Consider the following 57671-nt stretch of genomic DNA (forward strand, 5'->3'; position numbering starts at 1 on the left):
GGCCCCAGGATTTCATCCTGCTCTCGGGCATCCTGATCGTTGCGGCCTTCGGGCTGTTCTTTATCACCGTGTACGCCGGGCGTGTGTGGTGTGGCTATACCTGCCCGCAAAGCGTGTGGACCTGGATCTTCATGTGGTGCGAAAAGGTCACCGAAGGCGACCGCAACCAGCGCATCAAGCTGGACAAGGCGCCCATGGGCGCCAACAAGTTCCTGCGCAAGTTCAGCAAGCACACGCTGTGGCTGCTGATCGGCTTTGCCACCGGCATGACCTTCGTCGGCTATTTCTCGCCGATCCGCGAACTGGTGTTCGACTTCTTCACTGGCCAGGCCGACGGCTGGTCGTATTTCTGGGTGGGTTTCTTCACCCTCGCCACCTACGGCAACGCCGGCTGGCTGCGCGAACAGGTGTGCATCTACATGTGCCCGTATGCGCGCTTCCAGAGCGTGATGTTCGACAAAGACACCTTGATCGTTTCCTACGACCCACGCCGCGGCGAAGTACGCGGCCCGCGCAAAAAGGGCGTCGACTACAAGGCCCAGGGCCTGGGTGATTGCATCGACTGCACCATGTGCGTACAGGTGTGCCCGACCGGTATCGATATCCGCGACGGCCTGCAAATCGAGTGCATCGGTTGCGCCGCCTGTATCGATGCCTGCGACACCATCATGGACAAGATGGAATACCCCCGCGGGTTGATCAGCTACACCACCGAGCACAACCTGTCCGGGCAGAAGACGAATAAGCTGCGCCCACGACTGATCGGCTACGCGCTGGTGCTGCTGGCAATGATCAGCCTGCTGGCTGGCGCATTTTTCATGCGTTCGCTGGTCGGCTTCGATGTCAGCAAGGACCGCGTGCTGTACCGCGAAAACGCCGAAGGGCGCATCGAGAACGTCTACAGCCTGAAGATCATGAACAAGGACCAGCGCGACCACACCTACGTACTCGACGCCGCCGGCCTGCCGGACCTCAAGCTGCAAGGCCGACGCGAAATCAAGGTGGCTGCCGGCGATATCGTCAGCATGCCGGTAGAGCTGTCGAGTGCGCCTGAGCAGTTGCCGTCGAGCACCAACGAGGTGACGTTCATCCTCAAGGACGCCGATGACACCAGCATTCATATTGAAGCCAAGAGCCGATTCATCGGCCCACAAGTCCGTTAACAGGGAATAGAACCAATGTCCTCAGCCACTGCCGCAAGCCCTTGGTACAAGCACCTCTGGCCCTGGATCATCATCGCGATCCTGGCTTGTTCGGTGACGCTGACCTTGTCCATGGTGACCATCGCGGTGAACAACCCGGACAACCTGGTCAACGACAACTACTACGAGGCCGGCAAAGGCATCAACCGCTCCCTTGACCGCGAACGCCTGGCCCAGACCCTGCAATTGCGCGCCAGGCTGCACCTGGATGAACTGACCGGCGAAGTCGAACTGCAACTGACCGGCAACAGCGGCCCGGCGACCCTGGAACTGAACCTGATTTCCCCAACCCAGCCGGAGAAGGATCGCAAGATCGTCCTGGCCCGCAGTGACACTGAGCAGGGCCGCTATATCGGTCAGGTCACCGATAAGGTCGAAGGCCGGCGCTTCGTGGAATTGCTCGGCGTGGAAGGTGACCAGACCTGGCGGATGTTCGAAGAAGAAGAGGTCAGCCATGACAAGGACTTGCTGCTGGGTGACGAGCCGTTGCAGGGTGCCGAAGACCTGAAGCAGTAAAAAAAGCCGCGCTAAGCGCATCGCGGGCAAGCCCGGTCCCACAGGAGAACGCAATCGAGTGTGGGAGCCGGGCTTGCCCGCGATGAGGCCCTTCCAGCCATCAAAGACCTTGAACCATGACCACCCCCTGCTACCACTGCGCCCTGCCCGTCCCCGCCGGCAGCCGGTTTACCGCCCAGATCCTCGGCGAGCGCCGCGAACTGTGCTGCCCGGGCTGCCAGGCGGTCGCCGAGGCCATAGTTGCCGGTGGGCTGGAAAGCTATTACCAGCACCGCAGCGAAGCCTCGGCCAACCCCGAGACGTTGCCGGTGCAACTGGTGGATGAGCTGGCGCTGTACGACCGCGCCGATGTGCAAAAACCCTTTGTGCGCCATGAAGGCGACCTTGCCGAAGCCACCCTGTTGATGGAGGGTATCAGCTGCGCCGCCTGCGGCTGGCTGATCGAAAAACACCTGCGCAGCCTGCCCGCAGTGGCCGAGGCCCGGCTGAACCTGTCCAATCACCGCCTGCAGGTACGCTGGGCCGATGGGCAATTGCCGTTGAGCCAATTGCTCAGCGAACTGCGCCATATCGGCTACGCCGCCCACCCATACCACGCCGACCGCGCCGCCGAGCAATTGGCCAGCGAGAACCGCCTGGCCCTGCGTCAACTGGGCGTCGCCGGCTTGCTGTGGTTCCAGGCGATGATGGCAACCATGGCTACCTGGCCGGAATTCAATATCGACCTGAGCCCGGAGCTGCATGTGATCCTGCGCTGGGTCGCGATGTTTCTGACCACGCCCATCGTGTTCTACAGCTGCGCACCCTTCTTCAAGGGCGCCCTGCGCGACTTGCGCACGCGCCACCTGACCATGGACGTGTCGGTGTCCCTGGCGATTGGCGGCGCCTACGTGGCGGGCATCTGGACCGCGATCACCGGTGTGGGCGAATTATATTTCGATGCGGTGGGCATGTTTGCGCTGTTCCTGCTGGCTGGGCGTTACCTCGAGCGTCGCGCCCGGGAGCGCACCGCAGCGGCCACCGCTCAGTTGGTCAATCTGTTGCCTGCCTCCTGCCTGCGCTTGAAAGAGGATGGCCAGAGCGAACGCATCCTGCTCAGTGAGTTGGCGCTGGGTGACCGCGTGCTGGTGCACCCCGGTGCGGTGCTGCCGGCGGATGGCGTGATTCTCGATGGCCAATCCAGCATCGATGAATCCCTGCTGACCGGCGAGTACCTGCCGCAACCCCGGGGGATTGGTGACAGCGTCACCGCCGGCACGCTAAATGTGGAAGGTGCTCTGAGCGTCGAAGTGCGCGCCCTTGGCCATGACACACGGTTGTCCGCCATCGTGCGCCTGCTGGAGCGCGCCCAGGCCGAGAAGCCCCGCCTGGCGCAGATCGCCGACCGCGCCGCGCAGTGGTTCCTGCTGTGCTCGTTGATCGCCGCCGCGCTGATCGGCCTGCTGTGGTGGGAGCTGGACCCATCCCGGGCGTTCTGGATCGTATTGGCGATGCTGGTGGCCACGTGCCCGTGCGCGCTGTCCCTGGCCACGCCGACCGCCCTCACTGCTGCCACCGGCACCTTGCACACCCTTGGGTTGCTATTGACTCGTGGCCATGTGCTCGAGGGCCTGAACCAGATCGATACGGTGATTTTCGACAAGACCGGCACCCTCACCGAAGGGCGCCTGGCATTGCGCGCCATCCGGCCCCTGGGCACGCTGGACAGCGACCAATGCCTGAGCCTCGCCGCCGCTCTGGAGAACCGCTCGGAACACCCGATTGCCCGCGCATTCGGGCGTGCGCCGCTGGCCGCCGACGAAGTGCTCAGTTCCCCCGGCCTAGGCTTGGAAGGTCGCGTGGGTGAGCGGCACTTGCGTATCGGCCAACCGTCGTTTGTCTGCGCACTCAGTGGCTGCGCGATGCCGGCGGCGCCGGATGAAGCCGGGCAATGGCTGCTGCTGGGCGATCGTAACGGCGCCCTCGCCTGGTTCGTGCTGGACGACCGCCTGCGCAGCGATGCTCCCGCCTTATTGGCAGCATGCAAGGCACGCGGCTGGCGTACGCTGTTGCTCTCGGGGGACAGTTCGCCGATGGTCGCCAGTGTCGCCCTTGAGCTGGGCATCGACGAAGCCCACGGTGGCCTGCGCCCTGACGACAAGCTGCGGGTGCTACAGAATCTGCACAAGGAAGGCCGCAAAGTGCTGATGCTCGGCGATGGCGTCAACGATGTGCCGGTGCTGGCCGCCGCCGATATCAGCGTAGCCATGGGCTCGGCTACGGACCTGGCGAAAACCAGTGCCGACGCGGTGCTGCTGTCCAACCGCCTGGATGCCTTGGTACAAGCCTTCAGCCTGGCGCGACGCACTCGCCGGGTGATCATTGAGAACCTGCTGTGGGCCGGGCTGTACAATGGCCTCATGCTGCCATTTGCCGCCCTGGGTTGGATTACTCCAATCTGGGCGGCAATCGGCATGTCCCTCAGCTCATTGACCGTGGTGCTCAACGCCTTGCGCCTGACTCGCCTGCCGAGCGCGCCGGCAACTGGCACCACCTTGATAACCCGCCCACTGCCGGCCTGAGCCGCGTGGGCATGGAGTGCAGATGCCAGCTCTATACGTGATGATTCCGGCGGCGCTGCTGTTAGTGGGAGTGGCGATCTACATCTTCTTCTGGGCCGTGGACAGCGGCCAGTACGAGGATCTCGATGGCCCGGCCCACAGCGTGTTGTTCGACGATCAGGATCCGAATCACCTGGCCGCCATCGACGAAGCCAATGGCCCCGAGCAACCGCCCAAAGACCCGCCCCATGCTTGAGCTGGCGCCCCTGCTGGTCTCGGCGCTGATCCTTGGCCTGCTCGGCGGCGGCCATTGCCTGGGCATGTGCGGCGGGCTGATGGGCGCGCTGACCCTGGCGATCCCCAAGGAGCAGCGCAGCCGCCGCTTTCGCCTACTGCTGGCGTACAACCTGGGGCGCATCCTCAGCTATGCAACGGCGGGGTTACTGATTGGCCTGGCTGGCTGGGCGGTGGCCAACAGCCCGGCGGCGATGTTCATGCGCGTGCTCGCCGGGCTGCTGCTGATCTGCATGGGCCTTTATCTGGCCGGCTGGTGGAGCGGCCTGACCCGTATAGAAAGCCTGGGGCGCGGCCTGTGGCGGCATATACAACCTGTTGCCAACCGCCTGCTGCCGGTGTCCAGCCTGCCTCGCGCCTTGCTGCTGGGCGCGTTGTGGGGCTGGTTGCCGTGCGGGTTGGTCTACAGCACCCTGCTCTGGGCGGCGAGCCAGGGCAATGCGCTGGACAGTGCAGTGCTGATGCTGGCCTTCGGCCTGGGCACCTGGCCGGTGCTGCTCGCCACCGGACTGGCGGCCGAACGCGTGACCGCGTTATTGCGCAAGCGCAGCGTGCGCGTCGCCGGGGGCGTGCTGGTGATGATCTTCGGTATCTGGACCCTGCCGGGCCCGCATCAGCACTGGCTGATGGGGCATTAAAGGCCATGTGGCATAGCGCCGCTCCCCGTTGATGCAAATCAAGATGCCTGCCCAGCCCTGCCCCTAGACTCGGCCCACTAGCCATTCCCGGGGACCGCCCGCATGCTCGACGCTATTCGTTGGGACACAGATCTGATTTGCCGCTACGACTTGGCGGGGCCGCGCTACACGTCCTACCCCACCGCCGTACAATTCGACAGCCAGGTCGGCACCTTCGACCTGCTCCACGCCCTGCGTGACAGCCGCAAGGCCGTGCGGCCATTGTCGCTATATGTGCACGTGCCGTTCTGCGCCAACATTTGCTACTACTGCGCCTGTAACAAAGTCATCACCAAGGACCGCGGCCGCGCCCAGGCCTACCTGCAGCGCCTGGAGCAGGAAATCCAGCTGGTGGCCTGTCACCTCGACCCCAAGCAAACTGTTGAGCAGCTGCATCTGGGCGGCGGCACGCCCACTTTTCTCAGCCACGACGAACTTCGCCAGGTGATGGCCTGCCTGCGTCAGCACTTCAATTTACTGGATGACGACTCAGGCGACTACGGTATCGAAATCGACCCACGCGAAGCCGACTGGGCCACTATGGGCTTGTTGCGTGAGCTGGGCTTCAACCGCGTGAGTATCGGCCTGCAAGACCTCGACCCTGAGGTGCAACGGGCGGTCAATCGCCTGCAAAGCCTGGAAGAAACCCGCGCGGTGATCGATGCGGCACGCACCCTGCAATTTCGCTCGATCAATATCGACCTGATCTACGGCTTGCCCAAGCAGTCGATGCTGAATTTCGCTCGTACCGTGGAGGAAGTCATCCGCCTGCAGCCCGACCGCCTGTCGGTGTTCAACTACGCGCACTTGCCGGAGCGCTTCATGCCGCAACGGCGGATCAACACCGACGACCTGCCCTCGCCGAGCGAGAAACTGCTGATGCTGCAAACCACCATCGAGCAACTGACCCAGGCCGGCTACCGTTATATCGGCATGGACCACTTCGCCCTACCGGACGACGAGCTGGCCATCGCTCAGGAAGAAAGCACGCTGCAGCGCAACTTCCAGGGTTACACCACCCACGGGCATTGCGACCTGATTGGGCTTGGAGTGTCGGCGATCAGCCAGGTCGGCGACCTGTACTGTCAGAACAGCAGTGATCTGAGCCAGTACCAGAATGCCTTGGCGGGCGCGCAGTTGGCTACCAGCCGTGGCCTGGTCTGTACCACGGATGATCGTCTGCGCCGGGAAGTAATCCAACAACTGATCTGCAATTTCAGCTTGGCATTCGGGGAGATCGAACAGAGGTACAACATCGATTTTCGCGGCTATTTCGCCGAGCTATGGCCGCAGCTGGAGACCATGGCTGCCGATGGCTTGATCGAGCTGGATGCCCTGGGCATCCGTGTACTGCCGGCGGGGCGCCTGTTGGTGCGCTCGGTGTGCATGGTGTTCGATGCCTATCTGGAGCACCAGAACAGGCAGCGATTTTCGCGGGTCATCTAAAGGCTATTACTTCATTGCCAGGCTGGCCGCTTTGACCGCGTCACCGGCACTCATGTCTTTCATCGCCTTGGTGAGAGACGCCTGGGCGCTGGTCAAGCTCGCCTGCAGCCCACTCAATGCCGATTGCAGGCCGGAAAGTCGGGCGCGGGCCTGTTCCGGACTGAGGTTCTTGTCGGCCATCACCGCCGCCATCTCAGCCTGCTTCTCGGCAATTTGCTTCTTGATCTCGCGAATCATCTTGAGCAGATTCTTGACGTTGTCCGCCAAGCCGCTGTCGTCGATATCACTGTTTGAGGTTTTTTCAGCGGCCGCAGCTTTCATCGCGGCACCTGAGATGGTCACTGAAACGGCGGGCTTGGCTGCATCAGTCGTCGGGGTCTCGGCAACATCGGATTCAGTAGCCTTCTTGGTTTCGGGCAGCGCCTGGATCTGAGTTCGCGACGCGAGTTGGGTACTGAGAGATAACATGGTTTGAACCACCCGCATTCATATTTGATGGCAGTGCTATCGGCCGCTTCGGGCAAATCTTTATATTCCGACAGGTTTTTTGTACACGCTGGCCTCCATGCCCCCCAGTACGTTACCCTTACGTCTTATGTGTGTTTTCCCACAAGGATTTAAGAAATGTCTGAGCCAGCCAAACTGCGCGCTCACAACCAGGTTCACTGCAAGGATTGCAGCCTGGCCCCCCTCTGCCTGCCACTTTCATTGAATCTGGAAGACATGGATGCGCTGGACGACATCGTGAAACGCGGCCGCCCGTTGAAAAAAGGCGAGTTCCTGTTTCGCCAGGGCGACAAGTTCGATTCGGTCTATGCAGTACGTTCGGGTGCGTTGAAGACATTCAGCCTCAGCGATGGCGGCGAAGAACAAATTACCGGTTTCCACTTGCCCAGCGAGTTGGTCGGGCTGTCGGGAATGGACACTGAGGTTCACCCGGTATCGGCCCAGGCGCTGGAAACGACTTCGGTATGCGAAATTCCTTTCGAGCGCCTGGATGAATTGGCACTGCAGCTGCCACAGTTGCGTCGCCAGTTGATGCGCGTGATGAGCCGTGAGATTCGTGACGACCAGCAAATGATGCTGCTGCTGTCGAAGAAAACCGCCGACGAGCGCATCGCGACATTCCTGGTCAACCTGTCGGCGCGCTTCCGCGCCCGGGGCTTCTCGGCCAACCAATTCCGCCTGAGCATGTCGCGCAACGAAATCGGCAATTACCTGGGCCTCGCGGTAGAGACCGTGTCCCGCGTATTTACCCGCTTCCAGCAGAACCAGCTGATTGCCGCCGAGGGCAAGGAAGTGCATATCCTTGATCCAATCCAGTTGTGCGCACTGGCCGGGGGTTCACTGGAGGTCTGATCCAGACTGCGGCCGCGCCAATCAGCGAGGCCGCAGGTATACTTCGAGTCCATTTTCCGCCCAGGACTCTGCGACGATGACTTTCGATTCGTTCGACATCAAATCCCTGATTCGCCCTGTCATCGACTTCCCCAAGCCTGGGGTTATCTTTCGTGACATAACCCCACTGTTCCAATCGCCCCGCGCCCTGCGCCTGGTCGCCGACAGCTTTGCCCAGCGTTACGTCGAAGCCGACTTCAGCCATATTGGCGCGATGGATGCGCGGGGCTTCCTGATCGGTTCGATCATCGCCTACCAGCTCAACAAGCCGCTGATCCTGTTTCGCAAACAGGGCAAGCTGCCTGCAGACGTGCTGGCCGAGGGTTACCAGACCGAATACGGCGAAGCCTTCCTGGAAGTGCACGCCGACAGCCTGTGCGAAGGAGATTCGGTACTGATGTTCGATGACCTGATCGCCACTGGCGGCACCTTGATTGCGGCGGCGAATCTGGTGCGGCGCATGGGCGCGAAGATCTTTGAAGCGGCGGCGATTATTGATTTGCCGGAGTTGGGTGGGTCGCAGCGGTTGGAAGACATGGGGATTCCGACGTTTTGCCTGACGCAGTTTGGGTTGACTGAAAGATAGTCTTTGTCAGGACTGGCCTCATCGGGAGCAAGCCCCCTCCCACATTTTGACTTGTGAACACAATCAAGAATGTGGGAGGGGGCTTGCTCCTGATGGGCCCAGAAAGAACACCACCGCTCACAATCCCATCTGCTTGCTGATGATTTCGTTCATCACCTCCCGCGTCCCCCCACCAATCGACAGGATGCGATTATCCCGATACAGCCGTTCCACCAGGCTGCCCCGCATATACCCCTGCCCCCCCAATATCTGCACCGCGTCATAAGTCACCCGATCAGCGGTATCGGTGGCCAGGTTCTTGGCCATGGAAATCTCCTTGATGACACTCTTGCCGGCGGCCATCCTGGCAGCCTGGCGGTAGGTAAACTCCCGGGAGACTTCCACGGCGGTGGCCATTTCCGCCAGGCGATGCTTGAGCACCTGGAACTTGCCGATGGGCTTGCCGAATGCTTCGCGCTGGGTGGCCCACTTGAGGCTCTCCTCCAGGGCCAGTTGCGCGGTCATGTTGGCCATCAAGGCCAGGGCCAAGCGCTCGCTCTGGAAATTGCTCATGATGCAGGCAAAGCCCATATTTTCAGCGCCGATAAGGTTGCCGGCGGGCACGCGGCAATCGTCGAAGAACAACTCGGCGGTGTCCGATGCCCACCACCCCATCTTCTTCAGCGGCTGGCCAACGGTGAAACCCGGGGTGTCTTTTTCGATCAGCAACAGGCTGATGCCGCCAAAGCCCGGCCCGCCTGTGCGCACGGCTACGGTGTAGAAGTCAGCGCGAATGCCGCTGGTGATAAAGGTCTTGGAGCCGCTTACACGGTAATGCTCGCCTTCACGTACGGCGCGGGTTTGCAGGTTGGCTACATCTGAGCCGCCGCTGGGCTCGGTCACCGCCAGGGCGATGATCTTTTCGCCGGCCAGCACCCGAGGCGCTATGCGCTCACGCACGTCGGGCCGGGCCCATTTGACGATGGGCGGCAGGCCGATATCCAGGGAGCCGAGCCCTGCCACCACGCCACCAGAACCGCAGCGCATCAGTTCTTCGCTGGCGGCGACCTTGGCAAACAGATCGCCTTCGTGGTTACCTCCAAAAGCTTCGGGATAACCGATGCCGAGGATGCCCGCCGCGCCGGCCTTGCGATAGAGCTCACGGGGAAAGCTGCCGGCTTCCTCCCATTGCTCGACGCCGGGCAACATTTCGCGCTCGACAAAACGGCGCACGCTGTCGCGGATCAACTGGTGGCTGGGATCGAAGTATTCCTGATAGGCAGACATCGGCAAGCTCCATGGCGAGATGGAGCGAACTTACCAAGCGCTTGCTTGGTTATCAAGCCATGCACAGTTATCACTGGCACCATAAAACTACTGTGGGAAGGGGCTTGCTCCCGATAGCGGTGGATCAGCCAATAACCCTGTTGACTGACACACAGCAATCGGGAGCAAGCCCCCTCCCACATTTGATCCTGCTGCGGATGTTAGAGCGCGATCGGCTTGCGACCCGCGAACGAGTGGGCCAAGGTGCCACCATCGACCAGCTCCAACTCGCCACCCAACGGTACACCATGGGCAATACGCGAGGTGATCAAGCCTTTATTGGTCAGCAGCTGGGCGATGTAATGCGCCGTGGCTTCACCTTCCACGGTCGGGTTGGTCGCCAGGATCACTTCGGTAAAGGTGCCCTGCGCTTCAATCCGTGCGACCAGTTGCGGAATGCCAATGGCTTCCGGCCCCAGGCCATCCAAGGGCGACAGATGGCCCTTGAGCACGAAGTAGCGCCCGCGATAGCCGGTCTGCTCCACTGCATAAACATCCATCGGCCCTTCCACCACGCACAGCAAGGTGTCGTCGCGGCGTGGGTCGGCGCATTGAGGGCAGAGCTCTTCTTCGGTGAGGGTGCGACACTGACGGCAGTGGCCCACGCCTTCCATGGCCTGGCTCAGGGCCTGGGCCAGGCGGGTGCCGCCGCTGCGATCACGCTCCAGCAATTGCAGGGCCATGCGCTGGGCGGTTTTCTGGCCGACACCGGGCAGCGTGCGCAAGGCGTCGATCAGTTGGCGAATCAGGGGGCTGAAGCTCATGGGCGAAGGGTCCGACAAAACAACGAGACGCGGTTTATACCCGCGCCCCGGATTAGCGTCAAATACTCAATCCTGTGCGACGCGCACCACCAACTTGCCGAAGTTGCGTCCCTCGAGCAAGCCGATAAAAGCTTCTGGCGCCTGCTCCAGGCCATCGACCACGTCCTCGCGGAACTTGATCTTGCCATCGCGCACCCAAGGCGCCATGGCGCTGAGGAACTCCGGCTGGCGGTCGCCATAGTCGTCGAACACGATAAAACCCTGGATACGCACCCGCTTGGTCAGCAAGGTACGCTGCAGTGCCGGCAGGCGATCAGGGCCGCTCGGCGCTTCATGGGTGTTATAACCGGCAATCAACCCGCACAGCGGCACGCGTGCCTTGGGGTTGAGCAACGGCAGCACCGCATCGAAGACTTTACCGCCGACGTTTTCGAAGTAGATGTCTACACCCTTGAAACACGCCATGGCCAGTTCGTTGGCAAAGTCCGCGCTCTTGTGGTCGATACAGGCATCAAAGCCCAACTCATCCACTACATAGCGGCACTTGTCCGCACCACCGGCGATGCCCACCACACGCAAGCCCTTGAGCTTGGCCACCTGGCCCACCACCGAGCCCACCGCACCGGACGCAGCGGCCACCACCAGGGTTTCCCCGGTCTTGGGCTGGCCGATGTCCATCAGGCCCATGTAGGCGGTCATGCCCGGCATGCCCAGCACACCCAACGCCATCGACGGACTCGCCAAGCCCTTGGGCACTGGCATAAGGTTACTCCCATCGGAAATGCAGTGGCTCTGCCAGCCGGTGGAGCCCACCACCAGGTCGCCCACCTCGAATTTCGGGTGGCGCGATTGCTCGACACGGCTGACAGCACCACCGGTCATTACCTCGTCGATTTCCACGGGCGCCGCGTAGGACGGTGCGTCGCTCATGCGCCCACGCATGTAGGGATCCAGCGACAAGTACAGGGTCTTCAACAGCACTTGGCCATCTGCCAGGTCTGGCAGGCTCACGCGCTCCAGGCGAAAGTTTTCTGGCGTGGGCGCGCCTTGGGGGCGTGAGACCAGAACGATGCGTTGATTGAGCGTCATTTCTTGAGGCATCAGCGGGGCTCCTGTTATCGATGAAAATTCAACGGTATAGGGTGCAGACCCTGGGTAACGGGTTGAGGTTCGATGTTTCGTCGGCCCAAAAAAAATGCCAGGCGCAATGCCCGGCATTTGAGTCCAGCCAAAGTGTGTATCAGAACGGCAACTTCATGCCCGGTGGCAATTGCATGCCGGCGGTCACGCCGGACATTTTGTCCTGGCTGTTGGCCTCGATCTTGCGCACGGCGTCGTTGACGGCAGCGGCGAACAAGTCTTCGAGCACTTCGCGGTCATCGTCGCTGACGCCTTCCAGCAGGCTCGGGTCGATGCTCACGCGCTTGATGTCGTGACGACCGGTCATCACCACGCTGACCATATCGCCACCGGCTTTACCGGTGACTTCGGCGTTGGCCAGTTCTTCCTGCATCTTGGCCATCTTTTCCTGCATCTGCTGCGCCTGCTTCATCAGGCCGGCCATGCCACCTTTCATCATGGGAATCACCTCAAAAGTACGTGGATCAAGTTAGTAGCCCGGAGTCATGACGCCTGGGACACCGGGGCTTCGACAGGTTCAATAGTATCGTGACGGACGACCGCACCGAACTGTTGCATCATTTGTTGGATCAGCGGATCAGCGTGGATCGAATCCTCGGCCTCGCGTTGACGGTTAAGGCGCCGACGGGTCGCCGCCTGGGCCGGGGTTTCCTGCTCGGGCTTGATCAGCTCGATGGCGATGGTCAGCGTGCGCCCATGGTACTGGTTGAGCGCATCGTTGAGCCGACGCTGCTGGGTGGCATTGAACAAGGCGCTATGGGCCGGGTCCAGGTGCAACAGCCAGTGGTCGCCCTCGATGGAAATCAGGGTGCAGTTGGCGGCGATACTGCCGGTCATGCCGGAGATCGGCAATTTCGGAAACAATTCCAGCCATTGCAGGGCCAGGCCGGTGGCCGGGGCCGCAGCCGGTTCTGCCTCGGGCTCGGGCGCTGGCTCGGCGGTGTGCTCACTGGCCAATTCGTCCAGGTAGCTGTAGGCCGAGTCCATGTCCGGCTCGATGTAGTCTTCATCCAGCGGCGGTTCATCGTCCAGGTCAATGCCTGGGGTTGCAGCCTCGACCTGGGCGACCGTCGGCTCGGGGACCGGTGCAGACACCCATTCAGGGGCATCCGGCACGACGCTGTCCGGGGTCGGCGCCGGCATCGGCGTCAGCTCGGGCTGCTCGCCGGCGGTTTCCAGCATGGGCTCCACGGCGGGTTGTTGCTCAGGCTCTGGCTCGGCTTCGGCTTCGACCGGGTCATTCCAGGGCAGGTCGACCACAGGCTCTGGCTCGACAACCGGCGCAGGTTCAACCACAGGCGCTGCTGCAACCGGCACAGGTTCTGGCGTCGGTGCAACCGGTACGGGCGCAGCGACTACTGGCGCAACAACTGCCGCGCCAGCCACTGGTTTGGCGGAATCAACTGTGGCCTGGCTGATCCCCACTGGCTTTAGCGGCTGTCTCGGCGCGTCTGCCGAATCCGCCGGCCGGAACGCCAGCATGCGCAGCAGCACCATTTCAAAGCCACCGCGCGGGTCCGGCGCCAGGGGCAGGTCCCGGCGGCCAATCAGGCCCATCTGATAGTAGAACTGCACATCCTCGGCCGGCAGTGCCTGGGCCAGGGCCAATACGCGATCACGGTCGCCATGGCCGTTATCGACGCCTTCCGGCAGGGCCTGGGCAATGGCGACGCGGTGCAGCACATTGAGGATCTCCGAGAGCACGCCGTTCCAATCCGGGCCTTGCTCCGACAGGTGGCGCACCGCTTCGAGCAGCGCCTTGGCGTCGCCTTCGATCAGCGCATGAAGCACATCGAACACCTGACCGTGGTCCAGGGTGCCGAGCATGGCGCGCACATCGGCAGCCATGACCTTGCCTTCGCCGAACGCGATGGCCTGGTCGGTGAGGCTCATGGCGTCACGCATCGAACCGTCGGCAGCGCGGCCCAGCAACCACAGCGCGTCGTCTTCGAACGGTACGTTCTCGACGCCCAGCACGTGGGTCAAATGCTCGACCACCCGCTCGGGGGTCATGTTTTTCAGGGAGAACTGCAGGCACCGCGACAAAATCGTTGCAGGAAGTTTCTGCGGGTCGGTGGTGGCCAGGATGAACTTAACGTAGGGCGGCGGCTCTTCCAGGGTTTTCAACAGGGCGTTGAAGGAGTGGCTGGATAACATGTGCACTTCGTCGATCAGGTAGACCTTGAAGCGGCCACGGCTCGGCGCGTACTGCACGTTGTCGAGCAGCTCGCGGGTGTCTTCGACCTTGGTGCGGCTCGCGGCGTCGATCTCGATCAGGTCGACAAAACGCCCCTCGTCGATCTCGCGGCATACCGAACAGGTGCCGCAAGGCGTTGAAGTGATACCGGTTTCACAATTCAGGCACTTGGCGATGATGCGCGCAATCGTGGTCTTGCCCACCCCGCGAGTACCGGTGAACAGGTAGGCGTGGTGCAGCCGTTGGCTGTCCAAGGCATTGATCAGAGCCTTGAGCACATGGGTCTGGCCGACCATTTCGCGGAACGAGCGCGGGCGCCATTTACGTGCAAGAACCTGATAACTCATCGAAAACCGTCGCAACTGGGAAGCGGAAGCCGGTAATGCTAGCGGAGCAAGGGGGAAATTGCATCCGGCACGCTCGTCTAATCTGACGAAGCTGGCCCGATTCGCCCCACAGCGGGCTTTTGCGCACGTCCTGCATGAACGATTGAACGCCAGCGGCCCTCCAGGCTGATAGCGGCCACGCTGGCCAGCACGATCACCGCCCCCAGCATCACCTGCAGGGCCACATGCTCGCCGAGCAGCGTCGCGGCCATCACCATGGCCACCGGTGGAATCAGGTACATCGCCACCGAAGCGCGGCTGACTTCAACGTGCTTCAACACATAACCCCAGGCCAGATACGCCAGGGCGCTGGGGAAAATGCCCAGCACCAGTACGGCGGAGTTTTCTGCCAGTGGCGCCTGTCCGACGGCAGCAGGCAGGCCCGGCAGGTTCACGCAGAGCATCAAGGTGCCGGACCACACCATGTAGCACGCCAGGGTCAACGGGCTGTAGCGATGGGCGTAATGCCGCGCGATGGCGAAATACACACTCCACGAGCACGCCGCCAGCAGGATCAGCAAGCCCCGAGGGTCGATCTCGCCCACCCCATGGTCACCCCAGATCACTACCAGCACGCCGGCCAGGCCCAATAGCACACAGGCCCAGCGCCAGGCACTGACCCGTTCCTTCAAGCAGAAAAAAGCGATCAACACACTGAACAACGGCGCCGACTGTGCCAACACGCTGGACGCCGCCGCCGTCACCCATTGCTGACCGCTGTTGATGCTGGTGTGGTGCAGGAACACCCCGAAGAAACCCAAAACCAGCAGCCAGGGAAGATCGCGCACCTGCGGGCGGTCGATACCGACCACCAGCGCCACGCCCCCCATGAATACCGATGCAATCAGGAACCGCAGCAACGCCAATTGACCAGGGCTGTAGCTATGCAGCCCCATGTGCACGCCAATCGGCGAATAGGCCCAACAGAGGATGACGCCGGCAATGACTAGCGTAAGCTTTAGAGGTGACGGGGTATTCATCGACGGCATCCACACATTGAGAAGGCATGCCGTCAGTCTTGGCCCAGGCCGGGCCTGGGACAATTAAGTGTTTCTGACTTCTGAAATCACGGGAACTGAGCAATGGAACTGGCCCAACTGAAAATGGTGCGCGCCGTGGCACAAACCGGCAGCGTGGCCCAGGCTGCCCTGCAGTTGCACTGTGTGCCGTCCAACATCACCACACGCATCAAGCAGCTGGAAAGCGAGCTGGGCACGCCGCTGTTTATTCGCGCCGGCCGCGGCCTGGCGATCAGCGCCGCGGGTGAGATCTTCCTGGATTACTGCGAACGCATCCTGGCGTTGGTGGATGAGTCCAAACGTGCGGTGGATGCCAACGCCATTCCCCGTGGCACCTTGCGCATCGGTGCGGTGGAATCCAGCGCCAGCGGCCGCCTGCCGCCGCTGCTGGCGGAATATCACCGACGCTACCCCGAGGTCAGCCTGGAACTGGTCACCGGCGCCTGGACGCAATTGCTGGACGACCTGCAACACCATCGCCTGGACGTAGCGCTGGTGGCCGCCGGTGGCAAACGTACGAAGCTGGAGCAGAGTGTGGTCTACAGCGAGCGCCTGGTGTTGATCGCCAGCACCTCCAGCGCCCCCATCCACAGCGCCGAGGACCTGGCCGGTCGCACGCTGCTGGTATGGCCGCCAGGCTGCCCCTATCGCGCCGCCCTGGAAAACTGGCTCAAGCCCCATGACTTCAAGCCGGCAATTGCCAGCTATGCCAGTTGGGGCACGATCATCGGCTGCGTCAGCGCGGGGATTGGCGTGGCACTGGCGCCCGAGGGCATTCTGGCGCGCTATGAGCAGGCCAATCAGCTGACGTCCTATCGGTTTGACGAACTGGCAGCGGTAGACAACCTGCTGTTTTGGCACAAGGACACCCAGCGGCATCTGGCGCGGGATGCATTTGCCGGGCTACTGCGCGAAACCTTTGGCTGACACATTCCTAAATGTGGGAGGGGGCTTCATTGCCCTTTGTAGGAGCGAGCTTGCTCGCGAAAAACGTCAACGATAACGCGTGCCTCCTGAATAAACGCGGCGTCTATGGGTTTCTCGCGAGCAAGCTCGCTCCTACAAAAGCCTTAACTGACTGGCATTAGGGCTTGTCCACATGTTCAGCGCTTCGGCGCGGCCAATCGCGCGTACTGGTCCTGGCTGATCCACCCTGTAAAGGAGCGCTCGTCAGCATTGATAAACTCCACCTGCGCCCAGCCATCCTTGAACGCCAGCACCCCCACCACATCATCCTTGACGATGTAGGGACGCTTGGCGGCCTTGGCACCCGGGGCTTTACGCAGGTAAGCCTTGTCGGCGGATACGGTCACCAGGCCGATCCACTTTTTGCTGGCGGTCTGGGTCAGGTCCAGGCCGGTGGCGATTTCCGGCATCAGCACGTTGATACAGCCGGGGTGTTGACGGCCCTGCTCCACCGTCAGGATCACGCCGTCGGACGCCACAGCCACACTGCCAGGGTAGGCAGAGTCCAGCCAGGTGGTAAGCGCCTCAGGCTTGCCTTGCAGGTAGAAGGTGCAACGGCGGCTCACGCCCTCGCCCATCGCTTCGGCGTAGAAGCCCTCGACCTGATGCCCAGGCGTCACCGCCAGCATCAGCCCTTCGTACTTGCCCGAATGCAAGGTTGGCGAGCCAGCCAGTGCCGACGCCGCCGTGCACAATGACAACACGCCCATCGCCAGAAAACGAATCATCTTATTTCTTCCCTTCAAAGGCTTCGTAGGCTTGTTTCATCAGCACGTCATAGTTGCCGTAGTCATCGCCGTTATAGTTACGGGCCATGGCTGTGAAATCCTTGTTTTTCATCGCACTCATCAACGCCGTGCTCTTGCTGCAAAAGCTGATGTAGGCCTTGAGTTGATTACCGGCGTTCACTTTCAACGCGGCGACAAACTCAAACACCGTCTTGAAACCGCAGGATGCGAAGTTGAACCCCATGACCTGAAACATGCCCCAGGACGCCGACATCAATGCCGCTTCCTGGTCCAGGGCGAATGCGGTAGCCATGGTTTCCCAGGCCTTGACCTGGTCCTTGTTATTGGTTTGCCACTGCGGCCCGGCTTTTTTCTTGTAGATGTACGACAGCAGCGGGTGCGACTGATCGTAGATGTGCTTGGTGTACTTGCGAAAGTGGTGGCCTTCGAAGGCGATGATCGGCAACTTGGCCGGCCCGAAGCCCACCTTCCCACCGGACTCCACGGTAGCGAAGGCCTTGACCACATTCACCGAGATGCCGTTGCCCAGTTGCTTGGCGGCATTCTGGAAATCCGTATCGCTGAGCGTGGTACCGCCGTCGCAGGTGGCCTGAAGCATCAACTGACGGTTACGCCGCTCGGCTTCGATCATCGCACGCACACGGTCCAGATAGACGTTCACCGTGGCCTGCACCGCATCGACGTTGTTATTGCCGAACACATTGATAAAAGTCGGAATGCGCATAGTCGGGAAGGCCTTTACCGGTACCTTTACCGCCTCTTCGATCAGACTGTTGAACGTGCGCCCCGTGGGGTCGATTACTCCATCAGGATGGGCGTATTTGAGATGGCGGAACTGATACTGACTGATGCACTGCACCAACTGGCCGTCGCACTTGCCGTTTTCCTGCAAGGCGAAGCCCATTTTTGGAATGATCAGGTTGAATAAATACTGGATGCACTGAACATCGGCGGCCAAGTTGCGGGCTTTACCGGGGGCGCCTACCGAAGCACTGATAAGACGAGGCAACCCTTGCAGGCTTTTCATGACAGACATCCTTGTGAGTGAAAGAAGTGATAGCACTTCAATATCAATTCCGTACCCTTGTCATACTCTGAAACAAGTGGCTGGCGGAAGCTAGCAAGGTGGTCTGCAGATTGTCCAGAAGGCTTTTTGAAAGTTGTGAAACAGCCTGGTAAATCCGTCAGTAACCATGGGATTCACGGGTCTTCTGATACTGGTGGTAGTCAAGCCACTCCACCACATCGTAGGGCAGGTACAGTTGCATCCTGGCCCGGGAAATCGCGATATAGACCGCGCAGAGCCGCTGGTCGAACGCGTAGGCGTCCTTGAACTTCACGTTGGTCAGCAACTCGGGCGTGAGCAGCACCCGGTCGAATTCCATGCCACCGGCGTCTTGGGCCAGCATCAACAGACAGCGCTCATCCGGATGACCGCTCAGCCTGTTCAAACGCGTGACATCAGACAGGTTAAAGCCTTTTTCCAGCTCGGCCTCGACCCACAGGAACGCCTCGTCGAACTGGCAGGCTTCACGCACCTGCTGCCAATCAGCCATATCGCTGAAAAACGGATGAGGGCCGCTGTCATTGAACTCGTTGCTGTAGAAGTCCGGCTTGAACAGCGCTACAACCGTATCCATGAAGTATTTGAGCGACTGCTGCGCCTCTTTGCTCGCCAGGCCGAAGGGGCAACGGGCTTCGCTCAGTTGCATGGCCCACTTCATGGTGTCCCAATGGGACGCGGTCAGCACCACGCAACCCTGCGGGGGTACGAAACCCTGCGGGTAAAACTCGATACCCACGTCGGCATCCCGTGCGCCCTCGAAGAGCACTTTGCTTTTATCCGAGTGCTGGCTGATCAGTGGGTTGACCAGGCGCTCGACATTGCGTCCCGAACGCACGGAGTAGCACACGTCCGTGTGGCGAACTTCACGGGAGCGCTTGACCACACCGCCACTGGCCTGTTGATACTCATCCCCGAGCGTGATCAGCACCTGGCGGCCGCGTTCGATGATCTGCAACAGCGGCGCCGGAATGTCCTGGCTCTCGTCGATCAGTACGTGGGTATAGCGCTCGGGCACCACGCAGCCGGCGAGGCTGGCGCGCTTGATCATCAACAAGGCTTCAAAGCCCGTCTGGCTGCCCCAGGCCGGATTCGCCTCAAGGTAGCTCCACAACCGGCTGGCATATTCGAGCAATGCGCGGGCGTCGACACTGGACAGCGGCTGCTTGAAATGCGGTAGATGCTTCGCCGACAGGCTGTATTCCCAGGAGCGGCAGTAGGCTTCAAGCACTTTGAGGCAGACATCCACCACCGCCTGCCCCTCCAAGCGCCGGAAGCCGAAGATATTCAGCTCCCGAGCCAGTGCCTGCTTGCTCGGCGCCCTTGCTTGAGTATCCAGCGGCTTGGGCCTTGGGCCGTGCAACAAGGCATGCGCAAACGCGTAGAAGGTATGCCCGGCCTTTCGCTCGCGAACGCCCACCATGCGCGCACGCAGGGTTTCCAGTTTTGCCGGGGTACGCGCCAGCAGCAAGGTTTTTTCCGGGCGCAGGTGCTCCATCAAGGCCACCAGCAGGTGACTCTTGCCGATACCCGCGTAGCCTTGGACATGCAGGTCTTCGTTCAGGTTGGCACGGAAGGTCCTGACCAGCTTGTCTTGCTCAGCGCTCAACCAGCGTTCGCGGTGCCGGGGCGTGACCATCTGTTTGCTGAACGGGTCATTTGCCTTGAGGTGGCGCACTTTATATTCAAAGTCCCATTTGCCGCTGGGCAACAGGTAGTCTCGCGCCTGTACTTCCTCCGCCAGCAGAAAACGCAGCCTGAGGCCTTTGACCACATTGAGGCCGAAGTACAGTTTCCTTTGGTCGAACAGCCGCTGTGCTTCGGAAAGCAGGGACACGCTGGTCGAATGGCTGGCCTCTACCGCCCAGTCAATGAGCTTGGCCAAGACTTTTTCCGCACCACTGGCGCTCAGGTCTGGCTCCGGCACCTGCGCCAGATTCTGGATAACCAGCACTGCAGCCAACTCCGGTTCACTCAGGGCTACGAGCGCGCCAGCACCGTCGCAAACCAACAAACCCGAACAGGTTTCATAGGTGATTGGCAAGAACACAGGGCTGGATAAATCAAAATGTTCCGAGTGCATATAGCCTCGTAGCCAGTGGAAAGAGACGCTTGGGAGTATGCCACTGGTCGTGAGATGACCGTCATGCACTGTACGGCAGGCGTCGCACTGGCAGGATAGAATGGAAATCGAAGAAGGGACCGCAGGAGGGAGCGTTATGGAGGCAACCCCACCAGCCACACCCCGGCACACAATGTTCCCGCTGTGGCTGCTGCCTTCCGGCTCTGACCAGGTTCACGGGTAATCGTTGCGGGGGGACCGATGGGGTCACCATAACGACGCTGGCCTCTCGGCAAGCCGCGCCATTGTACCCATCTCATCGGAAGTTACAACCGTAAAAAATGAGAAGCTTCAAGTACTTGCCATGGCGTTCAACAATTGCGCCATCCAATGTGGGGGCTTACCCCTCCCCACAGGGGTTAATCATTGTGCCTGCAGGACCGCATCGGCCCTGCCGCCCTCTTCCTGGATGACCAGGTGAATAAAGTGCAACTTGGCAATCACCGCCGACGGCAGCACGAAGGGGTAGAAATCCGCCTGGCCCATGGCGCGGGACAGTTCGTTGAGCATGCCGGCCAGTTCAATCCAGGCGTTGACGAAGCTGAGGAATGCCGGGCCACCAGGATGCTCGGGATCGTACAGCGTCGCCAGGGCGAACGGCTGGTAATCCAGGTCCATTTCGCGGGCGCTCATGCCAAAGCCCAGGGCAGTGTCCACCGCATCCATCATGTGCAGGTAGTGAGCCCAGGTTTCGGCCCAGTCTTCCCAAGGGTGCATTGTGGCGTAGGCACTGACGCAGTTTTGTTGCCAGTCCGGGCGCGGGCCGTTCTGGTAGTGCTGGTCGAGGGCGTCGGCGTAACTGGCGCGCTCATCGCCGAACAGGGCGCGAAAAGGTTCAAGCCAGTGGCTGTCGGCAATCAGGCGATCCCAGTAATAGTGGCCGACTTCATGGCGAAAATGGCCGAGCAAGGTGCGGTACGGCTCGTGCATCTGTACGCGGACTTTTTCGCGGTGGGCATCGTCGGCTTCCTTGATGTCCAGGGTGATCAGGCCATTGGCATGCCCGGTGGTGGGCGCATTGCCTTGCAGGTCGGTGCCGATGAAGTCAAAGGCCAAGCCAGTGTCTTCGTCGACACTCTTGGGCAGCACTTGCAGGCCCAGGCTGATCAGTTGTGCCACCAGCCGGCGCTTGGCCGTTTCGACCTTGCGCCAACGTTCGGGGTTTTGCGCAATCGACAGATCGGGAATGGTGCGGTTCAGGCTGCAGGCCACGCACAGCGTCGCGGTGCTGTGGGCAGGAATCAGCCAGTTGCAGGCGGCGGGTGAATCGAGGTTTGCACAGCGCCGGAAAGCGCCGGCATCGAGATGATCGTCCGCCAGCCAAGTACCGACCGCAGGCCCAGGTTGCAAGGACGACAGGCGGCTTTGCTGCGGCCGGTAACCCAACGCCGCCTGGCAGGCCAGGCATTGGCTGTTGCGAAAGAACAGCGACTGGCCACACCGGCATTGCCACACCTTGCTGTTGCGCGAAGGTTGGGCCATGAACGGCGCGGCGATGCGCGAACTGAGTTGCTCGAAGTAGCGGAACATGGCGATCTCCCCCTGGAGTGACAGAGACTAGATCATTTCTCGTGAGAGATCGTTCAACACGCCTCTGCTCCCTGTAGGAGCGAGCTTGCTGGCGAAGAGCCTTAACGATAACGCGGGGCGCCTGGTTCACAGCGGCGTCCTCCGGTTCTTCGCGAGCAAGCTCGCTCCTACAGTGTTGAGAGATCGCTCCCACGATCAATCAGACGGTGATGTTGTGCTTGGCCAGGAAGGCCACGAAGGCTTCTTCGTCCAGTACTTTCAGGCCCAGCTCACTGGCCTTGGCCAGTTTCGAGCCGGCGCCCGGTCCCGCCACCACACAGTGGGTTTTCGCCGAAACGGAACCGGCCACCTTGGCTCCCAGACTTTCGAGCTTGTCCTTGGCCACATCGCGGCTCATCAGCTCCAGGGAGCCGGTAAGCACCCAGGTGTGCCCGGCTTCCGGCAAGCCTTCGACCACCTTCTTCTCGCTCTGCCAGTGCATGCCGAAGTCCTTGAGCTGTTGCTCGATGGCCAGGGCGCGATGGGCGTTGTCGGCATTGTCGAAAAAGTCGCGCACGGCCTTGGCCTGCTTCTCGGGCAGCGCCTGGCGCATGTCGAGCCAGTCAGCCTTGATCACGCCTTCAAGGGTGCCGAACTTGTCCGCGAGTTTCTGCGCGGCGCCCGGCCCTACGGAAGGCACGTGCAGCTTGTCGAGCAAGCCGCCCAAGGTGGTGCTGGCAGCGAATTCGGCGCTCAGGTCGCCCTGGTCCTGCAATTGCAGACCGCATTCGTCCGCTGCCAACAACGCACCGATCACTTCCTGGTTGTGGTCGTCTTCAAAGAAACTATGGATCTCATGGGCCACTTCCAACCCCACATCCGGCAAATACGTCAGCACCTCCGGCAAGGCCTTCTGCACACGCTCCAGCGAAGCCAGGGAGCGCGCCAGCACCTTGGCGGTCTCCTCGCCCACATCGGGAATGCCGAGGGCATAGATAAAGCGCGCCAGGGTCGGCGTCTTGCTGTTTTCGATGGCGCTGATCAGCTTCTTGCTGGAGATATCGGCGAAGCCTTCCAAGTCGATGATCTGTTCATACTTGAGCTTGTAGAGATCCGCCGGCGAGCCGATGAGTTTTTCATCCACCAGTTGCTCAATGGTCTTGTCACCCAGGCCGTCGATATCCATGGCACGACGCGAGACGAAATGGATAATCGCCTGCTTGAGCTGCGCGCCACAGGCCAGGCGCCCGACGCAACGGTACACCGCGCCTTCGCTGACGGTTTCCTTGCCCTTGCTGCGCTTGACCAACTGCGTGCGCTCCACATGGGAGCCGCACACCGGGCAGCTCTCGGGGATCTGCACCGCACGGGCGTGTTCGGGGCGACGCTCGGTGACTACCGAGACCACTTGCGGGATCACATCACCGGCGCGGCGGATGATCACCGTGTCACCAATCATCAGTCCCAGGCGTGCCACTTCGTCCATGTTGTGCAAGGTAGCGTTGGCCACGGTCACACCGGCCACCTTGACCGGTTTCAAGCGCGCCACTGGCGTCACGGCGCCGGTACGGCCGACCTGGAATTCCACGTCGAGCAACTCGGTCAACTCTTCCATCGCCGGGAATTTATGCGCGATGGCCCAGCGCGGTTCGCGGGCGCGGAAGCCCAGTTCACGCTGTGAGGCAATACTGTTGACCTTGAACACCACGCCGTCGATCTCATAGCCCAGCGCATTACGCCGCTCGCCAATATCGCGGTAGTAATCCAGGCATTCCTGGATGCCCTTGGCCAGCTTCAGCTCGTGGCTGATCGGCATGCCCCACTTCTGCAACTGCTTGAGGTTACCGACATGGGTGTCACTGATATCTGCGGTCACCTGGCCGATGCCATAGCAGCAGAATTCCAGTGGGCGGCTGGCGGTGATCTTCGAATCCAGCTGGCGCAGGCTGCCGGCCGCAGCATTGCGCGGGTTGGCGAACGTCTTGCCACCCACTTCCAGTTGCGAGGCGTTCAGGCGCTCGAAACCGGCCTTGGACATGAACACTTCGCCACGCACTTCAAGAATGGTCGGCCAACCCGTGCCATGCAGCTTCAAGGGAATATTGCGCACGGTGCGCACATTGACGCTGATGTCTTCGCCCGTGGTGCCATCACCACGGGTAGCGCCGCGCACCAACTCGCCATCCTGGTACAACAGGCTGACCGCCAGGCCGTCCAGCTTCGGCTCGCAGCTGTACTCCACCGCCGCGCCAGCGCCGAACAGATCGCCCACCGGCAGGTCGAGGCCCTCGGTGACCCGGCGATCAAATTCGAGCATGGTGGTTTCATCAAAGGCGTTACCCAGGCTGAGCATCGGGATCTCGTGCTTGACCTGGGTGAACGCCGACAGCGCTGCACTGCCGACCCGCTGCGTCGGAGAATCGCGCGTCACCAGTTCCGGGTGCTCGGCTTCCAGGGCCTTGAGTTCGTGGAAGAGGCGATCGTACTCGGCGTCCGGAATACTCGGCTCGTCGAGCACGTGGTAGCGATAGTTGTGCTGATCCAGTTCAGCGCGCAGTTCGAGGATGCGGGTATGGGCGGCGGTCATGGGTGTTCTCTCATAAAGCAAAAGAGCAGCCGAAGCTGCTCAATATGTTAGTGCATGGATTCTACAGACAACGCTTATGATCGAACCTCAGCGTTTCTGTGTCAGGGCGCGACGCTCGAACTCGACGATGCGCTGACGGTAATGTTCGATGGTCTGGGCGGTCAGGACGCTGCGTTGGTCGTCCTTGAGCTCGCCGTTGAGTTCCTGGGACAGCTTGCGGGCCGCAGCCACCATCACGTCGAACGCTTGTTTCGGGTGACGCGGGCCCGGCAGGCCGAGGAAGAAACTCACCGCCGGAGTGCTGAACAGGTCGATATCGTCCAGGTCGAAGGTGCCCGGCTTGACCGCGTTGGCCATGGAGAACAGCACTTCGCCATTGCCGGCCATGCTTTCGTGGCGGTGGAAGATATCCATCTCGCCAAAACGCAGGCCGCTTTCGAGGATGTTCTGCAACAGTGCCGGGCCTTTGAAACCACCGGCATCGCGGCAGATCACGCTGATCACCAGGACTTCTTCGGCGGCAGGCTGGTCGTTCACCGATTGGCGCGCTGCGCTTTTGGTCGGGGTCTCGTCGGGGAAATCGTTGTCACGGCTGCTGAAGCTCGGGCCGTCATCAACGTCGAGGTTCAGGTCGCCCTGGTGCGGTTCGGCTACCGCTGCACTGCCACGCTTGCCGCGCTTGGACGACGGCTCGCGAGCTTCACGCACCGGCGCGCTCATCGACGGCAAGTCGTGTTCGTCCAGTTGCGGCTCTTTATGGGTATCCAGCACACGGGGCGGCCCCAGCAGCTCGGCGCTGCTGTCGTCGTCGGGCAGGTTGGACAGGTTTCGGTCCAAGCGGAACTTGAGCTTGCCCTTGCCACCGCGCATCCGGCGCCAGCCATCAAAAAGAATACCGGCAATGACAATAATGCCGATGACGATCAGCCACTCGCGCAGACCGATTTCCATGTAATCCCGTGCCTCTATAAAAAATGCTGAAAAATAAGGGGTTTAGCACCGTGCAAACCGCTTTAAAACGTGGCGCCAACTCTATGTTCTGACTGGCGTTTTGCCCACGCACACGAAAAATTGACATTAAACTAGCACGACCAAAGACAACTTTACACCGTCTGTCAAAATGCCTTGAACAAATATGTCCATTTGCCACTTTCGCCAGACCGGTAAACCGCCCTACATCGTGCTGAAAATTCTCTCTCCTGGCGTGGTTCAGGATTCCACCATCGCCATCGCTTCTTCCACATCCACCGCGACCAATCGCGAACAACCCGGCTCGTGCATCGTGACCCCCATCAACTGATCGGCCATTTCCATGGCGATCTTGTTGTGGGTGATATAGATGAACTGCACGGTCTGGGACATCTCTTTGACCAACCGAGCGTAGCGTCCCACGTTAGCGTCATCCAGCGGCGCATCCACTTCGTCGAGCATGCAGAACGGCGCCGGGTTCAACTTGAAGATGGCAAATACCAGGGCCAATGCGGTCAGCGCCTTTTCGCCGCCGGACAACAAATGGATGGTGCTGTTCTTCTTGCCCGGAGGCCGCGCCATGATCGTTACCCCTGTATCGAGTAGATCTTCGCCCGTCAGTTCCAAGTAAGCGCTGCCACCACCGAAAACTTTTGGGAATAACGCCTGTAAACCGCCATTAATCTGATCAAAGGTATCTTTGAAGCGGTTGCGGGTTTCCTTGTCGATCTTGCGGATCACGTTTTCCAGGGTGTCCAGGGCTTCCACCAGATCGGCGTCCTGGGCATCCAGGTAACGTTTGCGCTCGGACTGCTGCTGGTACTCATCGATGGCCGCGAGGTTGATCGCGCCCAGGCGTTGGATGCGTGCGGCAATCCGCTCAAGTTCTTCTTCGGCGTCTTTCTCGTTGGCCTGGGCAGTCAGGGTGTTGAGCACGCCGTGCAGGTCATAGCCGTCTTCAAGCAACTGGTCCTGCAAGGTCTTGCGCCGCACAGTCAGGGCCTGCCATTCCATGCGCTGTTGTTCGAGCTGGCCGCGGATCAACTGGGATTGCTGCTCGGCCATGGTGCGGCGCTTTTCAGCATCGCGCAGTTCGCGGTCGGCATCTTCGAGAGCGATCTGCGCGGTCTTGAGTTCTTCGTCGACGGTCATGCGCTTATCGAGCAACTCTTCGAGCTTGAGGCGCAGCTCTTCCAGTGGCGCCTCGCCCTCCTCCAGGTTCAGGCTCAGTTGCTCGCGCTTTTCGGTCAGGCGTTCGGACTGCATCTCCAGGCGCTCGAGGGCCTGACGCGTGGAGTCGTGCTGGGCGCGCAACGAGCCGAGGCGCACTGCCAACTGGTGGGCGTGATCCTTGTGCTGGCGCGCTTCCTGGCGTACGCGGTCGAGGCGCTCGCGCAGGCTGTCGCGCTGGGCCAGCAGCAACTCGCGCTGCTCGGTGTCCAGGGCCATGCTGTCGAGGGCTTCCTGCAATTGCAGGCGTGCTTCGCCGATCTGCTCGTGTTCCAGGGCGCGCTGCTCGCCCATTTCGGCCACTTCTTCATCGAGGCGGGTGCGGCGCAGGGTCAGTTGTTCGACCTTGGCCTTGCTCGCCGACAGTTGGGCTTTCAATTCGCCCTGCTGGCGCGCTTCGTCCTGCAACAGCCGGCGCAGGTGTTCGCGACCGGTCTCCTGCTGGCGCTGGGTGGCGCGCAGGGTTTGCAGTTCGGTTTCCAGGCTTTCGAGGGTGGCTTCGCGCTCCTCACGCTCGGCGGTCAAATTGACAATTTCCTGGCCTCGGGCCAATACACCGCTTTCGGCTTCACTGGCCCGGCGTACCCGCAGGAAATGGCGTCCGATCCAATAACCGTCGCGGCTGATCAGGCTTTCGCCGGCCGTCAACTGGCCGCGCTGGGCCAGGGCCTGCTCAAGTGACTCAACCGGCTTGACCTGGCCCAGCCACGGCGACAAGTCGATCGCCGCCTCAACCTTGTCCAGCAGGCTGCCCGGCACCCGCGCGCCATCGGTCGCAGGGCTGAGCAGGCGCAAGTCGCCCTGGGCAAAGCCGGCCAGGTCAAAGCCGCCATAATCGTCCACCAGCACGGCTTGCAAATCGGCGCCCAAAACGGTTTCCACCGCCAGCTCCCAACCGGCCTCTACCTTCAAGCCTTCGGCCAGGCGCGGACGCTCGGCCAAGTGCTGGTCGCGCAGCCATTCGGCCGTGCCTGTGCCAGGGTCCAACGCGGCTTGCTGGAGCGCTTCAAGGGATGCCAGGCGACCATTGAGACGCTGCAAATCCCCCTGGGCCTGTTGCTGCGCCTGGGTCGCCGTGTGCAATTGCTGACGCAATTGCTCCAGGCGCTCCACTTGCTGTTCTTCGCTGGCCTCCAGCTCTTCGAGGGTCATTTCGCTTTCGGCCAGTTGCTCGCTTAACTGCATGATCGCCGCGTCTTCCGGGTCGGCGGCGAGCAATACGCGCTCTTCCTGCAGACGGCGCTGGCGCTCGGCCAGGCGTTCCATGCTGGTTTCCAGCTGCTGGATGCGCGACTGCTGCACCTCGGCCTGGCGGCGTGGCTCGGCCGATTTCAGGTTGAAGGCGTCCCACTGCTCCTGCCAGCCGTGCATGGTGGTTTCGGCTTCTTCCAGGGCGGCGGCGGCTTCTTCGGCGGCAGCGTTGGTGATTTCCTGCTCGGGGGTGAGCATGTCCAGCTCTTCGCCGAGGGTCAGCAGCAAGGTGCGGTCATGGCCCAGGTGCGATTCGGTTTCCAGGCGCGCGCGTTCGGCTTCCTTCAGGTCATCCTGCAACTGGCGCAGGCGCTGCTGGCCGTGCTGGATGCTCTGCTCGACCCGGGCGATATCGCCGCCCACTGAATAGAAACGGCCCTGCACCAGATTGAAGCGTTCGGAGAGTTCATGGTGGCCGTCACGCAGGCGCTCGATGCTGGCGTCGGCGTTGCGCTGCTCGGCCACCAGCGCTTCGAAGCTGATTTCCTGGGTGCCAATGATCGCTTCGCGCTGGCCCACCTGGTCATTCAGCGCCTGCCAGCGCAGGGCCGAGAGTTGCGCCTTGAGCTGGCGCTCTTCGCCCTTGTATTCCTGATACTTTTCGGCGGCCTGGGCCTGGCGGTGCAGGCGCTCCAACTGGCGCTCCAGCTCTTCGCGCAGGTCAGTCAGGCGGGCGAGGTTTTCATGGGTGCGGCGGATGCGGTTTTCGGTCTCGCGACGACGCTCCTTGTACTTGGAGATACCCGCCGCTTCTTCGATAAAATTGCGCAGGTCTTCGGGCTTGGCTTCGATCAGCTTGGAGATCATGCCCTGTTCGATGATCGAATAACTGCGCGGGCCCAGGCCTGTGCCGAGGAAGATGTCGGTGATGTCGCGACGACGGCACTTGGTGCCGTTGAGGAAGTAGCTGTTCTGGCTGTCGCGGGTGACTTTGCGGCGGATCGAGATTTCCGCATAGGCCGCGTACTCACCGACCAGAGTGCCGTCGGAGTTATCGAACACCAGCTCGATGCTGGCCTGGCTCACCGGCTTGCGGCTGGTGGAGCCATTGAAGATGACGTCGGTCATCGACTCGCCGCGCAGGTTTTTTGCCGAGCTCTCGCCCATCACCCAGCGTACGGCGTCGATGATATTCGACTTGCCGCAGCCATTGGGCCCCACCACTGCCGCCATGTTGCTGGGGAAGTTCACCGTAGTGGGGTCGACGAAGGATTTGAACCCCGCCAACTTGATGCACTTGAGCCGCACGTCTAGGCGTCCGCCAGCGCAGCGATGACCAGCGAGCTGCTGCGCTCGCAGTAAGCCGACAGCACCAGGCGAATTTGCACCAGATCACGGGCCAGTACGGCAGCCAGCAATTGCTCGAACAGCGCCAGGTATTCGCTCATGGACGCCTTGCGTTGGTCCAGGGCCAGGTAATAAGCGCGGTTCATCGCCGGTTGCAGGTTTTCGACGGTTTCCTGCAGATACGGATTGTTGGCGAAGGGGTAGGCGGCGCGCATCACATTGAAGCTTTCTTCGACGAAGGCGCGGATATCTTCACGCTCGAAACTGGCTTTCAGCCGTTGCTGGATCTGCAGGAACGGCGCCATGTCGGCCTGGGTTTGCCAGCCTTCGGCTACTGCGTTACCGAGCAGGATGTACATCTCGCCCATCAACGTACACAGGCTCTGCACCTTGTGCGCGGTGAGCTCGGTGACATGGGCACCACGGCGCGGCAGTATCGCGATCAGGTGGCGACGTTCGAGGATCAGCAAGGCTTCACGCACGGAACCACGGCTGACGTTGAGCGCCAGCGTGACCTTCTGTTCCTGGATCCGCTCCCCAGGCTTGAGATCGCCGCGAATGATACGTTCGGCGAGGTGGTGAGCAATTTGCTCGGCGAGACTGTCCGGCGCCTTGAACGTCATGTTTTCCCTTCAAAATCTTCTATCGGTACAAGCGCGGCAGTGTAGCGCATTGACCCGCTGATGGCGCTACGCCCACCGTGGCGAATTTGGCATGAAATAAGCAACGTGCAAAGCCTGCACGCCGTCCAAAACACCGGTTCCAGAAGACTGAACCATAATTGAAAGTGTTGCGACCGCATTTTCTTGACCCTTAAGTCAGAAAAACATTGACCGAAAAGTCAGACATGACTAGATTCGGCGCAAAGCGGTTAACAACAATAATGAGTCTGCGAGGCCTTCCGTGATCCAGTTTTTACTCAACCAGGAACTCCGTAGTGAGCACGCCCTGGACCCCAACCTGACCGTGCTCAACTATCTGCGTGAGCATGTGGGCAAGCCCGGTACCAAGGAAGGCTGCGCCAGCGGCGACTGCGGTGCGTGCACCGTGGTGGTCGGCGAATTGCACACCAACGATCAGGGTGCCGAGCAGATTCGTTATCGCAGCCTCAATTCCTGCCTGACCTTTGTGTCGTCGTTGCACGGCAAGCAACTGATCAGCGTCGAAGACCTCAAGCACCAGGGCCAGCTGCACAGCGTGCAACAGGCCATGGTCGAGTGCCACGGCTCGCAGTGCGGCTTTTGCACCCCGGGTTTCGTCATGTCGCTGTTTGCCCTGCAAAAGAACAGCGATGCCCCCGACAGCCAGAAAGCCCATGAAGCCCTGGCCGGCAACCTGTGCCGCTGCACCGGTTATCGCCCGATCCTCGCCGCCGCCGAACAAGCCTGCTGCAACAAGCCCCAGGACCAGTTCGACAGTCGCCAGGCCGACACCATTGCACGTCTCAAAAGCATCGCACCAACCCAGACCGGCGAACTCAACAGCGGCGACAAACGCTGCCTGGTGCCGCTGACCGTCGCCGACCTGGCTGACCTCTACGATGCCTACCCCCAAGCCCGCCTGCTGGCCGGCGGCACCGACCTGGCGCTGGAAGTCACCCAGTTCCATCGCACCCTGCCGGTGATGATCTACGTCGGTAACATTGAAGAAATGAAGCGCATCGAAGATTTCGACGACCGCCTGGAAATCGGCGCGGCCACGGCCCTCTCCGATTGCTACGCCGCGCTGCATCACCACTACCCGGACTTTGGCGAGCTGTTGCACCGCTTCGCCTCCCTGCAGATCCGCAACCAGGGCACCCTGGGCGGCAATATCGGCAACGCCTCGCCGATTGGTGATTCGCCACCGCTGCTGATTGCCCTGGGTGCGCAGATCGTCCTGTGCAAAGGCAACACCCGCCGCACCCTGGCACTGGAAGACTATTTCATCGATTACCGCGTCACCGCCCGCCAGGACAGCGAGTTCATCGAGAAGATCATCGTACCCAAGGGCCATGCGCTGTTTCGTGCCTATAAGGTGTCCAAGCGACTGGACGATGATATTTCCGCAGTCTGCGCCGCGTTCAACTTGAAGATCGACAATGGGGTAATCAGCGAAGCCCGCGTTGCCTTCGGCGGCATGGCCGCCACGCCAAAACGCGCAAAAAGCTGCGAAGCCGCGTTGGTGGGCGCTACCTGGAACAGCGCCACCGTGGAAAAAGCCTGCGCCGCCCTGGCCGAGGATTTCACCCCACTGTCGGACTTCCGCGCCAGCAAGGAATACCGCCTGCTCAGCGCGCAGAACCTGCTGCGCAAATACTTCATCGAGCTGCAAACGCCGCACATCGAGACTCGGGTGACCGCTTATGTCTAACCATCACGCCGTCGTAAAGACCCAGGCCGAACTGGCCGAGCTGTTTGCCCAGGACTTGACCTCCGGGGTCGGCCGCAGCGTCAAGCATGACAGCGCCGCCAAACACGTCAGCGGCGAAGCGCAGTACATCGATGACCGCCTGGAATTTCCCAACCAGTTGCACCTGTATGCGCGCCTGTCCGACCGTGCCCACGCCCGCATCCTCAGCATCGACACTGCGCCCTGCTATGCCTTTGATGGCGTGCGCATTGTCATCACCCATGAAGACGTACCGGGCCTGAAAGACATCGGCCCATTGATGCCCGGCGACCCGTTGCTGGCCATCGACACCGTGCAGTTCGTAGGCCAGGTGGTGCTGGCCGTGGCGGCCCGCGACCTGGAGACTGCCCGCAAGGCGGCGATGGCCGCCGTGATCGAATACGAAGATCTGGAGCCGGTACTGGATGTAGTCGAGGCCTTTCGCAACAAGCATTTCGTGCTCGACAGCCACACCCACCAGCGCGGTGACTCGGCCGCGGCGCTGGCGAGCGCCAAGCACCGTATCCAGGGCACCCTGCACATCGGCGGCCAGGAACACTTCTATCTGGAAACCCAGATCTCCTCGGTCATGCCCACCGAAGACGGCGGCATGATCGTCTACTGCTCCACGCAAAACCCCACCGAAGTGCAGAAGCTGGTAGCCGAAGTACTCGACGTGTCGATGAACAAGATCGTGGTCGACATGCGCCGCATGGGCGGCGGTTTTGGCGGCAAGGAAACCCAGGCCGCCAGCCCCGCATGCCTGTGCGCGGTGGTGGCGCGCCTCACTGGTCAGCCGACCAAGATGCGCCTGCCGCGGGTCGAAGACATGCTGATGACCGGCAAGCGCCACCCCTTCTATATCGAATACGACGTGGGCTTCGACGACAGCGGTCGCCTGCACGGCATCAACCTGGAACTGGCGGGTAACTGCGGCTGCTCGCCGGACCTGTCCAATTCGATTGTCGACCGCGCCATGTTCCACGCCGACAACTCGTATTACCTGGGCGATGCCACGGTCAATGGCCATCGCTGCAAGACCAACACCGCGTCCAACACCGCCTACCGCGGCTTCGGCGGTCCCCAGGGCATGGTCGCCATCGAGGAAGTGATGGACGCCATCGCTCGCCATCTGGCCCTTGATCCGTTGGTGGTGCGCAAGGCCAATTACTACGGCAAGACCGAGCGCAACGTCACCCATTACTACCAGACCGTCGAACACAATATGCTCGAAGAGATGACCGCCGAGCTTGAAGCCAGCAGCCAGTATGCCGAGCGCCGCGACGCGATTCGCCTGTACAACGCCCACAGCCCGATCCTGAAAAAGGGCCTGGCGCTGACCCCGGTGAAATTCGGCATTTCCTTTACCGCCAGCTTCCTCAACCAGGCCGGTGCGTTGATCCATATCTACACCGACGGCAGCATCCACTTGAACCACGGCGGCACCGAGATGGGCCAGGGCTTGAACACCAAGGTCGCCCAGGTGGTGGCTGAAGTGTTCCAGGTGGACATCGATCGCGTACAGATCACTGCCACCAACACCGACAAGGTGCCCAACACCTCGCCCACTGCCGCTTCCAGCGGTGCGGACCTTAACGGCAAGGCGGCGCAGAATGCCGCTGAGACCATCAAGCAGCGCCTGGTGGAATTTGCCGCGCGCAAGTACGACGTCAGCGAAGCGGACGTGGAGTTCCGCAACGGCCATGTGCGCATACGCGAGCAGATCCTGACGTTCGAAGCGTTGATCCAGCAGGCGTATTTCGCCCAGGTCTCGCTGTCGAGCACCGGCTTCTACAAGACCCCGAAAATCTTCTACGACCGCAGTCAGGCGCGGGGCCGGCCGTTCTACTACTACGCCTTCGGCGCCGCCTGTTGTGAAGTGATCGTCGACACCCTGACCGGCGAATACAAGATGCTGCGCACCGACATCCTCCACGACGTGGGCGCCTCGCTTAACCCGGCTATCGACATCGGCCAGGTCGAAGGCGGCTTTATCCAGGGCATGGGCTGGCTGACCATGGAAGAGCTGGTGTGGAACGACAAGGGCAAGCTGATGACCAACGGCCCGGCCAGCTACAAGATCCCCGCCGTAGCGGACATGCCGCTGGACCTGCGGGTCAAGCTGGTGGAAAACCGCAAGAACCCGGAAGACACGGTGTTCCACTCCAAGGCCGTGGGTGAGCCGCCGTTCATGCTCGGGATTGCTTCGTGGTGCGCGATCAAGGATGCGGTGGCGAGTTTGGCTGACTATCGCCAGCAGCCGAAGATCGATGCGCCGGCGACGCCGGAGCGGGTGTTGTGGGGGTGTGAGCAGATGCGGCAGGTTCAGGCGGTGAAGGCCATTGAGGCTGAAACTGAGATGGCTTCGCTCTAGACCGCGGCGCTGCCATCGGGAGCAAGCCCCCTCCCACATTTGAAGGTATTCACAGAGCAAATGTGGGAGGGGGCTTGCTCCCGATGACGACCGAACTGACAACAGTAATGTTGAGGTGAACATGAACAACTGGATCAGCGCCCTCGCCACCTTGCAAGACCAGGGCGAACCTTGCGTCCTGGTGACCATCATCGAAGAGCTCGGCTCCACGCCGCGTAATGCCGGCTCCAAGATGGTCATCAGCGCCGCCCATACCTTCGACACCATCGGCGGTGGGCACCTGGAATACAAGGCGATGCAGCTCGCCCGCGACATGCTCGCCCGCGGCCAGCAGAACACCCATCTGGAGCGCTTCAGCCTCGGTGCCAGCCTCGGCCAGTGCTGTGGTGGCGTGACCGTGCTGCTGTTCGAACCCATGGGCCAGGTGCAGGCGCAGATTGCGGTATTCGGTGCCGGCCACGTCGGTCGTGCGCTGGTGCCGTTACTGGCGAACCTGCCGTGCCGGGTGCGCTGGATCGACTCCCGCGATCAGGAATTCCCAGAGAATATCCCCCAAGGCGTGCGTAAAATCGTCAGCGAAGAGCCGATCGATGAAATTGCCGACCTGCCAGCGGGTAGTTACTGCATCGTCATGACCCACAATCACTCGCTGGACCTGGAACTGACTGCCGCCCTGCTCAAGCGCAATGACTTCGCCTACTTCGGCCTGATCGGCTCGAAGACCAAGCGCGTGAAATTCGAACACCGCCTGCGTGACCGCGGCTTCGACACCGCGCAGCTGCAACGCATGCGCTGCCCTATGGGCCTCACCGAGGTGAAGGGCAAGTTGCCGGTGGAGATCGCCATTTCCATCGCCGGCGAAATCATCGCCACCTATAACGCCAATTTCGGCCAGCACACTGCCGGCGCCGAACCCATTGCCAAATTGCTGCCGGCTTCGCGCCGCAGCCAAGCTATCTAAGTTGAGATAACCATGCCTTTGACTCGCAAAGCCTACCGTGCCGCCATCCTGCACAGCATCGACGACCCTGCCGTGGTTGGCATCGAAGCCTCCTACGAGTATTTCGAAGATGGCCTGCTGGTGATCGACAATGGCCAGATCAGCGCGCTCGGTCACGCCAGCGATCTGCTGCCGAGCTTGCCTGCCGATATCGACATCACCCACTACCAGGACGCGCTGATCACCCCCGGCCTGATCGACACCCATATCCACCTGCCGCAGACCGGCATGGTCGGTGCCTATGGCGAGCAACTGCTGGATTGGCTCAACACCTACACCTTCCCGTGTGAAAGCCAGTTCGCCGACAAGGCCCACGCCGAAGAAGTCGCGGATATCTTCATCAAGGAACTGCTGCGCAACGGCACCACCACTGCGTTGGTATTCGGCAGCGTGCACCCCCAGTCGGTGAACGCATTCTTTGAAGCCGCCGAAAAACTCGACCTGCGCATGATCGCCGGCAAGGTGATGATGGACCGCAACGCGCCGGACTATCTGACTGATACGCCTGAATCCGGCTACCAGGAAAGCAAGGCGCTGATCGAACGCTGGCACGGCAAGGGCCGCTTGCACTATGCGGTGACGCCTCGCTTCGCCCCGACCAGCACGCCGGAACAATTGACGCTGGCCGGGAAACTGCTGGGGGAATACCCGGACCTGTACATGCAGACCCACATCAGCGAGAACAAGCAGGAAGTCGAGTGGGTGAAGGAACTGTTCCCGGAGCGCAGCGGCTACCTGGATGTGTACGACCACTACAAACTGCTGGGCGAGCGCTCGGTATTTGCCCACGGCGTGCACCTGTGTGATGACGAGTGCGCACGCTTGGCAGAGGCCGGCTCGGCGGTCGCATTCTGCCCGACGTCGAACCTCTTTCTCGGCAGTGGTTTGTTCAACCTGCCGATGGCGGAAAAACACAAACTCAACGTAGGCCTGGGCACCGATGTGGGTGGCGGTACCAGCTTTTCGCTCCTGCAAACCCTGAATGAAGCCTACAAGGTCATGCAGTTGCAGGGCGCACGGTTAAGCCCGTTCAAGTCGCTGTACCTGGCGACACTGGGTGGTGCGCGGGCGTTGCGCCTGGAAGACAAGATCGGCACGTTGCAGCCGGGCACGGATGCGGACTTTTTGGTGCTGGACTACAACGCCACGCCGCTGCTCAGCTATCGCTTGAAGCAGGCCAATAATATTGCCGAGACGTTGTTTGTGCTGATGACACTGGGGGATGATCGAGCGGTGTTGCAGACCTATGCGGCTGGGCAGTTGGTGCATCAACGCTGATTCCAGCCACAGCACAAAACCAATGTGGGAGGGGCTTGCTCCCGATAGCGGTGTGTCAGTCAGCCTATCTGCTACTGTCACTCTGCTATCGAGCAAGCCCTCCATTTTCCGAGTGAATCAGGGAGATTAGAGTTTTACCGACGGGCGCCCTGGCTTCTTGGTCTGTAAAAGGTGCGAGAACACCGCATGCAGGTCATCCGACGCGCTTTCCTCATCGAGGTTGAGCTTGCTGTCGATGTGGTCCATGTGATGCATCATCAGGTTCACCGCCAGCACCGCATCGCGGGCTTCGATCGCGTCGATCAACTGGGTGTGTTCATCGTAGGAGCAGTGCGAGCGGTTGCCACTTTCGTACTGGGCGATGATCAATGAGGTCTGGGACACCAGGCTGCGTTGGAAGCTGATCAGCGGCGCGTTCTTTGCTGCCTCGGCCAGTTTCAGGTGGAATTCGCCCGAAAGGCGGATACCCGCACCGCGATCGCCACGGGAAAAGCTGTCGCGCTCGTCGTTGACCATCTGGCGCAACTCGGCCAACTGCTCGGCTGTGGCGTGCTGCACCGCCAATTCAGTGATCGCCCGCTCCACCAGGCGCCGGGCCATGAATACCTGGCGCGCTTCTTCCACGCTTGGGCTGGCAACCACCGCGCCGCGATTGGGCCGCAGCAGCACCACGCCTTCATGGGCCAGGCGCGACAGCGCACGGCGGATGATGGTGCGGCTCACGCCGAAGATCTCGCCCAGTGCCTCTTCACTCAATTTGGTTCCGGGCGCCAGGCGTTGTTCGAGGATCGCCTCGAAAATATGCGCGTAGACGATATCGTCCTGGGTTCCGCTGCGACCGGCCTTGCCGGCTCGCGGTTGTTTCTTGAGAGGTTGCAACTGTTCGTTCATGGGCACTCGGGTAGGGAGAACGGCGGCGAAATAACGGTAATACGGCAACAAAGGTTCGCTGGCAAGTATCACCTAAAAACAGTGCACATTGTACACAACCCGATGCGCCAACACACTGTACGGCTGTTTGCGGCCCCGGCTGTATTGCAATGACTCGTTACGTTTGAGTTTAGGCTTGATTCCACGATTTCCCACGCCCTCTTTGTAGGAGCGAGCTTGCTCGCGAAAAACCTGAGAGCGCCACGGTTATTCAGGTAGCCCGCGTTATCGTTGACGTTTTTCGCGAGCAAGCTCGCTCCTACAGGAAGCCTGACACAAGGATCATCGCTCCATGACCGATGCCACCCAAGCGCCCTTGCGCCCGCTGGCCGATACTTCCGCGTCGGCCGTCGTCGCCGGCTTTATCGCCATGATGACCGGCTACACCAGTTCCCTGGTGCTGATGTTCCAGGCCGGCCAGGCCGCCGGCTTGACCACGGCGCAGATTTCCTCGTGGATCTGGGCGATTTCCATCGGCATGGCGGTGTGCAGCATCGGCCTGTCGTTGCGCTATCGCACGCCTATCACCATCGCCTGGTCCACACCCGGCGCGGCGCTGTTGATCACAAGTTTAGGCGGCGTGAGTTATGGCGAGGCCATTGGCGCCTACATCACCTGCGCGGTGCTGGTAACGATTTGCGGGTTGACCGGCAGCTTTGAAAAGCTGGTCAAGCGGATCCCGGCGTCGCTGGCGGCGGCACTGCTGGCGGGAATCCTGTTCAAGATCGGCAGCGAGATTTTTGTCGCCGCGCAGCATCGTACCGGACTGGTGCTGGGGATGTTTTTCACCTATCTGGTCATCAAGCGTCTGTCCCCGCGTTATGCCGTGCTCGCCGCGTTGCTGATTGGCACCGCGCTGTCTGGGTTGATGGGGTTGTTGGATTTCAGCGGCTTCCACCTGGAAGTGGCGACCCCGGTGTGGACCACGCCGCACTTCTCACTGGCGGCGACCATCAGCATCGGCATTCCATTGTTCGTGGTGGCCATGACCTCGCAGAACATGCCCGGCGTTGCCGTGCTGCGGGCCGACGGCTACAACGTGCCGGCGTCGCCGCTGATCACCACCACCGGCCTGGCCTCGCTGGTGCTGGCACCGTTCGGCTCCCACGGTATCAACCTGGCGGCCATCAGCGCGGCGATCTGCACCGGGCCCCATGCCCATGAAGACCGCAACAAGCGCTACACCGCAGCGGTGTGGTGCGGGGTGTTCTACGGGATTGCCGGGGTATTCGGCGCCACGTTGGCGGCACTGTTCGCAGCGCTGCCAAAGGAATTGGTACTGTCGATTGCAGCCCTGGCGCTGTTTGGCTCAATCATCAACGGCCTGAGTATTGCCATGAATGAGCCGAAAGAACGGGAAGCGGCGCTGATCACCTTTATGGTCACGGCGTCAGGCTTGACGTTGTTTTCCATCGGTTCGGCGTTCTGGGGGATTGTGGCGGGGGTGCTGACGTTGCTGATTCTGAATTGGCGCAAGGCATAAAAAAACGGCGACCCTCAGCAGACTGTGTGAAAACGCAGTCTGCCGCTGTTTAAAAGCCAATGCCCCGACTTGTCGGGGCATTGGCTTTTCTGAAATCTGAAAAATAATGGGCCTCTCAGCCCATCAACGCCATCAGCTTTTGTGCTCCGAGCACCTTGATCGCCCTTTTCAGGTTGTAGGCTTGTACCGCCAGTGCCATTTCGGCTCTGGCGCCTTTCAGCTGTCGTAGCAAGAACCGGCCATTGCCAAATAGCCATTGCTTGAGATTGCCGAAGGGGTGTTCGACGATAGATCGTCGGCTAGCCATCATCTCGGGATGGGCCCGCATTCGCTGCTCCATCCGTTCAAAAGCGGCTTCATGAGCATGGCGCGTGAGGTGGCGGCGGCTCGTTTTGGTACAGCGGCTTTTTAACGGACAAACGCCACAATCGGCGATAGTCGCCTGATAAATCCGATTGCTTTTGTTCATCTGCTTAAGTGTTAGCCATTTACCGCCAGGGCATTGATAAGCGTCGCGTTGTTCCTCGTACTTGAAGTCCGTGCGATCAAAAAACTCAGTACCGTCACCTTGATTGTTGACCGAGCGATTAGGCGGTACGAAGGCCATGATGCCGACATCTTCACAGGCTTGAAACTGTTCGCCATTGGAGTAGCCGGCATCGGCCGTGACGCTTAATTGCGATTGATTCAGCTCGGTTTTAGCAGCTTTTGCCATTGGCTCAAGCTGCTGCCGATCAGAGCCATCCTGAGTTACCTCGTGGTGCAGAATCAGACAATGTTCAGCGTCCACGGCGCTTTGGATGTTGTACGCCACGAACTTGCCAGAAGGCGTGCGCATTTTTTGCGCATCGGACTCGCCCACAATGTGTTGAACCAGACCTTGAGCTTCCATGAGCAGTTGGCAGGTCTGGTTATTGGCCTTTTTTACCTGCAACTCCCGAAGCGTCGCCTGCACCGCCGAGCGGTCAATGGATTCCCCTTCCTCGCCACGATCCGCCTCATCGAGCTGCGCCAAATAGCGTTCAATGCGCTTCTCGAGCGCCGCTTCCTGGTGTTTGAGCTTTTTCGGCGTCATGTGCTTTCGATTCGAAGCCACCGCCTGAAACTTGCTGCCATCGATGGCCACCAGCTCGCCAGCAATCAGGCCAGCGTGTCGGCAAAACTGAACAAAGGCGCGGCAGGTGGCGCTGAACGCCGCACTGTTGTCGCGGCGAAAATCAGCGATGGTTTTGAAGTCAGGGGCCAGTCGGCCCAACAGCCACATGACTTCAACGTTGCGCTGACACTCGGCCTCGAGTCGTCGCGACGAGCGAATACGCTGGAAATAGCCGTACAGATAGAGTTTGAGCAGATCGGCAGGATCGTACGAAGGGCGTCCCGTGGCCTTGGGTCTGGCTTTGTCGAAACCCAACTGCTCAAGGTCCAGCAGGGAAATGTAGGCCTCGATCACCCGAACCAGATGGTCATCGGGGATAAGTTCGTCCAACGAAAGTGGAAACAGAGCGCTCTGGGAGCGGTCTTCACCTTGGATATAGCGCATAAGCAAAATGCCCGTATCTTGCGATACGGGCATTTTCTTTAACCGGCCGGCAGATTGCTAGGTTTTCACACAGTCTGCTCAGGTCGCCGTTTTTTTTAGTATCACTTGGCCGCGTTGATCGGCTTTTCCGGATACCACACGTCCAGCAGCGGGCTGACTTCAGCCTTGGTCAGCTCGGAACGGGTTTTCAGCCAGGCTTCAACAGCAGCGCGCTGCTCTTCGGAAACCGAGCCACGCTTCTGCAGGCAAACCAGACCGTAGTCGTCGCCGCCGACATAGCCCAGGCCGTTGGCTTCCATGGCTTCTTTGATGAATGCTTCGAGGAAAGCGTCGATAGCTTCTTCACTCAGGCCTTCGTTGAAGTCCAGGTTCAGTTCGAAACCCAGCTCTTGAAATTCATCAACGCACAGTTTTTTGCGCAGACGCTGGGAACGGTTAGTCGCCATTGGAACAATCCTCATAAGTAATAACGGGCGGCACTTTAGCAGTTTAAGGCGGCAATTGCCCGACTCTCTGGGACGGGCGGGCAATTGCCGACAAAAAAACCGCGATTAGCAGCTATCGTTGAGCTACAAGTGGTTCCAGCTTGGGGCATAATGCCGACACTTTCGTGACCATTGAGGGATTTTCTTTCATACCCCTCACCTTTTCACCCTCCTCAGCAGTAGGGTTTTACCTCTTATGATCAAATCTTTACGTTCAGTGTTAGTCGCCGGTTTCCTCTTGCCACTGGCCTTCTGTGCCACTGCTGCCCCTATTAATACCACCCTGCCGCCCAGCGTTGCCCAGGCCCTGCAGAAAGCCAAGCTGCAAAACACCGCGCTGTCCCTGGTGATGCTGCCACTGAACGGCCCCGGCACACCCACCGTCTTCAACGCCGATGTCTCAGTGAACCCGGCCTCTACCATGAAGCTGGTCACCACCTACGCGGCCCTGGAAATGCTCGGCCCCAACCACCAGTGGAAGACCGAGTTCTACACCGACGGCACCCTCAGCGGCGGCGTGTTGCGCGGCAACCTGTACCTCAAGGGCGGTGGCGACCCCAAGCTGAACATGGAAAAACTCTGGCTGCTGATGCGCGACCTGCGCGCCAACGGCGTGCAGCAAGTCACTGGCGACCTGGTACTGGACCGCAACTTCTTCAACCAGCCGCAATTGCCTGAGTTCAACGACGACGGCAATGACGAAAACAAGCCGTTCCTGGTCAAGCCCGATGCCCTGCTGGTCAACCTCAAGGCCCTGCGCTTCGTGACCCGCAACGATTCGGGGCGGGTGATCGTGTCGGTTGAGCCGCCGATTGCCAGCATTCGTATAGATAACCAAGTGAAGGTCACCAACGCCAAGCAGTGCACCGGTGATGTGCGCTACAGCCCCGTGACTGCCGCCGACGGCAGTGTGACCGTGACTGTCAGCGGCCAACTGGCCGATGGCTGCAGCTCGCAGACTTACCTGTCGCTGCTTGACCACGCCACTTACACCGCCGGTGCCGTGCGTGCAATCTGGAAGGAATTGGGCGGCACCATCCAGGGCCGTGATATCCAGGCGCCGGTGCCCAAGGACGCCAAGGTGCTGGCCCGTGCGTTCTCACCGGACCTGGCGGAAATCATCCGCGACATCAACAAGTACAGCAACAACACCATGGCCCAGCAGTTGTTCCTGAGCCTGGGCGCGCAGTTTCGCAACGATGCCGATGGAGACGATGCCAAGGCCGCGCAACGCGTCGTGCGCCAGTGGCTGGCGAAGAAAGGCATCACCGCGCCGCACCTGGTGATGGAAAACGGCTCTGGCCTGTCCCGCGCCGAACGGGTCAGCGCCCGCGAAATGGCGGCCATGCTGCAAGCGGCCTGGAGAAGCCCCTATGCGGCGGAGTACATCAGCTCGATGCCAATCGCCGGCACCGACGGCACGATGCGCAGACGCCTGAAGACCACCGCCATGCGCGGCGAAGCCCATGTGAAGACCGGCACATTGAATACCGTGCGTGCCATTGCCGGGTACAGCCGCGACAACAACGGCAATACCTGGGCGGTGGTGGCGATCCTCAATGACAACAAACCGTGGGGCGCCTCGTCGGTGCTGGACCAGGTGCTGCTGGACCTGTATCGCCAGCCGAAGGCCGTTGCCGCCGCGCCGGTTCTCTAAAGCATCACACTACCCTGTAGGAGCGAGCTTGCTCGCGAAAAACCTCAGCGATAACGCGTGTCTCCTGAATAAACGCGGCGCCGATGTTTTTTCGCGAGCAATCTCGCTCCTACAAACCGTCTGGCATTAGGGCTTGCCCACTTCCACACGCCTCGACCCTGTCCCTGCCCGCCTGCTTGGCCACGTACACCGCCGAATCAGCGCGCAGCAGCAATCCGTCGATATCTTCATCAATCCGCCAGCTGGCCACGCCAAAGCTGGCGGTGACGATGCCCACCTGTTCCATCGACGTGTCGCGCAACGACTGCCACAACTGAGTCGCCAGGCTATAGGCCTGGGTGCCATCAGTATTGGGGCACAGCACCGCGAACTCTTCCCCACCCAGCCGGCAAAACACGTCGGTGCGGCGTACGCGTTGGCCTATGCGCTTGCACAACTCCTGCAGCACTGCGTCGCCCACCCCGTGCCCGTGCTGATCATTGATGCGCTTGAAGTGATCGATATCAAGCATGATCAGCGACAACGCACCGCAGTTGCGATTAAGCCGAAGCACCTCGCCCTTGAGACGATCCTGGAAGTAGCGACGGTTATAGATCCCCGTCAGGGAATCGGTGATCGACAGCGCACGCAGTTCTTCCTCGACCCGTTTAAGGTCGGAGATATCCGATACATAACCGTGCCAAAGCGTTCCACCTCCCGGTAACTCCTCAGGCGTAGCCTCGCCGCGAATCCAGCGCAAGCCGCGCTGGGGTAATTGCACACGGTACTCTTCGCGCCAATGGCTCAGCTGCAGCGCCGACAAGCGTATCGAGGCGCGCACGCGCTCGGCGTCCAGAGGATGAATGCGCTCGAATACCTTGCCCGCATCCTGCTGCAACACACTCAGTTCAATTTCATAGATATCGCGCATGCCTTCGCTGGCATAGATAAAGCGCCAATTATCCTGGGGCTCATGGGTGAACTGGAAGATCCCGCCCGGCACATGCGCACTGAGTTTCTTCAGCAGGCGGTCACGGGCGGCCAAGGCCTCATAGGCGCGCTTTTGTTGGGTGACGTCCAGGTAAATCGCCAGGTACCCGACCCACAAGCCATAGTCATCCAAGAGCACGGTCGCGAGCATGTTGACTGTCAACTGGCTGCCGTCCTTGCGTACCAGCGTCCACTCGCGGGCTTCATGCTGGCTGTCCGGGCTTTCCACCAGCATCGCCTGGCTCGGCGGAATACGCTTGCCTAGCGCCAGGCTTAAAAGCCCCGCGCGCGCTTCGAGCTCCACGCCCACATGCAAGCTCTCCAGCGTCAGGTGGCCCAGCACCTCCTCAGCTTTCAAGCCCAGCATCTGTTCGGCGCCGGCATTGAAGGTATTGATCACACCGCGCAAGTCCGTGGCGATGATGGCCACTTGAGTCGCTGCATTGAGCACACTGCGCAATTGCCCATGGGCACCGCGCAACTCCTGCTCTCGGGCGCGTAACTGCACGGTGCGTTGCTCCACCAGCTTCAGGGCTCGCTGACGCTGGCTGACCAGCACGTAGAGCAACGCACTGAGCAAGGCGCTGAGCAACACGCCCATGGCCAGGATGGCGCGCATCGAGGAATGGTTGGACTTGTCGAATATTTCGCTCGCACGCAGGCTCAGGGCATAGACATGATCCCCCAGGGCGAGACGGCGCGCTGCCCTTAAGTCGCTGTCGCCCACGGCATTGCTGGACTCATACAACACCCGTTGCTGAGTGTCGGAAGTGTCGACGATCTGCATCACCAGATTGTCGCGGTTCGACCGGGGCAAGCCATCGGCAACCAACTGGCGCATGCTGATCACCGCCATGACAAAACCGTAGGGCTCGGTACCGGCAACTTTGCTCACGGGAGCCACCAGCAGTACACCTGCCGCATAAGCAGGCTCCACGCCCACTAATTGCATGGGTTGTGATACCGCCAACTTGCCGCTGTGTTGGGCGCGTTCCAGCACCGAGCGCCGCAGAGGCTGGGCCAGCAGGTCAAACCCCAACGGCGAGCCCAGCAAGCTTTGCGTCTGGCTGTAGAGCACCGGCACGTATTCATCGCGCTCGGCGGCGCGCGCCAACTCACCCACAGTGTTCAGTTCACGGATGCTGAAAGGGACGCCACGTTGGCGGGAAATGTCCTGTTCAAACAGGCTGCGTTGCTCGCGAAATATGCGCGGCGCCCAGGCATAGGCACGGGCATTCAACAACAGCGGTTGGGCGAAACCGTCGAACTCGGCACGGGACACGTCGCCGGAGTTGACGAAAAAACGCTGCAAGCTACCCAGGCGTTGTTCCTGGTCTTCAAAACGTTCTTGAATGCGGGTATAGCGTTCGTTGACCAGTAACTGGAACCGCTGGCGCACTTGTTGCTGATACAGGTCGGCAGCCGCCCATGCGACTATCAGCGTCAGCGCGCTGCCGGCCAATAACACCACCAACGCCACCAGCCAAGCCGATGCCTGCTCACTGATAAAACCAAGGATTTTCGGGCGGACGGCTTGCATCGGCATAAGCAACACTCACAACGCCAGCGTGCGGGGGTGTCACTTTGGCTAGGGCTTAAGTTATAGCCATCGGTCATGGGTTTGACCAGTGCAAAACCGTCAACGGGCTTATTGTGGCGAGGGAGTTTGCTCCCTCGCCACAGAAGCTTACTGTAGGAGCGAGCTTGCTCGCGAAAAACTCACAGGCACCGCGTTCATCCAGGATATCCGCGTTATCGTTGACGATCTTCGCGAGCAAGCTCGCTCCTACAGGGAAAAATCAGCGTGCGGTGATTTTCCAGGCCCGGTGGATCTTCGCATTGCGCGCAAAATCCGGGTCGATAGTCTTGTCGCTGATCTCCTCGACCGCATAGCGTTCACTGAGGTTGTCTTCGAGCTGGAACTTGCGGAAGTTGTTGGAGAAGTACAACACGCCACCCGGTGCCAGGCGGGCCATGGCCAGGTCGAGCAACTGCACGTGGTCGCGCTGCACGTCGAAGATGCCCTCCATGCGCTTGGAGTTGGAGAAGGTTGGCGGGTCGATGAAAATCATATCGAACTCATCACGGCTGGCTTCCAGCCAGGCCATCACGTCACCCTGCTCCAGGCGGTTTTTGTCGGAGAAACCGTTAAGCGAGAAGTTGCGACGCGCCCAGTCCAGGTAAGTCTTGGACAGGTCGACGCTGGTGGTGCTGCGCGCACCGCCCTTGGCGGCGTGCACACTGGCGGTGGCGGTGTAGCAATACAGGTTGAGGAAGCGCTTGCCCGCCGCTTCCTTCTGGATACGCATGCGCATCGGGCGGTGGTCGAGGAACAGGCCGGTGTCCAGGTAGTCGGTGAGGTTGACCAGCAACTTCACGCCGCCTTCGCTGACTTCGGTGAATTTGCCCTGGGCGCTCTGGCGCTCGTATTGCTTGGTACCGCTCTGGCGCTCACGACGCTTGACCACCACGCGGCTCTTGTCGACGTTAAGGGCCTGGGGAATCGCTGCCAGGGCATCGAACATGCGGGCCGAGGCTTTTTCCGGGTCGATGGATTTCGGCGCGGCGTATTCCTGCACATGCACCCAATCGTGGTACAGGTCGATGGCCATGGAGTATTCAGGCATGTCAGCGTCATACACACGGTAGCAATCCACGCCTTCACGCTTGGCCCATTTGCCCAACAGCTTGAGGTTCTTTTGCAGGCGGTTGGCAAACATCTGCCCGCCTTCGCTCAAGCGTGCCTGTTCCACCACGGGTGCCGGGGCCGGCTTGATCGGGTTGCCGTTCTTGTTGTACTGGCGCTCGACCGGCTCGGTAGGGGCCTGGTCGTAGGCCGCTTGCTCACGCTCGGCCTGACGCTGTTCCGGAGTGCGACGCTCGCCAGTGACGAACTGATCCGGATTGACCTTGATCAGCAGCAATTTGCACGGCAATGCACCGTTCCAGAACGAATACTGCTTGTGACTGCGGATGCCCATACGCTTGCCCAGGTCCGGCGCGCCGGTGAACACCGCCGCTTCCCAGCCCATGCACGCCTGGCGCAGGCGCTCGCCGAGGTTCTGGTAGAGGTACAACAGGCTGGCTTCGTCACCCAGACGCTCGCCGTAGGGCGGGTTGCAGATCACCAGGCCTTTCTGGTTCTGGTCCGGGCGCGGCTCGAAGGTGCCGACTTCGCCCTGATACACCTTGATCCAATGGCTCAGGCCAGCGCGCTCGATGTTGTTGCGTGCCGGCTGGATCAGGCGTGGGTCAGCTTCGTAGCCGCGTACCCACAACGGCGGTTTGTTCATGCCGATGGCCGCGCGCTCGGCGGCCTCGCTGTGCAGCTTCTTCCACAGCGCCGGGACGTGGCCCAACCAGGTGGTGAAGCCCCACAGTTCGCGGTTGAGGTTGGGGGCCATGTCGGCGGCAATCATCGCGCCTTCGACCAGGAAGGTGCCGACGCCGCACATCGGGTCAGTCAACGCGCCGCCTTCGGCAGCGATGCGTGGCCAGCCGGCGCGGATCAAAATCGCCGCAGCCAGGTTCTCCTTCAACGGTGCCGCGCCCTGCTGCAGGCGGTAGCCGCGCTGGTGCAGGCTGTGGCCGGACAGGTCCAGGGACAGGATCGCTTCGCCACGGTCCAGGCGCAGATGGATGCGCAGGTCGGGGTTGATCTTGTCGATGGACGGACGTTCGCCGGTAGGGGTGCGCAGCTTGTCGACGATTGCATCCTTGACCTTCAGCGCGCCGAAGTGGGTGTTGTCGATGCCCGAGCCATGACCGCTGAACTCCACCGCCAGGCTGCCATCGGGCACCATGTGGTCGGCCCATTCGATATCCAGCACGCCATGATAGAGGTCCTCGGCATCCTTCATCGGGAAGCGCTTGAGTACCAGCAGCACACGGTTGGCCAGGCGCGACCACAGGCACAGGCGGTACGCGGTTTCCATGTCGGCCATGCCGCGCACAGCCGAGGTGTGCTCGCGGGCTTCCTCAAGGCCAAGCCCGACGGCTTCCTCGATCAGCAGGCCTTCGAGGCCTTTGGGGCAAGTGAGGAAGAGTTCAAAACGGTCCGACATGGGGCATTCCAGGCTTTTCAGCAATAAATGAACGGGCGACGCATCGCCGGCTCGGTTTTCAATCAAGCACTTTTCTTGAAGAGTGCTCGCGTGGCACGAATGTGCCGTTCCACCCCGTCTGACGGGCCCTCGGGCCTTTGTTGACGGGGCAGAGAGAACTTTTTAGCGATTACATCCGCAACAAAAAGAAATAATCTGACCCTTCGTCGAATAATAACCGACTGCAACAGGCGGAAATTCTCACTAAAGGATTAAACCCTTTCTCTTTGCAGGGCACATCATAGCTGGCTTTGCCCAATAAAAGGGACGAAAAGCCATCCCAGCTTATGGCTATAGCATCGTTATCGTTACGTGCTTATGACAAAACGATCATTGAATCCATGTGACCTATTGGTTAGAACTCAACACAGGTTGGCGCCGTCACGACGCCGACACATCGGCTCGCCACGCCGGCAGCGAGCCCACCAACGGCAGAAAAACTCTGCCCGGCCTTGGACAAGGCCGAAGGATATCTAGACAGTCAACAAGTGAGGGAAACACCCTATGAGAAGACTTAAGCGTGATCCGTTGGAAAGAGCATTTTTACGCGGATATCAATATGGTGTTCATGGAAAATCCCGTGAGCTTTGCCCATTTACTCTACCGTCGGTACGCCAAGCCTGGATCAACGGCTGGCGAGAAGGACGCGGCGACAACTGGGACGGTATGACTGGCACTGCGGGCATCCACAGACTCAACGAACTTCACGCCGTCGGCTAATCAGGGCATTAAATTCCGACACACCACCTCTGAATATGTAATGACTTAACCACGCGCGCCCCATCCGGGCGGCGGGCTTCGGCCCAGGGGCTCCTTTATGGAGCCCTTTTTATTACCTGCCGGTTAGCCGTCAGCGTCAGCGTAAGGCCGCGATGGCATCCACCGACTGACGAATCAGCGCCGGCCCCTTGTAGATAAAGCCTGAGTACAGCTGCACCAGGCTCGCGCCAGCCGCGATCTTCTCGGCTGCATGCTTGCCTTCGGTAATACCGCCCACTGCGATGATCGGCAAACGCCCGGCCAACTCGGCCGCCAGCACCTTGACTATATGGGTGCTCTTGTCCCGTACCGGCGCACCCGACAGGCCGCCCGCCTCGTCGCCATGGGCCAGGCCTTCGACGCCCACGCGGCTGAGGGTGGTATTGGTCGCAATCACTGCGTCCATCCCCGACTCCACCAGGGCCTGGGCGACCAGCACGGTTTCTTCATCGCTCATATCCGGGGCAATCTTGATTGCCAATGGCACACGCTTGCCGTGGCGCACGGCCAGATCTTCCTGGCGTTGGCGCAAGGCTTCGAGCAATTGCTTGAGGGAGTCACCAAATTGCAGGCTACGCAGGCCCGGGGTATTGGGCGAACTGACGTTGACGGTGACATAGCTGGCGTGGGCGTAGACCTTGTCCAGGCAGATCAGGTAGTCATCCACCGCACGCTCAACCGGCGTATCGAAGTTCTTGCCGATGTTGATACCCAGGATACCTGTGTACTTCGCCGCCTGGACCCGCGCCAGCAGATGGTCGACGCCCAGGTTGTTGAAACCCATGCGATTGATGATCGCCTCGGCTTCCGGCAAGCGAAAAATGCGGGGCTTGGGGTTGCCCGGTTGCGGCCGCGGAGTCACGGTGCCGATTTCGACAAAGCCGAACCCAAGCTGCGCGAACCCATCGATGGCTGCGCCGTTCTTGTCCAGGCCGGCTGCCAGGCCGACCGGGTTGGGGAAATCCAGCCCCATCACCGACACCGGCATTTTCGCCGGAGCCTTGCATACCAGGCCATTGAGTCCCAGGCGGCCACCGGCACCGATCAGGTCCAGGGACAGATCGTGGGAGGTTTCCGGGGAAAGTTTGAACAACAGCTGGCGGGCCAGGGTATACATGGGCGGGCTAGACTCGGATGGCGGCAAAAGGTGGCGCCGATTATAGCCGGGGTGGCGGGCCGCATGCGAGGCGCGCCGCGCTGATCTCATCGGCGCTGCGAAACCAGCGCTTCATAACGCACCCAGATCCTTTCTGCGTACCGCAGGCGTAGTGCCTCACGCTGCGGGCCTGGCCCCGGCCCGACGTTGTAGGCACCCACCGCCGTCCAGTTATATCCGAAACGCTGGATAAACTCAGCCAGGATCGAGGCACCGACCTCCACTGACAGGCAAGGCTCGTTCAGCAGACGCTCTTCGGTAATGCCCTGCTTGAGTAAACGCGGCAGGTGGATGCTGTTGATCTGCATCAGGCCGATATCACGCGTGCCGTTGCGGTTGGTGTAGTTCATTGCCTGGGAGCGGTAACCCGACTCTACCGCAGCGATGGCCTGCAACAACTCAGGTTCCAGGTCGTATCGCCTGGCCATTTCGTCCCAGCAGTAGGCCAATGCCTGGTTGCTGCCCATCAGCAAGCCGAGCAGCAGGCCCCTGCTCCCCCCCTTAAGCATTGCTGGCCTGACCACAGAATGAACACACGTGCATAACGTGCCTTGATGGGTCGCTCACCACCCGCACCGGGCAGGTAAAACGATACCCCTTGCCATAGATAGTCTTGATAAACCCTTTATCGGTTCCCAGGTGCTTGCGCAGGGAGTAAATGCACCGCGTCAGTGACTCATCGGCCACCTCGCCCCGGGACCAGGCCAGTTCCAACAAACGGTCCTTGGTCATCAACGTGCCACCGGAGGCCAGCAGCAGACGCAGAACCTGCCCCTCCTTGGGTGGCAACTGAATGTCCGCGTGCCCGCCCGTCAACCGGCCATCGCCATGCAAAGTCCAGCGAGCAAAGACCAGGGAAGTCGCAGATTCAGCATTCACGACGACCATACGCACCTCTGCATTCGACTACTGCCATTCAAAATCCTTATTTCCTGTGCCAGCTCGCGCCAATGTCACAACTATAGAAATCGGCACTTCGGCCCGCGCTAGGACAAAACCCATTCAGCCGATTATTTTTTGCACCTTCCGGTAGGAAAATTCGCTACCCGCCCTTATTGAGAGATCCACTCCTGATAGGTCTCCTGCAGCTCCACCCCCAGCCGGTCTTCCAGTTGCACCAGCTCACCCAATGCCATCAGTTGCCCATTGACCCGCACCTCCACACATCGGGTTACCCCTGGATCCAAGGGCAGCACCTTCCCCGGTGCGAACGCAGCCAGACGCTTGCGGCTGATCAGTTGCTCCTGCAACAGTATTTCCAGATGCATGGACAAAGGCCTTTTTCAGAGGAAAAACTCAGGATCTGCTTGCAGAAACGCACGTTACACAGGCTCAGATTGCCCGGTGGTCAACGGCCTCACACCAGACAGCGCAACTGCCCAGCAACAACACGCCACAGATCAGCACCAGGTACAGCCAGCGGTATTTGATCGTTACGGGTGAATCAGCGTACACCGTGGATATTCCTGGGCTGTATGGCTTGAAGAAGCGGCCATACTGCGAGGCGCAAGAGGTTCAATCATGATGGAAAGCTGACGGCAGAACCCACCTTCCAACCCATGGCATGTGCCTTGCTATGCACTCTGTAACAGGCCCGCGCCAAAGACTCGGCGAGCCTACGTACATAGCCGTGGTTGCCCTGCATTGGCCTGCATGGCCCCCCTGGAAATCACGGCTTTCTTGAAAAAAAGGCAGGTGTCGATGAACGATCCACTGGCTTGGGTAAACGGCAGTGACGCCCCGGAAAAAAGCAGCCTCGACCTGGGCTTCATGGCATTGACCGATTGCGCCTCGCTGGTAGTTGCCGCCACCCAAGGCTTCGCCCAACCCTATGGCTTGACGCTGAATCTCAAGCGCCAATCGTCCTGGGCCAACCTGCGTGACAAGCTGGTCAGCGGCGAACTGGACGCCGCCCACAGTCTCTACGGGCTGGTCTATGCCGTGCATCTGGGCATCGGCGGCGTCGTCCCCTGCCCCATGGCGGTGCTGATGGGGCTCAACCAGAACGGCCAAAGCATCAACCTGTCCCAGGGCCTGCAAAACCAAGGGGTGATCACTCCTGTAGCGCTGGAACGCCATGTGCACCAAAGTCGGACAAAATTGACCTTCGCCCAGACGTTTCCCACGGGCACCCACGCCATGTGGCTGTATTACTGGCTGGCGAGCCAGGGGATTCATCCATTGCAGGACGTTCAGAGCGTGGTGGTGCCACCGCCGCAGATGGTCGCCCACCTACAGGCCGGGCGCATCGACGGGTTTTGTGTAGGCGAACCCTGGAGTGCCAGTGCGGTGCGACACCAACAGGGCTTTACCCTGGCGACCACTCAGGCAATCTGGCCGAATCATCCGGAAAAGGTCCTGGGCTGCACCCAGGCCTTTGTCGATGCCTACCCCAATACGGCTCGCCTGCTGGTCATGGCAATCCTCGAGGCCAGCCGATTTATCGAACAGAGCACTGAAAACCGTCGCTCCACCGCCCGCTTGCTCAGCGCCCGCGAATACCTCGACGCACCGCTGGACACTATCGAACCCCGCCTGCTGGGCAATTATGACGACGGCCTCGGCAACCAGTGGCAAGACCCCCACGCATTGCGTTTTTTCGCCGGTGGCGAGGTGAACTTGCCCTACCTCAGCGACGGCATGTGGTTCATGACCCAGTTCCGGCGCTGGGGGTTGCTGCGTGAAGAGCCTGACTACCTCGGCGTCGCCCGCCAGGTGCAGCAACTGGCCTTGTATCGCCAGGCGGCCACGGCGCTGGGTATCACCACCTACGACGAGGATATGCGCAGCAGCCAGTTGATCGACGGCAAGACCTGGGACGGCTCCGACCCCGCCGGTTACGCCCGCAGCTTCCGCTTGCATGCCATGGCGCCTGACATCCGCCACCAAGCGCTGCGCTGACAGGAGCACGAGCATGTTACGAATCCTGTTGATCAACGACACCCCGCGCAAAGTCGGTCGGCTCAAGGCCGCGTTAACCGAAGCCGGTTTCGAGGTGATCGATGAGTCGGGCCTGACCATTGACCTGCCCGCACGCGTCGAAACGGTGCGCCCGGATGTGATCCTGATCGATACCGAGTCACCCGGCCGCGATGTGATGGAGCAAGTGGTGCTGGTCAGCCGCGACCAGCCCCGGCCCATCGTGATGTTTACCGATGAGCACGACCCGAACGTGATGCGCCAGGCGATCAAATCGGGAGTCAGTGCCTATATCGTCGAAGGCATCCAGGCACAGCGCTTGCAACCGATCCTCGATGTCGCCATGGCCCGCTTCGAGAGCGACCAGGCCATGCGCGCCCAGCTGCACGCCCGCGACCAGCAGTTGGCCGAGCGCAAGCGCATCGAGTTGGCCAAGGGCCTGTTGATGAAAATGAAGAACTGTAATGAAGAAGAGGCCTACACCCTGATGCGCCGCCAGGCCATGAGCCGCCAGCAGAAACTGATCCAGGTGGCGGAGCAGATTATTGCCATGAGCGAGTTGCTCGGCTGATCTGGCTCAGCTCTTGCTAAACAATCCTTACAGGTAGCCAACGGCGGTTGCCCCTCCACGACAAAGACGTCGCCCATCCGGTTTGCCCCTCGCGAACCTGGTGGCGGCGTTTTTTGCGTTTTGGTCCCCTAGCTCCCAACCGTTGAGGTGCATGATGAAATCAAGCTTCTGGAAATCCGGGCACACCCCGACCCTGTTCGCCGCGTTCCTGTATTTCGATCTGAGCTTTATGGTCTGGTACCTGCTGGGCCCGTTGGCGGTGCAGATCGCCGCCGATTTGCAACTGACCACTCAACAGCGTGGCCTGGTGGTGGCGACACCGATCCTGGCCGGCGCGCTGCTGCGCTTTCTGATGGGCATGCTCGCCGATAAGCTATCGCCCAAGACCGCAGGTTTGATTGGCCAGGTGATTGTGATCGTGGCGCTGTTCTGTGCCTGGAAACTGGGGATCCACAGCTACGGGCAGGCCTTGCTGCTGGGCCTGTTCCTGGGCATGGCCGGTGCCTCCTTTGCGGTCGCCCTGCCCTTGGCGTCCCAGTGGTACCCGGCGCAACATCAGGGCAAGGCCATGGGCATCGCCGGGGCCGGTAACTCCGGCACCGTGTTCGCCGCCTTGCTGGCACCAGTGCTGGCGGCCGCGTTCGGCTGGAGCAATGTGTTCGGCTTTGCGCTGATTCCGCTGGTGCTGACGCTGATCGTGTTCGCCTGGCTCGCACGCAATGCCCCAGAGCGGCCGAAAGCCAAATCCATGGCCGACTACTTTAAGGCCCTGGGCGACCGCGACAGCTGGTGGTTCATGTTCTTCTACAGCGTGACCTTCGGTGGCTTTATCGGTTTGGCCAGCGCCCTTCCCGGCTACTTTAATGACCAGTACGGCCTGAGTCCGGTGACCGCCGGCTACTACACCGCTGCCTGCGTGTTCGGCGGCAGCCTGATGCGGCCCTTGGGCGGTGCCTTGGCGGACCGTTTCGGCGGGATCAAGACCCTGCTCGGCATGTACAGCGTGGCGGTGATCTGTATTGCGGCAGTGGGTTTCAACCTGCCCAGTTCCTACGCGGCGCTGGCGCTTTTCGTCTGCACCATGCTCGGCCTTGGTGCCGGTAATGGCGCGGTATTTCAACTGGTGCCGCAACGTTTTCGTAGTGAGATCGGCGTGATGACCGGGCTGATCGGCATGGCCGGCGGTATCGGTGGCTTCGCTCTCGCGGCGGGCATGGGTGCGATCAAGCAGAGCACCGGCAGTTATCAACTGGCCCTGTGGTTGTTCGCCAGCCTCGGTGTGCTGGCCTGGTTCGGCCTGCATGGCGTGAAGCGGCGCTGGAGAACCACTTGGGGTTCGGCCGCCGTGACCGCCGCACGCGTTTGATGAGCCTGCAACTGAGCATCGCCCAAGCCAGCGCCATCGGACCCCGCAGCGAAAACCAGGATGCGCTGCGGGTGGTCACGCCCCTGGCGGAACTGGCGGCGAGCAAAGGCTATCTGTGCGCATTGGCCGATGGCGTCAGCCAATGCGCCGACGGTGGTCTGGCCGCGCGCTCGACCTTGCAGGCCCTGGCCCTGGACTACTACGCCACGCCGCAGACCTGGGGCGTGGCCCAGGCGCTGGAGCGTCTGCTGCTGGCGCAGAACCGCTGGTTGCAGGCCAATGGCGGCGGGCAACCGTTGCTGACCACCTTGAGCGCCCTGGTGTTTCGCGGCCGGCGTTTCACCCTGGCCCATGTCGGCGATTGCCGGGTATATCGCTGGCTCGACGGCGAGTTGCAACGCATCAGCGAAGACCATGTGTGGGAACAGCCGGGCATGCAACATGTGCTCAAGCGCGCCCTCGGCCTGGATCAGCATCTGGTGCTGGATTTCCTCGATGGCGAACTGCGCGAAGGTGAATGCTTCCTGCTGCTCAGCGACGGGGTGTGGGCGACACTGGGCGACGCCAGCATCGGCACGATCCTGCGTGAACAAAGCGACCTCGACCTGGCCGTCAGCACCCTGGTCAACGCTGCGCACCTGGCCGGCAGCCAAGACAACGCCAGCGCCTTACTGGTGCGTATCGACCGACTCGGCGCCGCCACTCTCGGCGACGCCCTGGTGCAGTTGCAGCAATGGCCGCTGCCGCCAGCGCTGAAGGCCGGCCAGACCTTTGAGGGCTGGCGGGTGGAGAGCGTGTTGGCCCAGAGTCGCCAGTCGCTGTTGTACCGTGTCCGCGATGCCCAGCAACAACCCTGGCTGCTCAAGACGCTGCCACTGAGCCACGATGACGACACCGACGCGGCCCAAGCCTTGTTGTCGGAAGAATGGTTCCTGCGCCGGGTCGCCGGCCGTGCCTTTCCTGAAGTGCATGCCGCCAGTGGTCGTCAGCATTTGTACTACGTGATGCGCGAATATCCCGGGCAGACCCTGGCCCAACTGTTCCAGCAGCAAGGCCCACTGCCGCTGGCGCAGTGGCAGACGATCGCCGAACGTTTGCTGCGGGCCGTGGGCCTGTTGCATCGCCGGCAGATCCTGCACCGCGATATCAAGCCGGAAAACCTGCTGCTGGGAGACGATGGCGAACTGCGTGTGCTGGACTTCGGCCTGGCCTACTGCCCCGGGCTGTCTGAAGACCGCGCCCATCTGCTGCCCGGCACTCCGAGCTTTATCGCACCGGAAGCCTTCGGTGGCGAGCAGCCTACAGGGCAACAGGATTTGTATGGCGTTGGTGTGACCTTGTATTACCTGCTGACCGGGCATTATCCCTACGGCGAAATCGAAGCCTTCCAACGCCCGCGCTTTAACCAGCCGGTCAGCGCCAGCCGCTATCGTCCCGACTTGCCGGATTGGTTGCCCCACAGCCTGGAACGTGCCGTGGCCGCCCTGCCCGCACAACGCTATGAAACCGCCGAAGAATGGCTGCTGGTAATGGAACAGTCCGACCGCCATGAACTCAGCCTGCGGCCACGCCCCCTGCTGGAACGCGAACCGCTCAAGGTGTGGCAAACCCTGGCGGTGGCTTCGCTGCTGATCAATCTGGTGCTGCTGTACTGGCTTTTGCACCACTAATGAGCAAAATCCGCCGAGGCTCTATTTAAACGCCCAATAAAACTGGGGGTATGGGAACTTGGCACAGCTGCTGCATTAGCTTTCCCAACAACCCACATATAGCCGCCCTTCAACGTCGAAGGCGCGTGCTTCCCGAGAGAACGGGACCAGGACAAAGGCGTCCTCGCTAGCTGACTAGCGGGGACGCCTTTTTTTGTTTGCGCGTGTTTGGTCGGAGAGCGACATGAAAAAACTCAAACTGGTGATGATCGGCAATGGCATGGCCGGGGTACGTACCCTGGAGGAGTTGCTCAAGCTCAGCAGCGACATTTATGACATCACCGTGTTCGGCGCCGAGCCCCACACCAACTACAACCGCATCCTGCTGTCGCCGGTACTGGCCGGTGAGCAAACTTTCGAAGAGATCGTACTCAACGACCTGGACTGGTATCTGGATAACAACGTCAAGTTGCTGCTCAACCGCAAGGTGGTGCAGATCGACCGGGTCAAGCGCAGAGTCATCGCCGAAGACGGTACCGAGGCCGAGTATGATCGCCTGCTGATCGCCACCGGCTCCACGCCGTTTATCCTGCCGATCCCCGGCAATACCCTGCAGGGCGTGATTGGCTACCGCGATATCGCCGATACCCAGGCCATGATCGACACCGCCAAGACACACAAACATGCGGTGGTGATCGGCGGCGGCCTGCTCGGCCTGGAAGCCGCCAATGGCCTGATGCTGCGTGGCATGCACGTAACCGTGGTGCACCTGGGCGAATGGTTGCTGGAACGCCAGCTGGACAAGACCAGTGGCCAACTGCTGCAGACCGAACTGGAAAGCCGCGGCCTGGTGTTTCGCCTGTGCGAACAAACCCAGGCCCTGCACGACGCCGGCAATGGCCGGGTCGGCTCGGTGCAATTCAAGAATGGCGACATCATCCCCGCCGACCTGGTGGTGATGGCCGCCGGTATCCGCCCCAATACCGAACTCGCGGAAAAGTCCGGTATTCCCTGCAACCGAGGGATCCTGGTCAACGACACGATGCAGACCTACGACCCGCGCATCTATGCGATCGGCGAATGCGCCAGCCATCGTGGCATCGCCTATGGCCTGGTGGCGCCGTTGTTCGAACAGGCCAAGGTCTGCGCCAACCATCTTGCCCAACTGGGCTTTGCCACCTACAAGGGCTCGGTCACCTCGACCAAGTTGAAGGTCACCGGCATCGACCTGTTCTCGGCCGGCGACTTCATGGGCGGCGAAGGCACCGAGACCATCACCCTCTCCGACCCCATTGGCGGCGTGTACAAGAAGCTGGTGATTAAGGACGACATACTGGTCGGCGCCTGCCTGTACGGCGATACCGCGGACGGCGGTTGGTATTTCCGTCAGATTCGCGAGAATCACGCCATTGGCGAAATCCGCGATCACTTGATGTTCGGTGAGAATGCACTGGGCGACGTCGGCCACCAAGGACAGGACAAGGCCATGAGCATGGCCGACAGCGCCGAAGTCTGCGGCTGCAACGGCGTGTGCAAGGGCACCATCGTCAAGGCAATCCAGGAACAAGGGCTGTTCAGCGTCGACGAGGTGAAAAAGCACACCAAGGCCGCCAGTTCCTGCGGCTCCTGTGCTGGCCTGGTGGAACAGATCCTGATCAACACCGTGGGCGGCGCCGCCGACGTCAAACCCAAAAGCGAAAAGGCCATCTGCGGCTGCAGCGATCTCAATCACGGGCAGATCCGCCAGGCCATCCGCGAGCAGCACCTGCTGACCATCGACAGCACCCTGCGTTACCTCAACTGGCGCACGCCCAATGGCTGCGCCACCTGCCGCCCGGCGCTCAACTATTACCTGATTT

At 60.9% G+C, this 57671-nt stretch carries 46 protein-coding genes, 1 other RNA gene and 1 pseudogene (2 of these 48 cut by a window edge); 22 read left to right on the top strand and 26 right to left on the bottom strand.

The features are described 5' to 3' along the window. The 6 genes from ccoG to hemN all read left to right on the top strand — a co-directional run. On the top strand, positions 1-1163 hold the 3' portion of the coding sequence (gene ccoG / locus KVH01_RS24240; RefSeq protein WP_217883187.1) for a cytochrome c oxidase accessory protein CcoG. The gene continues 253 nt to the left of window position 1, outside the view; the window shows 1163 of its 1416 coding nt (coding positions 254-1416); its start codon lies off the left edge, out of view; the stop codon is at positions 1161-1163. Positions 1164-1178: 15 nt separating this feature from the next. After that, on the top strand, positions 1179-1718 hold the full coding sequence (locus tag KVH01_RS24245; protein WP_217883188.1) for a FixH family protein: 540 nt from the start codon (positions 1179-1181) through the stop codon (positions 1716-1718). Positions 1719-1834: 116 nt separating this feature from the next. Beyond that, positions 1835-4279, top strand: a complete 2445-nt coding sequence (locus KVH01_RS24250; RefSeq protein ID WP_217883189.1) for a heavy metal translocating P-type ATPase — start codon at positions 1835-1837, stop codon at positions 4277-4279. 22 nt (positions 4280-4301) lie between these two features. Continuing rightward, complete coding sequence (gene ccoS, locus KVH01_RS24255; protein ID WP_005790284.1) at positions 4302-4514, top strand: cbb3-type cytochrome oxidase assembly protein CcoS; 213 nt, start codon at positions 4302-4304, stop codon at positions 4512-4514. Then, the gene (locus KVH01_RS24260; protein WP_043049005.1) at positions 4507-5190 is read left to right on the top strand and encodes a sulfite exporter TauE/SafE family protein; all 684 of its coding nucleotides are present in this window, start codon (positions 4507-4509) and stop codon (positions 5188-5190) included. Before ccoS ends, KVH01_RS24260 begins: the two co-directional genes overlap by 8 nt. Before the next feature lie 102 nt (positions 5191-5292). Then, complete coding sequence (gene hemN, locus KVH01_RS24265) at positions 5293-6675, top strand: oxygen-independent coproporphyrinogen III oxidase (protein WP_043049006.1); 1383 nt, start codon at positions 5293-5295, stop codon at positions 6673-6675. A gap of 6 nt (positions 6676-6681) precedes the next feature. On the opposite strand, the gene KVH01_RS24270 is transcribed toward hemN, so the two are convergent. After that, entirely contained in the window at positions 6682-7143 is a 462-nt protein-coding gene (locus KVH01_RS24270) for a hypothetical protein (protein ID WP_217883224.1), read from the bottom strand. 156 nt (positions 7144-7299) lie between these two features. On the opposite strand from KVH01_RS24270, the gene fnr reads away from it, so the two are divergent. Together fnr and KVH01_RS24280 are read left to right on the top strand one after the other, a co-directional pair. Beyond that, positions 7300-8034, top strand: a complete 735-nt coding sequence (fnr, locus tag KVH01_RS24275) for a fumarate/nitrate reduction transcriptional regulator Fnr (RefSeq protein ID WP_043049008.1) — start codon at positions 7300-7302, stop codon at positions 8032-8034. Between the two features lie 76 nt (positions 8035-8110). Further along, on the top strand, positions 8111-8659 hold the full coding sequence (locus KVH01_RS24280; protein ID WP_057011878.1) for an adenine phosphoribosyltransferase: 549 nt from the start codon (positions 8111-8113) through the stop codon (positions 8657-8659). A gap of 117 nt (positions 8660-8776) precedes the next feature. Here the strand turns inward: KVH01_RS24280 and KVH01_RS24285 are convergent, their stop codons facing one another. From KVH01_RS24285 to KVH01_RS24310, 6 genes are all read right to left on the bottom strand, one after another. Further along, positions 8777-9925, bottom strand: a complete 1149-nt coding sequence (locus KVH01_RS24285) for an acyl-CoA dehydrogenase family protein (protein ID WP_217883190.1) — start codon at positions 9923-9925, stop codon at positions 8777-8779. 200 nt (positions 9926-10125) lie between these two features. Continuing rightward, on the bottom strand, positions 10126-10728 hold the full coding sequence (gene recR / locus KVH01_RS24290; RefSeq protein ID WP_043047046.1) for a recombination mediator RecR: 603 nt from the start codon (positions 10726-10728) through the stop codon (positions 10126-10128). Between the two features lie 66 nt (positions 10729-10794). Next, entirely contained in the window at positions 10795-11829 is a 1035-nt protein-coding gene (locus KVH01_RS24295; protein ID WP_043047047.1) for an NADP-dependent oxidoreductase, read from the bottom strand. 139 nt (positions 11830-11968) lie between these two features. Continuing rightward, a complete protein-coding gene (locus KVH01_RS24300; RefSeq protein WP_017527493.1) occupies positions 11969-12307 on the bottom strand; it encodes a YbaB/EbfC family nucleoid-associated protein in 339 nt (112 codons plus the stop codon). Positions 12308-12351: 44 nt separating this feature from the next. Next, positions 12352-14412, bottom strand: a complete 2061-nt coding sequence (gene dnaX, locus KVH01_RS24305) for a DNA polymerase III subunit gamma/tau (protein ID WP_043047048.1) — start codon at positions 14410-14412, stop codon at positions 12352-12354. A 77-nt stretch (positions 14413-14489) separates the two neighbouring features. Further along, positions 14490-15431: a DMT family transporter gene (locus tag KVH01_RS24310; RefSeq protein WP_217883191.1), complete on the bottom strand. Its 942-nt coding sequence runs from the start codon at positions 15429-15431 to the stop codon at positions 14490-14492. A 102-nt stretch (positions 15432-15533) separates the two neighbouring features. Here KVH01_RS24310 and KVH01_RS24315 point away from each other — a divergent pair, with 102 nt between their 5' ends. Continuing rightward, on the top strand, positions 15534-16397 hold the full coding sequence (locus KVH01_RS24315) for a LysR family transcriptional regulator (RefSeq protein ID WP_217883192.1): 864 nt from the start codon (positions 15534-15536) through the stop codon (positions 16395-16397). Between the two features lie 176 nt (positions 16398-16573). Here the strand turns inward: KVH01_RS24315 and KVH01_RS24320 are convergent, their stop codons facing one another. The 5 genes from KVH01_RS24320 to KVH01_RS24340 all read right to left on the bottom strand — a co-directional run bounded on the left by KVH01_RS24320 (position 16574) and on the right by KVH01_RS24340 (position 21900). Continuing rightward, complete coding sequence (locus tag KVH01_RS24320; protein WP_217883193.1) at positions 16574-17164, bottom strand: SH3 domain-containing protein; 591 nt, start codon at positions 17162-17164, stop codon at positions 16574-16576. Position 17165: 1 nt separating this feature from the next. Beyond that, complete coding sequence (locus KVH01_RS24325; RefSeq protein ID WP_217883194.1) at positions 17166-18212, bottom strand: N-acetylmuramidase family protein; 1047 nt, start codon at positions 18210-18212, stop codon at positions 17166-17168. A 157-nt stretch (positions 18213-18369) separates the two neighbouring features. Then, positions 18370-20331 (bottom strand): hypothetical protein, encoded by a 1962-nt coding sequence (locus tag KVH01_RS24330; protein WP_217883195.1) that lies wholly within the window; start codon positions 20329-20331, stop codon positions 18370-18372. Positions 20332-20477: 146 nt separating this feature from the next. After that, an RNA gene (gene ffs, locus KVH01_RS24335) (signal recognition particle sRNA small type) lies at positions 20478-20574 on the bottom strand. A gap of 159 nt (positions 20575-20733) precedes the next feature. After that, positions 20734-21900 carry a zinc-binding metallopeptidase family protein gene (locus tag KVH01_RS24340; protein WP_043047054.1) on the bottom strand — a complete coding sequence of 389 codons (1167 nt, stop codon included), beginning with the start codon at positions 21898-21900 and terminating at the stop codon, positions 20734-20736. A gap of 85 nt (positions 21901-21985) precedes the next feature. Between KVH01_RS24340 and KVH01_RS30065 the strand changes: the two are divergent. Beyond that, positions 21986-22075: pseudogene (locus tag KVH01_RS30065) on the top strand (outer membrane lipoprotein carrier protein LolA); the annotation flags it as partial. Between the two features lie 24 nt (positions 22076-22099). On the opposite strand, the gene ligA reads toward KVH01_RS30065, so the two are convergent. The 4 genes from ligA to KVH01_RS24360 all read right to left on the bottom strand — a co-directional run bounded on the left by ligA (position 22100) and on the right by KVH01_RS24360 (position 29826). After that, positions 22100-24466: an NAD-dependent DNA ligase LigA gene (gene ligA / locus KVH01_RS24345; protein ID WP_217883196.1), complete on the bottom strand. Its 2367-nt coding sequence runs from the start codon at positions 24464-24466 to the stop codon at positions 22100-22102. An 87-nt stretch (positions 24467-24553) separates the two neighbouring features. Next, positions 24554-25417, bottom strand: a complete 864-nt coding sequence (zipA, locus tag KVH01_RS24350; protein ID WP_043047056.1) for a cell division protein ZipA — start codon at positions 25415-25417, stop codon at positions 24554-24556. 258 nt (positions 25418-25675) lie between these two features. Further along, on the bottom strand, positions 25676-29164 hold the full coding sequence (gene smc, locus KVH01_RS24355; RefSeq protein WP_217883197.1) for a chromosome segregation protein SMC: 3489 nt from the start codon (positions 29162-29164) through the stop codon (positions 25676-25678). A gap of 2 nt (positions 29165-29166) precedes the next feature. Beyond that, positions 29167-29826 carry a GntR family transcriptional regulator gene (locus KVH01_RS24360; RefSeq protein ID WP_217883198.1) on the bottom strand — a complete coding sequence of 220 codons (660 nt, stop codon included), beginning with the start codon at positions 29824-29826 and terminating at the stop codon, positions 29167-29169. Between the two features lie 280 nt (positions 29827-30106). On the opposite strand from KVH01_RS24360, the gene xdhA reads away from it, so the two are divergent. From xdhA to guaD, 4 genes are all read left to right on the top strand, one after another. Continuing rightward, positions 30107-31555, top strand: coding sequence for a xanthine dehydrogenase small subunit (gene xdhA, locus KVH01_RS24365; protein ID WP_217883199.1), 1449 nt, complete (start codon positions 30107-30109; stop codon positions 31553-31555). After that, positions 31548-33947: a xanthine dehydrogenase molybdopterin binding subunit gene (gene xdhB, locus KVH01_RS24370; RefSeq protein WP_217883200.1), complete on the top strand. Its 2400-nt coding sequence runs from the start codon at positions 31548-31550 to the stop codon at positions 33945-33947. Before xdhA ends, xdhB begins: the two co-directional genes overlap by 8 nt. Before the next feature lie 121 nt (positions 33948-34068). After that, positions 34069-34908 carry a xanthine dehydrogenase accessory protein XdhC gene (gene xdhC, locus KVH01_RS24375; protein WP_217883201.1) on the top strand — a complete coding sequence of 280 codons (840 nt, stop codon included), beginning with the start codon at positions 34069-34071 and terminating at the stop codon, positions 34906-34908. A gap of 12 nt (positions 34909-34920) precedes the next feature. Continuing rightward, positions 34921-36225 (top strand): guanine deaminase, encoded by a 1305-nt coding sequence (guaD, locus tag KVH01_RS24380; RefSeq protein WP_217883202.1) that lies wholly within the window; start codon positions 34921-34923, stop codon positions 36223-36225. Positions 36226-36351: 126 nt separating this feature from the next. Here guaD and KVH01_RS24385 read toward each other — a convergent pair whose 3' ends face one another. Further along, positions 36352-37116: a GntR family transcriptional regulator gene (locus tag KVH01_RS24385; protein ID WP_043047063.1), complete on the bottom strand. Its 765-nt coding sequence runs from the start codon at positions 37114-37116 to the stop codon at positions 36352-36354. Between the two features lie 331 nt (positions 37117-37447). Here KVH01_RS24385 and KVH01_RS24390 point away from each other — a divergent pair, with 331 nt between their 5' ends. Further along, positions 37448-38638 carry a benzoate/H(+) symporter BenE family transporter gene (locus KVH01_RS24390; protein ID WP_043047064.1) on the top strand — a complete coding sequence of 397 codons (1191 nt, stop codon included), beginning with the start codon at positions 37448-37450 and terminating at the stop codon, positions 38636-38638. 115 nt (positions 38639-38753) lie between these two features. Here the strand turns inward: KVH01_RS24390 and KVH01_RS24395 are convergent, their stop codons facing one another. Both KVH01_RS24395 and KVH01_RS24400 read right to left on the bottom strand, forming a co-directional pair. After that, positions 38754-40178, bottom strand: a complete 1425-nt coding sequence (locus KVH01_RS24395; protein WP_217880603.1) for an IS1182 family transposase — start codon at positions 40176-40178, stop codon at positions 38754-38756. Between the two features lie 101 nt (positions 40179-40279). Further along, the gene (locus tag KVH01_RS24400) at positions 40280-40624 is read right to left on the bottom strand and encodes a YggL family protein (RefSeq protein WP_003193255.1); all 345 of its coding nucleotides are present in this window, start codon (positions 40622-40624) and stop codon (positions 40280-40282) included. A 235-nt stretch (positions 40625-40859) separates the two neighbouring features. Here KVH01_RS24400 and dacB point away from each other — a divergent pair, with 235 nt between their 5' ends. Beyond that, positions 40860-42320, top strand: coding sequence for a D-alanyl-D-alanine carboxypeptidase/D-alanyl-D-alanine endopeptidase (gene dacB / locus KVH01_RS24405; protein ID WP_217883203.1), 1461 nt, complete (start codon positions 40860-40862; stop codon positions 42318-42320). A 109-nt stretch (positions 42321-42429) separates the two neighbouring features. On the opposite strand, the gene KVH01_RS24410 is transcribed toward dacB, so the two are convergent. After that, complete coding sequence (locus KVH01_RS24410; RefSeq protein ID WP_217883204.1) at positions 42430-44835, bottom strand: sensor domain-containing diguanylate cyclase; 2406 nt, start codon at positions 44833-44835, stop codon at positions 42430-42432. A 253-nt stretch (positions 44836-45088) separates the two neighbouring features. Beyond that, complete coding sequence (gene rlmKL / locus KVH01_RS24415; RefSeq protein ID WP_043047067.1) at positions 45089-47353, bottom strand: bifunctional 23S rRNA (guanine(2069)-N(7))-methyltransferase RlmK/23S rRNA (guanine(2445)-N(2))-methyltransferase RlmL; 2265 nt, start codon at positions 47351-47353, stop codon at positions 45089-45091. A 543-nt stretch (positions 47354-47896) separates the two neighbouring features. Between rlmKL and rmf the strand changes: the two genes are divergently transcribed. After that, a complete protein-coding gene (rmf, locus tag KVH01_RS24420) occupies positions 47897-48112 on the top strand; it encodes a ribosome modulation factor (protein WP_002553055.1) in 216 nt (71 codons plus the stop codon). A gap of 136 nt (positions 48113-48248) precedes the next feature. Here rmf and KVH01_RS24425 read toward each other — a convergent pair whose 3' ends face one another. The 5 genes from KVH01_RS24425 to KVH01_RS30360 all read right to left on the bottom strand — a co-directional run bounded on the left by KVH01_RS24425 (position 48249) and on the right by KVH01_RS30360 (position 50762). Continuing rightward, complete coding sequence (locus tag KVH01_RS24425) at positions 48249-49268, bottom strand: quinone-dependent dihydroorotate dehydrogenase (RefSeq protein ID WP_043047068.1); 1020 nt, start codon at positions 49266-49268, stop codon at positions 48249-48251. Positions 49269-49354: 86 nt separating this feature from the next. Then, the gene (locus tag KVH01_RS24430; RefSeq protein ID WP_043047069.1) at positions 49355-49816 is read right to left on the bottom strand and encodes a transglycosylase SLT domain-containing protein; all 462 of its coding nucleotides are present in this window, start codon (positions 49814-49816) and stop codon (positions 49355-49357) included. Beyond that, entirely contained in the window at positions 49809-50195 is a 387-nt protein-coding gene (locus KVH01_RS24435; RefSeq protein ID WP_217883205.1) for a winged helix-turn-helix domain-containing protein, read from the bottom strand. Before KVH01_RS24435 ends, KVH01_RS24430 begins: the two co-directional genes overlap by 8 nt. 164 nt (positions 50196-50359) lie before the next feature. Continuing rightward, positions 50360-50575, bottom strand: coding sequence for a FliM/FliN family flagellar motor switch protein (locus tag KVH01_RS24440; protein WP_043047071.1), 216 nt, complete (start codon positions 50573-50575; stop codon positions 50360-50362). A gap of 64 nt (positions 50576-50639) precedes the next feature. Further along, complete coding sequence (locus tag KVH01_RS30360) at positions 50640-50762, bottom strand: hypothetical protein (RefSeq protein ID WP_264083751.1); 123 nt, start codon at positions 50760-50762, stop codon at positions 50640-50642. A gap of 246 nt (positions 50763-51008) precedes the next feature. On the opposite strand from KVH01_RS30360, the gene KVH01_RS24445 reads away from it, so the two are divergent. The 5 genes from KVH01_RS24445 to nirB form a co-directional block, all read left to right on the top strand. Further along, positions 51009-52208, top strand: a complete 1200-nt coding sequence (locus KVH01_RS24445) for a CmpA/NrtA family ABC transporter substrate-binding protein (protein WP_217883206.1) — start codon at positions 51009-51011, stop codon at positions 52206-52208. Positions 52209-52221: 13 nt separating this feature from the next. Then, a complete protein-coding gene (locus KVH01_RS24450) occupies positions 52222-52797 on the top strand; it encodes an ANTAR domain-containing response regulator (RefSeq protein WP_043047073.1) in 576 nt (191 codons plus the stop codon). Between the two features lie 154 nt (positions 52798-52951). Then, a complete protein-coding gene (locus KVH01_RS24455) occupies positions 52952-54163 on the top strand; it encodes a nitrate/nitrite transporter (protein ID WP_217883226.1) in 1212 nt (403 codons plus the stop codon). Next, entirely contained in the window at positions 54163-55833 is a 1671-nt protein-coding gene (locus tag KVH01_RS24460; RefSeq protein WP_217883225.1) for a bifunctional protein-serine/threonine kinase/phosphatase, read from the top strand. The genes KVH01_RS24455 and KVH01_RS24460 overlap by 1 nt, the downstream gene beginning before the upstream one ends. 223 nt (positions 55834-56056) lie before the next feature. After that, positions 56057-57671, top strand: the 5' portion of a protein-coding gene (nirB, locus tag KVH01_RS24465; protein WP_043047075.1) for a nitrite reductase large subunit NirB. It continues 839 nt past the right edge of the window; the window shows 1615 of its 2454 coding nt (coding positions 1-1615); its start codon is at positions 56057-56059; its stop codon lies beyond the right edge, outside the window.

The organism is Pseudomonas khavaziana, assembly GCF_019145205.1.
Classification (GTDB): Bacteria; Pseudomonadota; Gammaproteobacteria; order Pseudomonadales; family Pseudomonadaceae; genus Aquipseudomonas; species Aquipseudomonas khavaziana.

Coding starts and splice junctions, on each gene's coding strand:
- KVH01_RS24245 (WP_217883188.1), top strand. CDS start 1,179: ATGTCCTCAGCCACTGCCGCAAGCCCTTGGTACAAGCACCTCTGGCCC.
- KVH01_RS24250 (WP_217883189.1), top strand. CDS start 1,835: ATGACCACCCCCTGCTACCACTGCGCCCTGCCCGTCCCCGCCGGCAGC.
- ccoS (WP_005790284.1), top strand. CDS start 4,302: ATGCCAGCTCTATACGTGATGATTCCGGCGGCGCTGCTGTTAGTGGGA.
- KVH01_RS24260 (WP_043049005.1), top strand. CDS start 4,507: ATGCTTGAGCTGGCGCCCCTGCTGGTCTCGGCGCTGATCCTTGGCCTG.
- hemN (WP_043049006.1), top strand. CDS start 5,293: ATGCTCGACGCTATTCGTTGGGACACAGATCTGATTTGCCGCTACGAC.
- KVH01_RS24270 (WP_217883224.1), bottom strand. CDS start 7,143: ATGTTATCTCTCAGTACCCAACTCGCGTCGCGAACTCAGATCCAGGCG.
- fnr (WP_043049008.1), top strand. CDS start 7,300: ATGTCTGAGCCAGCCAAACTGCGCGCTCACAACCAGGTTCACTGCAAG.
- KVH01_RS24280 (WP_057011878.1), top strand. CDS start 8,111: ATGACTTTCGATTCGTTCGACATCAAATCCCTGATTCGCCCTGTCATC.
- KVH01_RS24285 (WP_217883190.1), bottom strand. CDS start 9,925: ATGTCTGCCTATCAGGAATACTTCGATCCCAGCCACCAGTTGATCCGC.
- recR (WP_043047046.1), bottom strand. CDS start 10,728: ATGAGCTTCAGCCCCCTGATTCGCCAACTGATCGACGCCTTGCGCACG.
- KVH01_RS24295 (WP_043047047.1), bottom strand. CDS start 11,829: ATGCCTCAAGAAATGACGCTCAATCAACGCATCGTTCTGGTCTCACGC.
- KVH01_RS24300 (WP_017527493.1), bottom strand. CDS start 12,307: ATGATGAAAGGTGGCATGGCCGGCCTGATGAAGCAGGCGCAGCAGATG.
- dnaX (WP_043047048.1), bottom strand. CDS start 14,412: ATGAGTTATCAGGTTCTTGCACGTAAATGGCGCCCGCGCTCGTTCCGC.
- KVH01_RS24310 (WP_217883191.1), bottom strand. CDS start 15,431: ATGAATACCCCGTCACCTCTAAAGCTTACGCTAGTCATTGCCGGCGTC.
- KVH01_RS24315 (WP_217883192.1), top strand. CDS start 15,534: ATGGAACTGGCCCAACTGAAAATGGTGCGCGCCGTGGCACAAACCGGC.
- KVH01_RS24320 (WP_217883193.1), bottom strand. CDS start 17,164: ATGATTCGTTTTCTGGCGATGGGCGTGTTGTCATTGTGCACGGCGGCG.
- KVH01_RS24325 (WP_217883194.1), bottom strand. CDS start 18,212: ATGAAAAGCCTGCAAGGGTTGCCTCGTCTTATCAGTGCTTCGGTAGGC.
- KVH01_RS24330 (WP_217883195.1), bottom strand. CDS start 20,331: ATGCACTCGGAACATTTTGATTTATCCAGCCCTGTGTTCTTGCCAATC.
- KVH01_RS24340 (WP_043047054.1), bottom strand. CDS start 21,900: ATGTTCCGCTACTTCGAGCAACTCAGTTCGCGCATCGCCGCGCCGTTC.
- ligA (WP_217883196.1), bottom strand. CDS start 24,466: ATGACCGCCGCCCATACCCGCATCCTCGAACTGCGCGCTGAACTGGAT.
- zipA (WP_043047056.1), bottom strand. CDS start 25,417: ATGGAAATCGGTCTGCGCGAGTGGCTGATCGTCATCGGCATTATTGTC.
- KVH01_RS24360 (WP_217883198.1), bottom strand. CDS start 29,826: ATGACGTTCAAGGCGCCGGACAGTCTCGCCGAGCAAATTGCTCACCAC.
- xdhB (WP_217883200.1), top strand. CDS start 31,548: ATGTCTAACCATCACGCCGTCGTAAAGACCCAGGCCGAACTGGCCGAG.
- xdhC (WP_217883201.1), top strand. CDS start 34,069: ATGAACAACTGGATCAGCGCCCTCGCCACCTTGCAAGACCAGGGCGAA.
- guaD (WP_217883202.1), top strand. CDS start 34,921: ATGCCTTTGACTCGCAAAGCCTACCGTGCCGCCATCCTGCACAGCATC.
- KVH01_RS24385 (WP_043047063.1), bottom strand. CDS start 37,116: ATGAACGAACAGTTGCAACCTCTCAAGAAACAACCGCGAGCCGGCAAG.
- KVH01_RS24390 (WP_043047064.1), top strand. CDS start 37,448: ATGACCGATGCCACCCAAGCGCCCTTGCGCCCGCTGGCCGATACTTCC.
- KVH01_RS24395 (WP_217880603.1), bottom strand. CDS start 40,178: ATGCGCTATATCCAAGGTGAAGACCGCTCCCAGAGCGCTCTGTTTCCA.
- KVH01_RS24400 (WP_003193255.1), bottom strand. CDS start 40,624: ATGGCGACTAACCGTTCCCAGCGTCTGCGCAAAAAACTGTGCGTTGAT.
- dacB (WP_217883203.1), top strand. CDS start 40,860: ATGATCAAATCTTTACGTTCAGTGTTAGTCGCCGGTTTCCTCTTGCCA.
- KVH01_RS24410 (WP_217883204.1), bottom strand. CDS start 44,835: ATGCCGATGCAAGCCGTCCGCCCGAAAATCCTTGGTTTTATCAGTGAG.
- rlmKL (WP_043047067.1), bottom strand. CDS start 47,353: ATGTCGGACCGTTTTGAACTCTTCCTCACTTGCCCCAAAGGCCTCGAA.
- rmf (WP_002553055.1), top strand. CDS start 47,897: ATGAGAAGACTTAAGCGTGATCCGTTGGAAAGAGCATTTTTACGCGGA.
- KVH01_RS24425 (WP_043047068.1), bottom strand. CDS start 49,268: ATGTATACCCTGGCCCGCCAGCTGTTGTTCAAACTTTCCCCGGAAACC.
- KVH01_RS24430 (WP_043047069.1), bottom strand. CDS start 49,816: ATGCTTAAGGGGGGGAGCAGGGGCCTGCTGCTCGGCTTGCTGATGGGC.
- KVH01_RS24435 (WP_217883205.1), bottom strand. CDS start 50,195: ATGGTCGTCGTGAATGCTGAATCTGCGACTTCCCTGGTCTTTGCTCGC.
- KVH01_RS24440 (WP_043047071.1), bottom strand. CDS start 50,575: ATGCATCTGGAAATACTGTTGCAGGAGCAACTGATCAGCCGCAAGCGT.
- KVH01_RS24445 (WP_217883206.1), top strand. CDS start 51,009: ATGAACGATCCACTGGCTTGGGTAAACGGCAGTGACGCCCCGGAAAAA.
- KVH01_RS24450 (WP_043047073.1), top strand. CDS start 52,222: ATGTTACGAATCCTGTTGATCAACGACACCCCGCGCAAAGTCGGTCGG.
- KVH01_RS24455 (WP_217883226.1), top strand. CDS start 52,952: ATGAAATCAAGCTTCTGGAAATCCGGGCACACCCCGACCCTGTTCGCC.
- KVH01_RS24460 (WP_217883225.1), top strand. CDS start 54,163: ATGAGCCTGCAACTGAGCATCGCCCAAGCCAGCGCCATCGGACCCCGC.